Raw genomic sequence first — 57,064 nt, 5'->3', positions numbered from 1 at the left:
CCGGTCACCGGGCACGACCACGGCGACTCCCCGGTCAGCGCCCTGACGGTCACCCTCGCCACGATGGCCGTGCTCGTCGTCGGCGTCGCCGTCGCGTACGCGCAGTACGGGCGGCGGCCCGTCCCGGCGGTCGCCCCGCGCGGGTCCCTGCTCACCCGGGCGGCCCGGCGCGACCTGCTCCAGGACGACTTCAACCACGTCGTGCTGGTGCGCGGCGGGGAGCACCTCACCCGCTCCCTGGTGTACGTCGACCACACCCTGGTCGACGGCGTCGTCAACGGCACGGCGGCTTCGGTCGGCGGCCTGTCCGGACGGCTGCGCAAGCTGCAGAACGGCTACGCGCGCTCGTACGCGGTCTCGATGTTCGGCGGTGCGGCGGTCCTCATCGCCGCGACCCTGCTGATGAGGGCGGTCTGATACCGAATGTCTGGATCCAACACAGCTTTTCCCCTGCTGACGGCGACAGCGGCGCTCCCGGCTCTCGGGGCGATCGCCACGGCCGCGGTGCCGGCCGCGCGTCGCGTCGCGGCCAAGTGGCTGGCGCTGCTCGTCTCGCTCGCCACGCTCGTCCTGGCCGCGATCGTCCTGGTCCGTTTCGAACCCGGCGGCGACCGGTACCAGCTCACCGAGTCCCACTCCTGGATCGCCGACTTCGGGGTCAGGTACGAGCTGGGTGTGGACGGCATCGGGGTGGCGCTCGTCGCGCTGACCGCCCTGCTGATCCCCTTCGTGATCCTGGCCGGCTGGCACGACGCCGACCCGCAGGAGACCGGAAGCAGCCGCTGGCGGCCGACCCAGGGCTTCTTCGCCCTGATCCTGGCCGTCGAGGCGATGGTGATCCTCTCCTTCGAGGCCACCGACGTCTTCCTCTTCTACATCTTCTTCGAAGCCATGCTGATCCCGATGTACTTCCTCATCGGCGGCTTCGGGGACCGGGCCCACGAGCACGGCGACGCGGCGGCGGCCACGCAGCGCTCGTACGCCGCCGTGAAGTTCCTCCTCTACAACCTGGTCGGCGGCCTGATCATGCTGGCCGCCGTCATCGGTCTGTACGTGGTCGCCGGGAACTTCTCGCTCGAGGCAATCGCCGAGGCCCGGGCCGCCGGCACGCTGGACATGGCGACGAGCACCGAGCGGTGGCTGTTCCTCGGCTTCTTCTTCGCCTTCGCGGTGAAGGCGCCGCTGTGGCCGCTGCACACCTGGCTGCCGAACGCCATGGGCGAGGCGACGGCCCCGGTCGCCGTGCTGATCACCGCGGTGGTCGACAAGGTCGGCACGTTCGCGATGCTGCGCTTCTGCCTCCAGCTGTTCCCCGAGGCCTCGAAGTGGGCGACGCCCGTCATCCTCGTCCTGGCATTGATAAGCATCATCTACGGGGCGCTGCTCGCGGTCGGCCAGCGTGACATCAAGCGGCTGGTGGCGTACGCGTCGATCTCGCACTTCGGCTTCATCATCCTCGGCATCTTCGCGATGACCAGCCAGGGCCAGTCCGGTGCGACGCTCTACATGGTCAACCACGGCATCTCGACCGCCGCCCTGATGCTGGTGGCCGGATTCCTGATCTCGCGGCGCGGTTCGCGCCTGATCGCCGACTACGGGGGAGTGCAGAAGGTCGCCCCGGTGCTCGCGGGCACGTTCCTCATCGGCGGCCTGGCGACTCTCTCGCTGCCCGGACTCGCGCCCTTCGTGAGCGAGTTCCTGGTCCTGGTCGGCACGTTCTCGCGCTACCCGGTCATCGGCATCATCGCCACCTTCGGCATCGTCCTCGCCGCGCTCTACACGCTCGTCCTCTACCAGCGGACGATGACGGGCCCGGTGAGGGCGGAGGTCGCCGAGATGCCCGACCTCAGGGTGCGTGAGCTCCTGGTCGTCGCCCCGCTGATCGCGCTGCTGATCTTCCTGGGCGTCTACCCGAAGCCGCTCACCGACATCGTGAACCCGGCGGTGCAGCAGACCATGTCAGATGTACACAAGAAGGACCCCAAGCCCGAGGTGGAGGCGGCCAAGTGAGCGCAGTAGCCGTCCACAGCCTGTGGACAACCGCGGCCGACCCGATCTCGAAGATCGACGCGCCGAAGATCGAATACGGGCAGCTGTCCCCCACCCTGATCGTCATCGGGGCGGCTGTCGCCGGGGTCCTGATCGAGGCGTTCGTGCCTCGCAAGTCCCGTTACTACGCGCAGGTGTTCCTGTCCGTCGTCGCGCTCGCCGCCGCCTTCGCCGCGGTCGTGGCGCTCGCGGCCGGCGGGTACGGCACGACGAAGGCGCACATCGCCGCCATGGGCGCCATCGCCGTCGACGGCCCCGCCCTGTTCCTTCAGGGCACGATCCTGCTGGCCGGACTGCTCGGCGTCTTCACCTTCGCCGAGCGGCGGCTCGACCCGGAGGCGCACGGCAACCGCGTCGACTCCTTCGCCGCGCAGGCCGCGTCCGTGCCCGGCAGCGACAGCGAGAAGGCCGCCGTGAAGGCCGGGTTCACCACCACCGAGGTGTTCCCGCTCCTGCTCTTCGCGATCGGGGGCATGCTGGTCTTCCCGGCGGCGAACGACCTGCTGACGCTGTTCGTCGCCCTGGAGGTCTTCTCGCTCCCGCTGTACCTGCTGTGCGCCCTGGCGCGCCGCAAGCGGCTCCTGTCGCAGGAGGCCGCGGTCAAGTACTTCCTGCTCGGCGCCTTCGCCTCCGCGTTCACCCTGTTCGGCATCGCCCTGCTGTACGGCTACGCGGGCTCGGTGTCGTACGCGACCGTCGCGCAGGTCGTCGACGGCACCGTGCGGAACGTCGATCCCGCGCTCGCCGGCACCATGGGCAACGACGCGCTGCTGCTCATCGGCGTCGCCATGGTCGTCATGGGACTGCTGTTCAAGGTCGGCGCGGTGCCGTTCCACATGTGGACCCCGGACGTCTACCAGGGCGCGCCCACCCCGGTCACCGGCTTCATGGCGGCGGCGACCAAGGTGGCCGCGTTCGGCGCCCTGCTCCGCCTCCTGTACGTGGTCCTGCCGGGGCTGCGCTGGGACTGGCGGCCGGTCATGTGGGGCGTCGCGGTCGTCACCATGCTGGGCGGCGCGATCGTCGCGATCACCCAGACCGACATCAAGCGGCTCCTCGCGTACTCGTCCATCGCGCACGCGGGCTTCATCCTCGCGGGTGTCATCGCGACGACGCCCGACGGCGTCTCGTCCGTGCTCTTCTACCTGGGCGCGTACTCGTTCGTGACGATCGGTGCCTTCGCGGTCGTCACCCTGGTCAGGGACGCGGGCGGCGAGGCCACGCACCTGTCCAAGTGGGCGGGCCTCGGACGCAGGTCCCCGCTGGTGGCGGCCGTGTTCGCGGTCTTCCTGCTGGCCTTCGCCGGTATCCCGCTGACCTCCGGGTTCGCCGGGAAGTTCGCCGTGTTCAAGGCGGCGGCGGAAGGCGGCGCGGGCGCGCTCGTCGTGGTCGGTGTGATCTCGTCGGCGATCGCGGCCTTCTTCTACATCCGGGTGATCGTGCTCATGTTCTTCAGCGAGCCGCGCCCGGAGGGCCCGACGGTCGCCGTGCCGTCGCCGCTGACCACGACGGCGATCGCGGTCGGCGTGGCGGTCACGCTGGTGCTGGGTGTGGCGCCCCAGTACTTCCTGGACCTGGCGGGCCAGGCGGGAGTCTTCGTCCGCTAGAGCGACCGCGTTGCGTGCCGGGGCCCGGCCTCCCCTCGGAGGACCGGGGCCCGCGCGCGTACGGGGCCCCGGACCGCGCGCGTACGGCGGCACGGAGGACCGGAGCCGCCCGTGCGCGCGCCGCCCCGCGGTGTTGGTGGAACACCTGTGCGTGGCGCAACGGAACGGAACGGTCGCAGCCTGTGGACAACTGCCGGGGCTGTCGGTGCGTAGCCCTATGGTGGCTGTCGTGGGCGAAGCACGACATACGGGGGACGACGGGCGATGAGCGGGATGGGCGGGACAGCTGTGGTGACCGGAGCGGACGTGACGGCGGGACCGGCGGGACCGGCGGGACCGGCGGTGAGCGAGGCACTGGCCACGCTGCACCGGGTCTTCGGGTACGAGGCCTTCCGCGGCGAGCAGGGAGCCGTCATCGACCACGTGGTCGCCGGCGGTGATGCCGTCGTCCTGATGCCGACCGGCGGCGGCAAGTCCCTGTGCTACCAGATCCCGGCCCTCGTCAGACCGGGCACCGGGGTCGTCGTCTCCCCCCTCATCGCGCTGATGCAGGACCAGGTGGACGCGCTGCGGGCACTCGGTGTGCGCGCCGGGTTCATGAACTCCACGCAGGACTTCGACGAGCGGCGCGTGGTGGAGGCGGAGTTCCTGGCCGGAGAGCTGGACCTGCTCTATCTGGCTCCGGAGCGGCTGCGCCTTCAGGGCACGCTGGATCTGCTGTCGCGTGCGAAGATCTCGGTCTTCGCGATCGACGAGGCGCACTGCGTGGCCCAGTGGGGTCACGACTTCCGCCCCGACTACCTGGCCCTTTCCCTGCTGGGCGAGCGCTGGCCCGACGTCCCCCGCATCGCGCTGACCGCGACGGCCACCCACGCGACGCACCGGGAGATCACCCAGCGTCTGGGCATGCCGGACGCCCGTCACTTCGTGGCGAGCTTCGACCGGCCCAACATCCAGTACCGCATCGTCCCCAAGGCCGACCCCAAGAAGCAGCTGCTGTCCTTCCTGCGCGAGGAGCACGCGGGCGACGCGGGCATCGTCTACTGCCTCTCGCGCAACTCGGTCGACAAGACGGCCGAGTTCCTCTCGCGCAACGGGATCGAGGCGGTGCCCTATCACGCGGGGCTCGACGCGGGCACCCGCGCGGCGCACCAGTCGCGTTTCCTCCGGGAGGAGGGGCTCGTCGTCGTCGCGACCATCGCCTTCGGCATGGGCATCGACAAGCCGGACGTGCGGTTCGTCGCCCACCTCGACCTCCCCAAGTCCGTCGAGGGGTACTACCAGGAGACGGGCCGCGCGGGCCGCGACGGACTGCCGTCCACGGCCTGGATGGCGTACGGGCTGCAGGACGTGGTGCAGCAGCGCAAGCTCATCCAGGGCAGCGAGGGCGACGAGGCGTTCCGCCGCCGGGCGGCCGCCCACCTGGACTCGATGCTGGCGCTGTGCGAGACCGTCCAGTGCCGGCGCTCCCAGCTCCTCGCCTACTTCGGCCAGGACCCCCAGGCGGACCGCTGCGGCAACTGCGACACCTGCCTGGCCCCGCCGGAGACCTGGGACGGCACGGTCGCCGCGCAGAAGCTGCTCTCGACGATCGTCCGGTTGCAGCGGGAGCGGGGGCAGAAGTTCGGGGCGGTCCAGATCGTCGACATCCTGCTGGGCCGGCGGACGGCCAAGGTGATCCAGTTCGACCACGACCAGCTGTCCGTGTTCGGCATCGGCGAGGAGCTCTCGGAGGCCGAATGGCGCGGTGTCGTCCGTCAGCTGCTGGCCCAGGGCCTGCTCGCGGTCGAGGGGGACTACGGCACGCTGGTGCTGACCGAGGCCAGCGGGACGGTGCTGCGGCGCGAGCGCCAGGTGCCGTTGCGCAAGGAGGCGCCGAAGCCGGTCACGTCCCGGTCCGGTTCCGGCCGGGGGGAGAGGAAGTCCAGGGCCGCGGTGGCCGAGCTGCCCGCCGAGCTGGTCCCCGTCTTCGAGGCGCTGCGCTCCTGGCGCGCGGCCCAGGCGAAGGAGCAGGGCGTCCCGGCGTACGTCATCTTCCACGACGCCACCCTCCGGGAGATCGCCACCGCGGCCCCGGCCTCGGTCGCGGAGCTGGGCGGGATCAGCGGCGTCGGCGAGAAGAAGCTGGCGACGTACGGGGAGGGAGTCCTCGCGGCGCTCGCGTCCGTGGACGCTCCGGCCGCCGAACCCGGCCCTGGTGCGACGGCCGCCGCTGCCACTCCCGGCCCGGACTCCGGTTCGGAACCCGGCCGGAGCACCGGTTCCGCACCGAGCCTGGACTCCGGCCGGCGCTCCGGTTCCGTCGGCGCCCCCGACCCGGACTGGCCCGAGATGGACGAGGAGCCGGAGCCGGAGCCGGAGCCGGAGGACTGGATGTGACGGCGGCGGGCGGGGCAGGACACGCCCCGCCGACCGGCCGAGGTCAGTTCTTCGGTACGACCCTGCCGGTCACCTCGCCGAGGCCCACCCGGGTCCCGCCCGGCCCCGGCGCCCAGGCCGTGAGGGTCACCTCGTCGCCGTCCTCCAGGAACGTCCGGGTGCCGTCGGGGAGTTCGAGGGCGTCGCGGCCGTTCCAGGTCAGCTCCAGCAGGGAACCGCGCTCGCGTTCCGTGGGACCGCTCACCGTCCCGGAGCCGTACAGGTCGCCGGTCCGCAGGGACGCCCCGTTGACCGTCATGTGCGTCAGTTGCTGCGCCGCCGTCCAGTACATGCTGGAGAACGGCGGCTCGGAGACCGGATGGCCGTTGATCGCGACGGAGATCCGCAGGTCGTAGCCGCCGGGGTCCTCCGAGGCGTCGTCCAGGTAGGGCAGCAGCGGGTGCGTGCGCTCCGGCGGCGCCACCCGCGCCTCCTCCAGCGCGTCGAGCGGAGTGATCCACGCCGACACCGAGGTGGCGAACGACTTGCCGAGGAAGGGGCCGAGCGGGACGTACTCCCAGGCCTGGATGTCGCGCGCCGACCAGTCGTTGAGGAGGCAGAGGCCGAAGACGTGGTCGCGGAACGCCGACAGGGGGACGGAGGCGCCCGGGGCGGAGGGCGCGCCGACGACGAAGCCGACCTCCGCCTCGATGTCCAGGCGGACGGACGGGCCGAAGACCGGCGCGGCGTCCGCGGGTGCCTTGCGCTGGCCCGACGGACGGATCACGTCGGTCCCCGACACGACGACCGTGCCTGACCGCCCGTGATAACCGATCGGGAGGTGCTTCCAGTTGGGGGTGAGGGAGTCCTCCGCGTCCGGGCGGAAGATCTGTCCGACGTTGCGGGCGTGGTTCTCGGAGGCGTAGAAGTCGACGTAGTCCGCCACCTCGAAGGGCAGGTGCAGGGTCACCTCGGACAGCGGGTACAGCAGCGGCTCGATCGTCTCCCGGTGCGCCGGGACCGTCACCCACGCGGTGAGCGCGCGCCGCACGTCCGACCAGGCGGTGCGGCCCGCGGCGAGCAGGGGGTTGAGGGTCGGCCGCGCGAGCAGGGTCTCGTAGGGGGAGCCGAGCGCCCGTGCCGCGGCGCCCGCGTCGAGCACGCGGTCGCCGAGCCGGACGCCCACCCGTCGCGCGCCGGAGGACGGAGCACGGCTAGAGCCCTCCGCGGAGCCGCCGGAACCCGCTGGGGAGAACACGCCGTACGGAAGATTGTGCGGACCGAAGGGGTCGCCCTCGGGGACGTCGAAGGGGGGCATCGGGTGCTGCCTCGCTTTCGTGCTCGCCGGTGATCCATGTGTGTCACGCGTCGATCCAGGTGTTCTACGCGTTCCAGGTGGTCGCGGCACACGTTACGTGGCAGAGGCGAGCGGAGGCAGGTCCCGTGACGGACCGCGCACCGCGTCCGAAGAGTTCACAATGTCGGGTCGGGCCGTGCCGGGCAGGGGCGGCTGCCCCCTGCGCCGAAGGCACCCGCAGCGGCCGCTTCGTACGGACCCGGTGATGCGCGGCGTGTGATCCCGTGCGGGGACCGGCGTTGCTGCCGGGATACCGGACGTCGTCCGGTTCCCGCCGGGCCGTTGGGGCGCGGGATCCGTATTCTTCGGATCATGGCCGCTCCGACTGCATATTCACTCATCGCCACTGACCTGGACGGAACGCTGCTCCGCGGCGACGACACGCTCTCCGACCGGTCGCGTGCCGCGTTGGCCAGGGTGGCCGAGGCGGGCGGCCGGCATCTCGTGGTGACCGGACGCCCGGCGCCGAGGGTGCGCCCGCTGCTCGACGAACTCGGCGGCACAGGGCTCGCGGTGTGCGGCCAGGGCGCGCAGCTCTACGACGCCGGGTCCGGCCGTCTGCTGTGGTCGGTGACCCTCGACCGGGAGCTGGCCGAGACCGCGCTCGGCAAGATCGAGGCCGAGGTCGGGCAGGTCTTCGCCGCCGTGGACCAGGACGGGGTGGACGGGCTCACGCTCATCGAACCGGGCTACCTCATGCCGCACCCGACGCTGCCCGCGGTACGGGTGCTGCGGCGCGACGACCTCTGGGCGGAACCGATCAGCAAGGTACTGCTCCGTCATCCCTTCCTGTCCGACGACGAGTTGGCGTCGGCGGCCAGGGCGACGGTCGGTTCCCTGGCGACCGTCACCATGTCGGGACCCGGCACCGTCGAACTCCAGCCATGCGGCGTGACCAAGGCGACGGGCCTCGCGCTCGCCGCCGGGCACCTCGGTCTGCCGGCGTCGGCCACGATCGCCTTCGGCGACATGCCGAACGACATACCCATGTTCGACTGGGCCGCCCACGGCGTCGCCATGGCCAACGCCCATCCCGAACTCAGGGCGGTGGCCGACGAGATCACCCTCTCGAACGAGGAGGACGGCATCGCGGTCGTCCTGGAACGGCTGTTCCCCGGCCCTGGGGACCGGGGAAGGGCGGACGCCGTCGGGCGGGGAGCGCCCGGCGCGGTCCTGCGCGGGGCCCGGTAGGCGGGGGCCCCGCGCGGTAATCAGTACGCAGGGGCCCCGTACGAGGACTCAGTGCGCGGGGCCCCGAGCGGTGATCAGTACGCGCCGAAGACGTTGTCGATCGAACCGTACTTGTCGGCCGCGTAGTTGCAGGCCGCCGTGATGTTCGCGACGGGGTCGTACGGGTCCATCGAGGTGCCGTCCACGTGGTACGCGGCGAAGGTCGGGTCGATGACCTGGAGGAGACCCTTGGACGGGGTGCCGGCCACCGCGTTGGAGTCCCAGTTGTTGATGGCCTGCGGGTTGCCCGACGACTCGCGCATGATGTTGCGGTAGATGCCGTCGTAGCTGCCCGGGATGCCCTTCTGGGACATGATGTCCAGGGCTTCCTTGATCCAGCCGTCCAGGTTGTTGGCGTACGTCTTCGCGGACGCGGGGGTGACGGCGGACTTGGCGGCCGTGGTGGTGCCGGTCGTGGCGCCCTTGACGGTCTTCGTGCCGACCGTCAGCTTCAGGCCCGGGCGGATCAGCGACGGGTCGCTGCCGATGACCGCGCGGTTGGCCTCGTACAGCTTCTTCCAGTCGCTGTTCTCGGTGTGCTCACGCGCGATCTTGGCCAGGGTGTCGCCCAGGGCCACCTTGTAGGTGACGAGCTGGACCTGCGGGACCGCGGCCGGTACGGACCGGACGGCCTGCGTCGGCTGCGCCGCCTGCGCGACGGTGGCGCCGACGAGGGGGAGCGCGAGTGCGGCTCCGCCCGTTCCGGCGGCGATGAGCCCGCGGGTGAGTGCGTTGTTTCCGGGACGACGGTGCTTGCCTCGAACGGCCATGGCGAAACTCTTCCTCTCCGATGCCTGCGAGGTGAGCTGTCGGGTTCGGGCTGGGAGGTGCCCGGCCGCACGGTGACATGCGACTTAACCCCGAGCCGTTCCGGTGATCCGGACCGGCGGCTTACCTGGGTCCCCCGCTCCTGCCGTGCGTGGGTGGGTGGGGTCACCGAGCGGCGGCAGGATTAGGCGGGTCCGCTCGGATCGACGTGAACGTATGCGAGAGCACATGTCCGAAACAAGGCCCGATTTCCCCTGACACGGCATTTGATCTACCTCTGACCAGGGGGGAAATGGTCCGATTAGACCGGAACGTGAAACTCAACTTGCCTTTAGCAAAGGGAGACTTGTCCGGCAGGGCCGGCCAAAAGATCGATTTGAGCGTGACCCATTTCACGCCAACAAGCGCCATGAAAGGGGATTTAAAGCAGGCAACTCGGGCATTACTGGCGGCCAGGTGGCGCGGTGACCGGGCGGGCCGCCGGGAGCGGGCGGCCCGCCGGGCGGCCCGCTCCGGGCCGGGCCGACTCCCGCCGGGAGGCTCGGACAGGCCTCAGCCCGCCGTGCGCGGGATGCGCCTCTCCCACGTCCGGTGGAAGACGACCTCGTCCCCGTCCCGGCAGATCACCTCGTCCGAGGTGAAGAACTCACCCGCCTCACAGGTGATTTGGGAGTGGGTCTCCACGCGTGCGTCCCAGGAGGTGTCCGGCCGGTGGAAGCGGATCGACCAGTCCGAGCGGGTGCGGGCGGACAGGGGATCCCGCTGGCCGGTCGTGTACGTCTCCAGGGCGTCCTCCGTGACCTCGAGGCCGTCGGGGTACACACGGGTGCCGCCGAGGCCGGGGTCCACCTCCAGTCGCCAGGTGCCCGCGGCGACATCGCGCACGACCAGCCGTTGCGGGCGGGGTTCGTCCAGAGTCGCCGGTACGACGGCGCCCAGCGGCTCCGACTCCTCCGGCTCCTCGAAAGTGATCGAGGGGTCCGACTCCCGGGCGCGTACGGGCAGTTCGAGCGAACTGCCGTCCGGGTGCAGCGTGAAGCCGGCGTCCGAGCCCGGCTGCGGCCAGACCCAGGGCCAGTACGCCGAGGAGACCGCGAGCCGGATGCGGTGCCCCGGCGGGAAGGCGTGACCGATGGCGCTCAGCTCGAACGTCACGTCCCGGGTCGCGCCGGGCGGCCACTCCACCGCCCGGTCCGTGCCCTCGCGGGCGGAGAGGTTCAGCACGCCGCGCGTGACGAGCGTCGACGCCCCGTCCGGGAACACGTCGCAGAGCCGCGCGATCACCTGCCCGCGCGGCACCGGCGAGGTCAGCCGCAGACGGACCCCCGGCCGCCCCAGCACCCAGGTCTCCTCCCGCACCTCGAACTCGAAGCACGCCGACTTCGCGTCCTCGTCCCGCTGGTCCGGCGGCAGGTCGGCGTCGTTGCCGAGGGGCAGGAAGCGGCCGGCGTCCAGCCCGGTGTGCAGCGGAGAGCGCACCGGCACGGGCACGCCCCGCAGCGCGTACGACACCGGTGTCACCGACGGCGAGGGCCAGGCGTCCTCCCCGACCCAACGGCCGGGCAGGGCCGGATACACCGTGGCCGGGACGTGCGAGTCGCTGATGTACGCGCGCAGGAGCGGTTCGGACAGGACACCGGTGCCGCCACCGGCCGGGGTGGCACCCCCGTCGGGGCGGGGTTTCAGCCAGTGGTCCCACCAGCGCAGCGTCTCCTGGAGGAAGCCGATCGCCGGGCCGGGCGGCAGCCCCCGGTCGGGGTACTGGTGCGACCAGGGGCCGATCAGCCCGCGCACGCGGTTCGCCGGAAGGTGTTCGACCAGGCGCAGGACGGTGTCCCGGTACGGGTCGTGCCAGCCGCCGACCGCGAGCACCGCGGCCCTGACCGACCCGTAGTCCTCGCGCACGCTGCCGCGCCGCCAGTAGGCGTCCCGCGTCTGGTGCTCCAGCCAGGTGTGGACGGAGGGGCTCACGGCCTCCAGCCGTCTCACCCACATGTCGCGCCACATCACCTGACCGACGTAGCGCGGGTCCGGCGGCCGGGAGGCGAAGGCGAGCATGGCCGCAGCCCGGCCGTGCAGGTCGCAGGCCAGGACGGAACCACCCAGGTAGTGCCGGTCGTTGTCGTAGCCGTCGTCCGTCGAGCAGACCGCGACCACGGCCCTGAGCGGCTCGGGCGCGAGGGCCGCGACCTGGAGGGAGCCGAAGCCGCCCCGGGAGAGGCCGAACATGCCGACCCGCCCGCTGCACCACGGCTGGGCCGCGAGCCAGTGGACGACCTCGGCCCCGTCGGCCGCCTCCACCTGCGTTTGCTCGTCCGCCGGCAGGCCCTCCGAGTTGCCGTGCCCGCGGACGTCCACCCGCACCGAGGCGTAGCCGTGCCCCGCGTACCAGGGGTGGCGCTGCCAGTCGCGGGGCGCGGTCCAGTCCGTCAGGCGGTACGGGAGGTATTCGAGGAGCGCCGGGACCGGCTCGTCGGTGACCGGACGCCACACGCGCGCGTACAGGCGTGTCCCGTCCGGCAGCGGGATCAGGACGTCCTCGTGCGCCGTCTCGTAGGGGAACGACGTACGGATGTGCGTGCTCATCGCGGTGACCTCGGGGAGTGGAGGGCCTCGGGCCGCGTGGCGTGCCGGGTGGCGGCGGCGCGTCGCGGCACGAGAGCCTTCCGGTGGGTTCGGTACAGGTCAGGACGTATCGGGTGATCAAGAACATACCGTCCGTGATGCCGTATCGCCCGGGCATGACTGCGCCCGCTGGGGGAGGGAAGTCGTGGACGGGGGCGGTGGGCGCTCGTGGTGATCGAAACGTGACCGGATACGCTGACTTGAGTGATGGCAGCGACACATCGACAAACCGTGTCATCGACCGAATGATCGACCGAGTTCGCCATGTGATCGTCAGCAGACAGGAGAACCTCTCGTGACCGTCGTCGGGCCTTTCGGGCTGAGCGTGCGGGACCAGGCTCTCGAAGCCGATGTCCAGGCCGGACTGACGGCTGTCGAAGAGGGCTTGCTCGAAGCCACCAAGAGCGAGGTCCCCTTCATCACGGAGGCCGCCCAGCACCTCGTGCGGGCCGGCGGAAAGCGGTTCAGGCCGCTGCTCGTGATGCTCGCCGCCCAGTTCGGGGACCCCTACGCGCCGGGCATCGTGCCCTCGGCCGTGGTCGTCGAGCTCACCCACCTCGCGACGCTCTACCACGACGACGTGATGGACGAGGCGGAGGTGCGCCGCGGGGTGCCCAGCGCCAACACCCGCTGGGGCAACTCGATCGCCGTCCTCACCGGCGACTTCCTCTTCGCCCGCGCCTCCCACATCCTGGCCGACCTCGGCCCGGAGGCCGTCCGGGTCCAGGCCGGGGCGTTCGAACGCCTGGTCACCGGCCAGATCCTGGAGACCGCCGGCCCCCGTGACGAGCGCGACCCGATCGACCACTACCTCGACGTGCTCAGCGGCAAGACCGGCTCGCTGGTCGCCGTGGCCTGCCGTTTCGGCGCGATGATGTCGGGCGCCGACGACACGGTCGTGGACGTGCTCACGCAGTACGGCGAGCGGCTCGGCGTCGCCTTCCAGCTCGCCGACGACGTCCTGGACATCGCGTCCGACTCGCACGAGTCGGGCAAGACGCCCGGGACCGACCTCCGCGAGGGCATCCCCACGCTGCCGGTGCTGCGGCTGCGCGAGCGGGTGGAGCGCCTCGGGCTCGCCGAGGACATCGCCCTGTGCGAGCTGCTCGACTCCGACCTCACGGACGACGCCCGGCACGCCGAGGCGCTGACCCGCCTGCGGGCGCATCCCGCGCTGGAGCAGGCCCGCCGGGACACCGTGCGGTACGCCGAGGACGCGCGGGCCGCGCTGGCGCCGCTGGTGGAGTGCGATGCCAAGGCGGCGCTCCTGGAGCTGTGCGACGCGGTGGTGCACCGGGCGGGCTGACCGGCCCGCCCGCCCGCGGACCGGTGAGGGCCCCGCCTCCGCCTCCGCCCTGCGCCTCGGGCTGCGCCCTCGCGTCACCCGCGCGCTCGTCCCTGCGCCGGACGCACCCGAGCGCGCGCCGGACGTATCCGAGCCCCTGCGTGCCGGACGACGTATCCGAGTCCCTGCGCGCCGGACGCACCCGAGCGCCCGTGACGCGGGTGCTCTGATCACCTTGAGTGCGGAATCCGGTCCCCTACCCGACCTACTACGTGTTCTTGCAGCGCGGACAGGGTGTGCCGGTCCCACGGGCGGTGTCTGCCCCGCACGACCCCTACGGGTCGGGGGAGACACCGCCCCTGCGTGTCATACCGCAGCAGTACACGGAGTTGAGCCCGGGGTCTGACGCTTCTTCCCGGCGGATTTGGTCAGATGGAAAGCACCACTCCTCATCAATTCGGGTGAGAATGGCGGCGCAGGGGTGGACGAGGACAGTGACTGAAGGCCGCCGCCGATGACGGAGGTAAGGGCACACATGACACCGTACGCATCCGAGGACCCGTTGGCCCACGAGGCCGACGACGTGAGCGCGGGCCGGCGCAAGGCCGCGCGGTACGTCGTCCCGGTCGCGGTGGTGGGGGTGGCGGCGGCGACCATCGGGCTCGTCCCGGCGCTCGCCGACTCCGGCGACCCCGACCTGCCGAAGATCACCGCTCAGCAACTCATCGAGAAGATCGCGAAGTCGGACACCCAGCGGCTGTCCGGCACGGTGAAGATCAGCACCGACCTCGGGCTGCCCGACCTGGGCGGTCTGGAGAGCAGCTTCGCCCCGGGGGCGGCCGGCCGGGGCGGTGGCTCCTCCGCCGACCCGTCGTCCAAGCTCATGGAGCTGGCCTCCGGCACGCACACCCTGCGCGTCGCGGCCGACGGCCCCGACAGGGGCAAGGTCTCGCTGCTGGACAAGGCGGCCGAGTACAGCGTCATCCACAACGGCGCGGACGTCTGGGCCTACGACAGCAAGTCGAACGAGGTCTACCACTCGACCGTTCCTGAGGGCGCGAAGAAGTCCGAGGCGCCCGAGGACGTCCCGGCCACGCCCCAGAAGCTGGCCGAGGAGGCGCTGAAGGCGGTCGACAAGACCACGTCGGTGACCGTCGACGGCACCGCACAGGTCGCCGGCCGGGACGCGTACCGGCTGGTCGTCAAGCCGAAGCAGTCCGGTTCCACGGTCGGCGCGATCACCGTCGCCGTCGACGCGAAGACCGGTACGCCGCTGAAGTTCACGCTGACCCCGGCGAGCGGCGGCTCGGCGGTCGTGGACGCCGGCTTCACCCGGGTCGACTTCGCGAAGCCGGCTGCGTCGACCTTCGACTTCACCCCGCCGAAGGGCGCGAAGGTCACCGAGGGCGACACCGGGGCCGGCTCGAAGGGGCCGAAGTCCGCGCCGCATTCCGCGCCGAAGTCCTCCCCGCAGTCCTCCCCGAAGTCCGACGAGGACCTCGCCGAGGGCCTCGACGGGCTGAAGACCATCGGCGAGGGCTGGACCACGATCGCCCGGTTCGACACGGGCGGTCAGGGCATGCCGTCGGAGTCCTCCGGCAACGGTGACGTCTCCGGCTTCCTGAACTCCCTCGGCGACCACGTCAGCGGGAAGTTCGGCTCGGGCACGGTCTTCTCGACCCGGCTGGTCAACGCGCTGATCACGGACGACGGTCAGGTGTACGCCGGCGCCGTCACCAAGGAAGCGCTGGTGAAGGCGGCCGACGCCGCCGCGAAGTAGGTCCGCGTCCCGCGGGCCGGGGACCGACGAATCGAGGGAACGCATGGAGGAGCCGTCCGCCGCGGAGCCCGGACCGGTGGACGCGGTGATCGCCACCCGCGCGCTCACCAAGCGCTACCGCGGCGGACAGCTCGCCGTCGACCGTCTCGATCTGAGCGTCCCGGCGGGCAGTGTCTTCGGCTTCCTCGGGCCGAACGGCTCGGGCAAGACCACCACCATCCGCATGCTGATGGGCCTGATCGCCCCGACGTCCGGCACGGCGCGCGTGCTGGGGCAGCCGATGCCCCGCGCCGCGCGCGCCGTGCTCCCGCAGGTGGGCGCCCTCATCGAGGGCCCGGCCCTGTACGGGTTCCTGTCCGGGCGCGACAACCTCCTGCGGTACGACGCCGCCGACCCGACCGCCGACCCGCGCACCCGGCGCACCCGCGTCGCGACCGCGCTCGACCGGGTCGGCCTCACCGCCGCCGCGGGCAAGAAGGCGAAGGCGTACTCCCTGGGCATGAAGCAGCGGCTGGGACTCGCCGCCGCGCTCCTGCAGCCCCGGCGGCTGCTCGTCCTCGACGAGCCGACCAACGGCCTGGACCCGCAGGGCATGCGCGAGATCCGTTCCCTGGTACGGGAGTTGGCGTCCGACGGCGCCACCGTCTTCCTCTCCTCGCACCTCCTCGACGAGATCGAGCAGGTGTGCACGCACGCGGCCGTGATGGCCCGGGGCCGGCTGATCATCCAGGGTCCGGTGGCGGAGCTGGCGGCGGGTGCGCGAGGGCGCCTCGTGGTGACCACCCCCGACACCGGCGAGGCGGCGCGGGTGCTGAAGGAACAGGGCGTCACGGATCTCGTGGTGACGGACACCGGGGTGAGCGCGGAGCCTCCGGAGCGTGAACCGGCCGAACTGAACGCAGCGTTGGTCACGGCGGGCGTGCGGGTGCGCGGCTTCGGGGTGGAGCGGGCGTCCCTGGAGGACGCGTTCGTGGCACTGACGGGGGAGGGCTTCGATGTCGCGGGCTGAGGCGGCGGCCCCTGCGGCCGGCGACCGCACCGTACGGAAACCGGGCGCGCTGTGGACGCTCGGACTGTTCCGCAGCGAGCTGGTCACCACCTTCCGGCGCTGGCGGACGATCGCGCTGCTGGCCGTGCTGGCGGCCGTGCCCGTCCTCATCGGTGTCGCCGTCAGGATCGAGACCAGTGACGGCTCGGCGGCGGGCGGCGGGGGCGGCGAGGGCCCGGCGTTCATCTCGCAGATCACCAACAACGGCCTGTTCCTTGTGTTCACGGCGCTCGCCGCGACGCTTCCCTTCTTCCTGCCGATGGCGGTCGGTGTCGTCGCGGGCGACGCCGTCGCCGGCGAGGCGAACGCGGGCACCCTGCGCTATCTGCTGGTCGCCCCCGCGGGCCGCACCCGCCTGCTGGTCACCAAGTACGCGACGGTGCTGACGTTCTGCCTGGCCGCGACCCTCGTGGTGACCGTCTCGGCGCTCGCGGCGGGCGCCCTCCTCTTCCCGCTCGGGGAGCTGACGACGATCTCCGGGACCCGGATCAGCCTCGCCGAGGGCTTCGGCAGGGCCCTGCTCATCGCGCTGGCCGTCGCCGCCTCACTGACCGGAACGGCGGCGCTCGGCCTGTTCGTCTCGACGCTGACCAACAGCGGCATCGCGGCGATGGCGACGACGGTCGGCCTCCTCGTCACCGTCCAGATCCTCGACCAGATCCCCCAACTGCACGCCCTCCAGCCCTACTTCTTCTCGCACTACTGGCTGTCCTTCGCCGACCTCATGCGGGAGCCGGTGTACTGGGAGGACATGATCCGCAATCTTGAACTGCAGGCCCTGTACGCGGCCGTGTTCGGTTCCGCGGCCTGGGCGCGGTTCACGGGGAAGGACATCACGGCGTAGGCCGGGCCCGTCCTCAGGCGGCCGTTTCCCCGGGCACCTCGTAGGGGAAGCGGGCGAGCGGGGCCTCCCGCGCGAAGAACGTCTTCGCCCGGGCCAGCGCCGCGGAGTCGTGCAGTACGTCACCCGGCTTGCTGCCGTTCCCGAGGAGGACCCCGCCGAAGCGCATGCCCAGGTACGCGGCCGAGTTGTTCAGCGCGCCGACCAGCGGGTCCGCCACCACCTCCTCCGTGTGCGCCAGCGCCGTGACACCCCACAGGGTGCGGCCGGTCAGCGTCTCCTTGAAATCGACGCCCGGCGTACGCAGCCAGCCCGACCAGTAGTCCAGGTAGCGCTTGACCGGTGCGGACAGCGTGTACCAGTACAGCGGCGAGGCGATGACGACGTCCGTCGCCGCGAGGGTGGCGTCGAGGAGCAGGCCGGCCGCGCCCTCGGTGGGCCGGACGTGATCGCTGTCGTGACGCAGGTCCTCGAAGTCGGGGAGCGGATGGTCGGCGAGGCTCAGCCAGCGCTGTTCCACGTCGGCGGGCAGTTGCTCGGCGGCGCGGCGGGCCAGCAGTTCCGTATTGCCGTCGGGGCGGCTGCTGCCCAGAAGGAAGAGGAAGGAGCGGGACATGGGGCGGCCCTCCGGATGCTCGGCATACGACGATTACATGCATACGCAGTATATGCACGCGCAAGGATAACTGTCACTGAGTGCCGAGAACGGGCCAGTGGGGCGCGTGCCGTCTGTGCCTGCTGTCGACGGTCAGACGTCCGGGAGCGTGACCCCGGCAGGGGGCACGGGGGAGCGGAGGCCGGCCAGGCCCTCGGCGGCACGCGCGACGGCCAGCAGCAGGGGCTCCCCGCCGTGCCGGGCCACCAGCTGGAGGCCGGCCGGGCAGCCGTCGGGACCGAAACCCGCCGGAACGCTCGCCGCGGGGTGACCGCTGAGGTTGAACGCCCAGGTGAGGGCGGTGGAGTAGCGGTCGCCCGGACCGTCGTGGCCGTGCGGCGCGTTCGGGGTGACGGGGGTCAGCAGCAGTTCGGCCCGGGCGAAGACCCCGGCGAGCCGCCGGTCGTTCTCCTCCCGGACCGGCCGGGCGACGTCGGGACCGGCCCCGGGCGTGCGCAGCGCCAGCCAGGCGGGACCGGGATCCACCAGCCGTACGTCCCCGGGCACGAGCCGTACGACCCCGGCGCGGACCAGCCGTTCCACCGCCCCGTATGCGACGGCCGCGAGGGCGCCCGCCTCCGCGCCGGTCCCGCCGAGACCGAGACCGGGGGACCAGACGGCGGTGACGGGAGCCGGGGCATCGGGGACTCCCGCCGGTACGCGGGGCGGGTCGGTGACGGGAAGGTTGGCCGGATCCGTACGCGGGCGCGGGTGCGCGGCGCGGGCTTCGGAGAGGGGGCGCGGATACGCCGCACGGCGTTCGGAGGAGGGGCGCGGGGGCGGGTCTGCCGCGCCGGCCGGCGGAAAGAAGGGTGGGGGCGAGGTGTGGTCCTCGGGGCCGGACTGCGCGGGGGTGCCGGACACGACCCGCCAGTACGCCGCCAGGTCGGACGCGTGCCGGGTGAGGACGCCGGCCGCCGTGAGCCCCGTACGGTCCGCCGACGGGAGGCGGCCGTTGGTGGTCTTGAGGCCGAGGACACCGCACCACGCGGCGGGGATACGGACGGACCCGGCGCCGTCGCTGCCGGTCGCCATCGGCACCACGCCCGCGGCCACCGCCGCCGCCGACCCGGCCGAGGAACCGCCCGGAGTCCGGTCGGGCCGCCAGGGGTTGACGGTCCGCCCGTGCGCCCCGAGCCCCCAGGTCTGCCAGGGAGTCCCCGGACCCGGCACGGACGTCGCCCCCACGGGTACGCACCCGGCGGCGACCAGCCCGGCCGCCGTACGCAGCCCGTGGCGTCCCTTCACCCCGACCGGGACGCCCGCGAGGGCCGGCCGCTCGCCCGCGGCGATCCGGGCGTCCACCTCGCGGGCCCGGCGCAGCGCCTCCGTGCCCCACACCTCGGTGAACGCGCACAGCACCGGCTCCACCGCCTCCAGTCGCGCGAGGCAGGCCGTGACCACGTCGACGGCGCTCACGGCACGCGCGCGTACGGCCGAGGCGATGTCCTCGGCCGACAGGGACAGGTACGTGTCGATCTTCATGGGCTGTCGGCGGACTCCGGTGTTCCGTGTTCCGGGTTGTGGGGGTCAGCGGGGGCCCCGTCTGCCGGAGGACGGGGGTGCCGCGCCGGTCAGACGGGCCAGCGCTTCGCACTCGCGCGGCGGCTCCCCGCCAAGGTCACCCACCCGCCACGCCGGCACCCACGGCACCTGGTAGACGTCGATCGTGGCGCCGATCTCCTTGGCGTGCTGGGCGAGTTGGCGGGGCAGGCGGCCCGGCGCGTCGGCGACCAGGACGACGGCGTCGAGGTCGAGTCCCGGCGGCACGTCCCTGCGCCGGAAGGTGTCCAGGGTGTGCGAGACGGCCCGCAGTCCCGTGGCATGCGTACGCGCCACGAGGAGCAGCGAAGCCGGGTCGCCCTGCTCGGGCCGCGGCCAGTTGCGGCCCGCGTCATGGCCGCCGAAGACGGTGGCGAGCGTGCTGGTGCCCGCGCCGCCGTGGGTGGCCACCCAGGCGAACCGGCGTGCGGTGACGGTGCCTTGGGCGGGCTGCGGCAGCTCCTGGTCCGGTCCGGCGACCGGCCCGCGTATCCACACCTCGGGGCCCTGCGGCCCCTGCCCTGCGATCCCCTGCATCGCCATTCCCTCCATCGTCGTCCGTCGGTCCTCCCGTCACCCGGGGTGGTCCCGGAGTCGCGGCGCGGGGTCCTGGGACGAGCCTGTGACGCCCTGGTGACCCAGGAAACGGGAGTGAGCCGGGAGACTCAACCACAGGTACGCGATCGGGCCTCGAGGCGACCGGTTCCCGACGGCGCACAACCGCGAACCGGCGACCGGCGTCCAGTCGGGCAGGGGGGCCCGCGGCGGGCGAAACGGATTCTTCCGCAGGCCGCGCCGGGGCCCAAGTGAAGGTGAGAAGGGGGGCGTTGATGCGTACGAACAGGGGACCGGCCGCGGACGCGCGGGTACCGGGCCCGTCCGCCGCCCGGACCGGCCGGCGGGCCGCTGGCTTTTTGAAACTGGTGCGTTCGGGTACGGGCAAGCCGAGGCGCGTGACGGAGGTGACGCCGGCGGAGGCAGCGACCCCGCCGTCCGCGCCCTCGCCCGCCCCGTCCGCCACCCCTTCCTCCACTGACCGACCCGAGTGAGGGAACCGATGTCTCGATTCAGCCGCGAACACAAGCGGGAACCCAAGCGGGGACGGCAGGCGCCCGCGACGTCGGTTCCGGGGGCGAGGTCCGGCGCGGGCGTGACGCCGATCGAGGTCCGCGTGACAGTGCGGACCGACGGGGGCGTCTCCGGTGGGGGCGTCTCCGGTGGGGGCGGCGCGGAGGCAGTGCCCGCGGGTGCCGTGGCGGTGTCCGGGAGTGCCCCGGCAGGCATTCCGGGCGCGACGGTCGGCGGGATGCCGGTCGCCGCGAGCCCCGGCGAGACCGTCCAGGACGCCGTGCTGAACTACCTCCACCGCATCGCCCTCGCCACGGGCCATCCCGTGCTCACCATGGTCCACGACGAGACCATCGGGTACGTCGTCCCGCTCCAGGTGTACGTCGACGGTTCCAGCGAGTACGCGGGCAACCCGGTCCGTCTGGGGCCCCCGCCGCCCGCCCCGGCAACCGCGATACCCGAGATACCCCGAGTACCCGCGCAGGCCCCTGCGGCCGTGCCGGGCGCCGCCTGCACGCCGGCTCCGGGCCTCGCGCCCGCGTCGAACTTCGCGCCCGCGTCGAACTTCGGGCCCGCGCCGCGCCCCGCGCCCCCCGCGGCTCCCGCTCCGCCGGAAGCCGCCGCGCCCGGCGCCCCCGCGTCCGCCCCGAAGCCGCCCACCAGGGACAAGGCGACCCACCTCCTACGGGCGCTTCCGGAACCGGTGTCGGGAGCGCTCGCGTCGGGTGCCCCCGCGTCTGCGGCGACGCCTGCCCCCCAGGCCCCGGGCACCGGCGGACGCATCACCGGCTCACCGGCGCCGGGCACCCCCGCGCCGGGGGCATCGGCTCCGTCCAGGCCAACCGGGTCGAGCCCCTCCGAACCGTCCCCGTCGGCCGAGACGCCGGCCCCGGCTCCCCCCGCGTCGGACGAATCCCGGACCCCGGCCCCACCCCTACCGTCCTCTCCGCCTCCGCCTCCGTCCGTGGGCCCCGCCGCCGGTGACCTCATACCGCCCGCGCCCGCCGTGCCCGGCAAGCGCCCGGCGAACCCAACGGCACCGCCCCTCGCCGCCGACCACGAGACCCCGGCGCCCGCCCCCGCCGCGAGCGTCACGAACGCACCGACGTTCCCGCTGCGCGCCGTACCCGAACCGAAGCCCCAGACGTCGTCCGCGCCCGCGGCCTCCGAGTCGCCCGAGCCCGAGCCGGAATCGGCGTCGGCGTCGGCGTCGGCTTCGGGGGCCGACGGGACCGTGGCGACCTACGTCCTGCGGGCGCTCCCGGAGTCCACCGCGGGCGCCGTCCGTCCCGTCTCGGGAACGCCGGGCCCCGCGCAGCTGCTGCCGGGAGCCGCCGAGCCAGGACCGGCCGGAGATGACGGGCCGGCCCCCGCCCCGGGTACCGTCTCCGCGCCGACGGGCGAGTTCGGCCCGGCCCCCGCGCCCGGCCCGAAGGCACCGTCCGCCCGGCCGCTGTCCCAGGAACCCGACAGCGACCCCGCCCCGGGCGCCGCCCCCCTCACCCCCTTCGAGCGGGAGAACGAGCCCTACTTCGCGCCCGAGTGGAAGGTGATCCCCTCCTCCGGGCTCATCCCGATGGTCGAGACGGAGACCGAACCCGAGCCCCGGCCCGCCCCCGGGTGGCAGGCAACCCCGACCCGCGGCGGAACCCCGGTGCCCCCGCAGGACCCCGCGCCCGCCGCGGCCCCCGAGCCCCGCCGGGCGCCGGACTTCCGCCGGAATCCAGGGCCCCGCCCGGCTCCCGCGCGCCTGCCCGCCCTGGAGCCCGAGCCGGAGCACGATCCCAAGCCCACGCCCGCCCGGGGGTTCGACGCCGTGGCCGAAGCGGTACTGGCTCCCGCCGCGGAAGCCGGTACGGCGGACGCGACGCCCCCGTCCCCGTTCGCCGCGTCCGTGACGCGGATCAACGAGGCCGTGAGGCAGGGCCGGACAGAGGACGCCGCCGGCCTGGCCGAGCGCACCGTCGCGGAGGCGTCGGCGACCTGGGGACCGGACCACCCCGAGGTGCTGAAACTACGCGAACTGACCTCGTACATCGCGTACTTGGCGGGAGACCCGCTCCGCTCGTTCCACCTGTCCCTGGACCTGGCGCGGCTGCGCAGGCGGCAGGGCGACCCGGGTGCCGCGTACGGCAACGTGCAGAGCGCCGCCGCGGCCTGGCGGGCCGTCCGCGACCCCTTGCAGGGCCTGCACCTCGGACGCGATCTGCTCGGCGTGTGGACGGAGCTCACGGCCGACGAGGGCCCCGCCGCGGACGACCTGGAACAACTGGAGAGCGCCCGTAACCGCATGGGCCGTCTCGCGGAGCGCGCCCGCTCCCTGCCGGACAACCCGTACACCCGCGGCCCGCGGCCACCGGCCCGGTGAGGCGGCTCGTCCGCGGACCCGCGCGGTGAAGCGCGGGCGCGGGCCGGCCGGCCCACGCCCGCGCTTCACCGCCTGGCTCGCCCCGGCGGCCCGGAGGCCGCACACGGCGTGCCTACGCGGACAACCCCCACACCGCGTACGCCAGCGCGTCCGAGTGCCGGTTCAGCGCCGTGTCGTTGATGTTCGACGACGTGTCGCAGGACGAGTGGTAGCAGGCGTCGAACGCCCGGCCCGCAGTGCCGCCCCACTTCGTGGCCTGCGCGGAGGTCTTGATGTAGTCGGCGCCGCTGAAGAGGCCGCCGACCGGAATGCCCGCGTTCTTGAAGGGCGCGTGGTCCGAGCGGCCGTCGCCCTCGGTCTCGATCTCCGTGGGGACGCCGATCCCCGTGAAGTAGGTCTTGAAGGTCTGCTCTATGACGGGGTCGTCGTCATAGACGAAGTACCCGGGGTTCGGCGAGCCGATCATGTCGAAGTTCAGGTAGCCGCTGATCCTCGAACGGTTCGTGGTGGAGAGGCTGTTGACGTAGTACCGCGAGCCGACCATGCCCAGCTCCTCGGCGCCCCACCAGGCGAACCGAAGATGCTTCGTGGGCTGGTAGTTCGTGCGGGCGACGGCGAGCGCGGTCTCCAGGACGGCCGCCGAGCCGGAGCCGTTGTCGTTGATGCCGGGGCCCGACGTCACGCTGTCCAGGTGGGACCCGGCCATGACGACCCGGCCGGTGTCGCCGCCGGGCCAGTCGGCGATCAGGTTGTAGCCCGTGCGGCCGCCGGAGGTGAACTGCTGGACGGTCGTGGTGAATCCGGCCGCGTCCAGCTTGGCCTTGACGTAGTCGAGGGACGCCTTGTAGCCGGTACGGCCGTGCGCGCGGTTGCCGCCGTTGGCGGTGGCGATGGACTGGAGCTGGGTGAGGTGGGCCTTGACGCCGGCCACCGGGATGTCGGGTGCGGCGGCCGCTGCCACGGGGGCGGGGGCCGCCCCGGCTATGGATCCGCCGACGAGCAGCGAGGCCACGGCGACGACCGAGGCCGCCGAGGCACGCCCGGGAATGGAGAGCTTCATGTGGGGGGCTCCGAATTCCAGGGAGATCCCACGGGGCGCCACGAGGGGAGCGAGCGGCGTCCGGGGACTCCACGGTGAATGGGGTGCCTGGATGGTGAAGCTGGGACTGACTGAGCGTCAAGAGCGTTATTCGGTCACGGACGTTCGTATACCGGAGAGGGCTCGGTGACGTCGACCGTGACGTCGACCGTCTCCGGCGTGACGGCGTTCCCGCGGGCGTGGATCGCGGCCCTCGCGCGCGCCGACCGGCGTGCGGTGCGCAGCGCGTCGAAGGTGAGCAGCGACAGCGCGACCCAGACCAGCGCGAAGCCGGCCCAGCGCTCGGGCGGCATGGCCTCGTGGAAGTAGAGGATGCCGAGCAGGAACTGGAAGACGGGCGCCAGGTACTGCAGGAGGCCCAATGTGGACAGGGGGACCCGGATCGCGGCCGCGCCGAAGCAGACGAGAGGGATCGCGGTCACGATGCCGGTGGAGGCGAGGAGCGCCGCGTGCCCGGTGCCCTGCGTCGCGAACGTCGCGTCGCCGCGGGCGCCCAGCCACGCCAGATAGGCCAGCGCGGGCAGGAACTGGATCGCTGTCTCCGCGGCCAGGGACTCGATGCCCCCGAGGTCGACCTTCTTCTTCACCAGGCCGTACGTCCCGAAGGAGAAGGCGAGGCAGAGCGAGATCCAGGGCGGGCGGCCGTATCCGACGGTCAGCACCAGCACCGCCACGAGGGCGATGCCGACCGCGGCCCACTGCGCCGGCCGCATCCGCTCCTTGAGGATCAGGACGCCCAGCGCGATGGTGACGAGCGGGTTGATGAAGTAGCCCAGCGAGGATTCCACCACGTGGCCGGCGTTCACCGCCCAGATGTAGACACCCCAGTTGACGGTGATGACCGTCGCGGCAACCGCTATCAGGCCGAGCCTGCGGGGCTGCCGCAGCAGTTCGCCGAGCCAGGCCCAGCGCCGCATCACCAGCAGCGCGACCCCGACCACGGCGAGTGACCACACCATCCGGTGGGCCAGGATCTCGACTGCCCCCGCGGGCTTCAGCAGCGGCCAGAAGACGGGGACGAGGCCCCACATGCCGTACGCCGCGAAACCGTTGAACAGGCCCGTCCGCTGCTCGCCCCTCGACTGCCCGGCCACCGGTACCTCCCTCTTGCGCGGCTGCCTCCGTGCAGCCTCCCCGACGGTAGCGCCGGGCACCCTCGCCTGTCATGCCCGTATCGCCATACGGTCATGACAGGCGAGGGGGGCGCCGGAGGGTGGCGCGTCCGTCAGGCCCTGAGGGCCGCCGCGATGGCGTCCGCGACCGGTGTGGCCGGGCGTCCGATCAGGCGGGCCAGATCACCGCTGGTGCGGGCGAGCAGCCCGCGCCCGATGGCACGGTCCACGTCCACCAGGATCGCGGCGAAGGGCTCGGGCAGCCCGGCGCCGACGAGAATGCCCTGGTGCGTCTCGGCGGACACGTCGTCGTACGTGATGTCCCTGCCGGTCTGCCGGCTCAGCTCGGCCGCGTACTCGGCGTAGCTCCAGGCGGTGTCGCCGCTGAGTTCGTACGTCGTGTTCTCGTGTCCCTCGCCGGTCAGTACGGCGACGGCCGCGGCCGCGTAGTCGGCGCGCGAGGCCGAGGCGATCCGGCCGTCGCCGGCGCTCTGTACGACGGCACCGTGCGCCAGGACGGGGGCCAGGTTCTCGGTGTAGTTCTCGTGGTACCAGCCGTTGCGCAGGAAGGTGTACGGCAGCCCGGAGCCGAGGATCGCCTGCTCGGTCTCCTTGTGCTCGGCGGCCAGCAGGAAGTCGGCGTCCGGGCCGCCCAGGACGCCGGTGTACGCCAGCAGCGCGACCCCCGCCCCCTTCGCGGCGTCGATCACGGCCCGGTGCTGGGCGACGCGCTGCCCGACCTCGCTGCCGGAGATCAGCAGCACCCTGTCGCCCGCGGCGAAGGCGCCCGCCAGGGTCTCGGGGGCGTTGTAGTCGGCCACGCGCAGCTCGACGCCGCGGGCGGCCAGGTCGGCGGCCTTGTCCTTGTCGCGGACGACTGCGGCGACCTCGGCGGCCGGGATCCTTTCCAGCAGCCCGTCGATGACGAGACGGCCGAGGCGGCCGGTGGCTCCGGTGACGACGATGCTCATGCGGAAACAACTCCTTGTGGGGTGGGTACTCCACTAACCCTAGGAGATGCGCTAACTATTGGAAAGTACCCACTTTGAAGTAAGGTACTGGCATGGCCGTAAGTGAACAGAGGGCGGATGGTGAGGCGATGTGCCCCTACCGCCTCGTCCTGGAGCACGTCACCAGCCGGTGGGGGGTCCTCGTCCTCATCGCGCTGCGCGAGCGCCCGCACCGCTTCAGTGAGCTGCGCCGGGCCATCGGCCGCGTCAGCGAGAAGATGCTCACCCAGACCCTGCAGACCCTGGAGCGCGACGGTCTGGTGCACCGGGACGCCAAGCCGGTGATCCCCCCGCGTGTCGACTACTCGCTCACCGCCCTCGGCCGCGAGGCCGCCGAGCAGGTGGCCGCCCTGGCCGGGTGGACCGAGCGCTGCATGGACGCGGTCCTCGACGCCCGCCGGGCGTACGACGAAACCCGGGCCGCGGCCGGCCGGGGCAACGCGCAGGCCCGGACCTGAGGGCCCGGGCCTGCTGGGACGTACCGCACCGCGGGGATCAGCCGACGACCGTCCAGGTGTCGCCGCCCGCCAGCAGCGCCGACAGGTCGCCCTTGCCGTTCTGCTCGACGGCGGTCTCCAGCTGCTCGGCCATCAGCGTGTCGTAGACCGGCCGGTCCACGGAACGCAGCACCCCGATGGGGGTGTGGTGCAGGGTGTCGGGGTCGGCGAGGCGGGAGAGCGCGAAGGCCGTGGTCGGGGACGGCGCGTGCGCGTCGTGGACCAGGATCAGCGACTCGTTCTCGGGGGTGACGGTGACGACGCGCAGGTCGCCGGTGAGCCGGTCCCGCACGACGCCCTTCGCGCCGTCCGCGCCGAAACGGACCGGCTTGCCGTGCTCCAGGCGGATCACCGCTTCCTCGGCCTGCTGCTTGTCCTTGAGGGCTTCGAAGGCGCCGTCGTTGAAGATGTTGCAGTTCTGGTAGATCTCCACCAGCGCCGTGCCGGGGTGGGCGGCGGCCTGGCGCAGCACCTCGGTGAGGTGCTTGCGGTCGGAGTCCACGGTCCGTGCCACGAAGGACGCCTCCGCGCCGATGGCGAGGGAGACGGGGTTGAAGGGCGCGTCGAGCGAGCCCATCGGGGTCGACTTGGTGATCTTGCCGACCTCGGAGGTGGGCGAGTACTGGCCCTTGGTGAGCCCGTAGATCCGGTTGTTGAACAGCAGGATCTTGAGGTTGACGTTGCGGCGCAGGGCGTGGATGAGGTGGTTGCCGCCGATGGACAGCGCGTCGCCGTCGCCGGTGACGACCCAGACACTGAGGTCCTGGCGGGAGGAGGCGAGCCCGGTGGCGATGGCGGGGGCGCGGCCGTGGATGGAGTGCATCCCGTAGGTGTTCATGTAGTACGGGAAACGCGAGGAGCAGCCGATGCCGGAGACGAAGACGATGTTCTCCTTGGCCAGGCCGAGTTCGGGCATGAAGCCCTGCACGGCGGCCAGGATCGCGTAGTCGCCGCAGCCCGGGCACCAGCGCACTTCCTGATCGGACTTGAAGTCCTTCATGGACTGCCTGGCCTCGGCCTTCGGCACGAGGGAAAGCGCCTCGACCGTGCCCGTGGCTTCCGTGGACGTCTCAGCCATCGATGGCCTCCTTGAGCGCCGTGGCGAGCTGTTCGGCCTTGAACGGCATGCCGTTCACCTGGGTGTACGAGTGCGCGTCGACCAGGTACTTCGCCCGGACGAGCGTGGCGAGCTGACCGAGGTTCATCTCGGGGACCACCACCTTGTCGTAACGCCGCAGGACGGTGCCGAGATTCCGCGGGAACGGGTTGAGGTGGCGCAGGTGGGCCTGGGCGATGCTCTCACCGGCCGTGCGCAGGCGCCGGACCGCGGCGGTGATGGGCCCGTAGGTCGAACCCCAGCCCAGCACCAGGGTGTCGGCGCTGTCACCGGGGTCGTCGACGTCGAGGTCGGGGACGTCGATGCCGTCGATCTTGGCCTGCCGGGTGCGGACCATGAACTCGTGGTTGGCCGGGTCGTAGGAGATGTTGCCCGAGCCGTCCTGCTTCTCGATGCCGCCGATCCGGTGCTCCAGACCCGGCGTGCCGGGGACCGCCCAGGGCCGGGCGAGGGTCTGCGGGTCACGCTTGTAGGGCCAGAACACCTCGGTGCCGTCGTCCAGGGTGTGGTTCGGCCCCTGCGTGAACTGCACGCGCAGGTCGGGCAGTTCGTCGGTGTCGGGGATGCGCCAGGGTTCGCTGCCGTTGGCGAGGTAGCCGTCGGAGAGCAGGAAGACCGGGGTGCGGTAGGTCAGCGCGATCCGGGCGGCCTCGATGGCGGCGTCGAAGCAGTCGGCGGGTGTCCTCGGGGCGACGACCGGCACGGGGGCCTCGCCGTTGCGCCCGTACATCGCCTGGAGCAGGTCGGCCTGCTCGGTCTTGGTCGGCAGGCCCGTCGAGGGGCCGCCGCGCTGGATGTCCACGACCAGCAGCGGCAGTTCGAGGGAGACGGCCAGCCCGATCGTCTCGGACTTCAGCGCCACACCCGGCCCGGACGTCGTGGTCACCGCCAGCGAACCGCCGAAGGCCGCCCCCAGCGCCGCGCCGATGCCCGCGATCTCGTCCTCGGCCTGGAAGGTGCGCACGCCGAAGTTCTTGTGCCGGCTCAGCTCGTGCAGGATGTCCGAGGCGGGCGTGATCGGGTACGAGCCCAGGTACAACGGCAGATCCGCCTGGCGCGAGGCCGCGATCAGCCCGTACGACAGCGCCAGGTTCCCGGAGATGTTGCGGTAGGTGCCCGTCGGGAACGCCTGCGCCGCCGGGGCGACCTCGTAGGAGACCGCGAAGTCCTCGGTGGTCTCGCCGAAGTTCCAGCCCGCGTGGTACGCGGCGATGTTGGCCGCGGCGATCTCGGGCTTCTTCGCGAACTTGGTCCTGAGGAACTTCTCCGTGCCCTCGGTGGGCCGGTGGTACATCCAGCTCAGCAGGCCCAGCGCGAACATGTTCTTCGAGCGCTCGGCCTCCTTGCGGGACAGGTCGAACTCCTTGAGCGCCTCGACCGTGAGCGTCGTCAGCGGGACGGGGTGGACGCTGTAACCGTCCAGGGAGCCGTCCTCGAGCGGACTCGTCACATAGCCGACCTTGGCCATCGCCCGTTTGGTGAACTCGTCGGTGTTGACGATGATCTCCGCGCCGCGCGGCACGTCGGCGATGTTCGCCTTCAGCGCGGCCGGGTTCATCGCCACCAGCACGTTCGGCGCGTCGCCGGGGGTGAGGATGTCGTGGTCGGCGAAGTGCAGCTGGAAGGACGAGACGCCCGGCAGCGTCCCCGCGGGGGCGCGGATCTCGGCCGGGAAGTTCGGCAGCGTCGACAGGTCGTTGCCGAAGGACGCCGTCTCCGAGGTGAAGCGGTCGCCGGTGAGCTGCATACCGTCACCGGAGTCGCCCGCGAAGCGGATGATGACGCGATCGAGGCGGCGTACGTCCTTGGCGCCCGCCGGTTTGCGCTGCTCTCCCACGACGGATTCGTCGGCCTGTTCCGCTGGACTGCTGACCTGGCTGGTCACTGAACTGGACCTCCCTCGAGGCGGCTGTCTGGGAACGGTCGTCCCGCCGACCCTCCCAGGATCAACCCTACGTCTGTAAGGGTCGCCTTCCCTCGGCCATTCGCATGATGGTCTCGACTCCGGAATTCCCGGACGCCCTTTTGTGCCATGGTCTGCTCGCCCCCCGGCGCTCTACGTGAGGAAGTCCCCTGCCGTCCTTCGGTTCTCGTGCCTGTGCGGGTCGCGGACGCCCGGCTTCGTACTGCACACCCGCCGGCTCGACCGGCGCTGGACAACTGACACAGTGCCGGCCGTCAGGTGTTGAGATAGGTGAGGACCGCGAGCACACGCCGGTGATCGCCGTCGCTCGGCGACAGCCCGAGCTTCAGGAAGATGTTGCTGACGTGCTTCTCCACGGCGCCGTCGCTGACCACCAGCTGCCGCGCGACGGCCGAGTTGGTGCGCCCCTCCGCCATCAGCCCCAGGACCTCCCTCTCCCTCGGCGTGAGCCCCGCGAGCACGTCCTGCTTGCGGCTGCGCCCGAGCAGCTGCGCCACCACCTCCGGGTCCAGCGCGGTGCCCCCTCGGGCCACCCGCACCACCGCGTCCACGAACTCGCGCACCTCGGCTACCCGGTCCTTGAGCAGATAGCCCACACCACGGCTGGAACCGGCCAGCAGCTCGGTGGCGTACTGCTCCTCCACGTACTGGGACAGCACCAGCACGCCGAGCCCCGGATACCGCTTGCGCAGCTGCACGGCCGCCCGCACGCCCTCGTCGGTGTGCGTCGGCGGCATCCGCACGTCGGCCACCACCACGTCGGGCAGCTCGCCCCGGTCCGCGAACTCGGTGATCGTCCTGATCAGCGCCTCCGCGTCGCCCACACCGGCCACCACGTCGTGCCCGCGGTCGGTCAGCAACCGGGTCAGGCCCTCCCTGAGTAGCACTGAATCCTCGGCGATGACCACCCGCACCTTGTCCTCCACGATTCTTCGGCCCCCCACAGCCTGTGCCCGGCCCACGCCGGTTCTCTCCACCCCGCACACGCCGGTCGCCTCGCGCCCCGGCCCGTCCGTTTCTCGTACGACGGCCCCAGCATTCCAGCATTCGAACCGGGCCGCGCCCGAGCCTGCCGAATCCGCACCCGGAACAGGGAGGGGGGCCACCCTGTGCCGTTCGAACCCGGGACCGGATCCCGGTACCGAAACCAGCCGGCGCGGGGAACGACGGCAGGCCCGGCCGAACCCGGCCGGATCCCGGTACCGAAACCAGCCGGCACGGGGAACGACGGCAGGCCCGGCGTCGATGCCGGGCCTGCCGTGCTGTCCGCCTCCCGGGACGCCACCGGGCACCTGCTGCTCGGCGCCGTGAGACCGGCGACGCGAGTGCCGGTCAGGAGAGCCGCTGCCCCCGCCAGGGCAGCTCCGCCGTGACGCGGGTCGGCCCGCCCGCCGGCGAGTCGACCACCAGGATCCCGTCCACCGCGTCGAGCCGCTCCGCGAGACCCGCGAGCCCCGACCCCGCGGACGGCTCCGCGCCGCCCACGCCGTTGTCCGAGACCTGGAGCATCAGCCGGTTCTCCACCCGCCACACGTCGACCGTGGCACCGGTCGCCCGCGCGTGCTTGCTGATGTTCTGCAGCAGCTCCGAGACCGTGAAGTACGCGATCCCCTCGATCGCGGGGGCCGGCCGGGACGGCAGGTCCACCTCCACCCGCACCGGCACCGTGCACCGCGAGGCGACCGCCGACAGCGCCGCGTCCAGCCCGCGGTCCGTCAGCACCGCCGGGTGGATGCCGCGCGCCAGATCCCGCAGCTCCTGGAGCGCCGTCTTCACCTCGCCGTGCGCCTCGTCCACCATCCGCGCCGCCTCCCGCGGGTCCTCGGACAGCTTCTCCTTGGCCAGCCCCAGATCCATGGCCAGCGCCACCAGCCGGGCCTGCGCCCCGTCGTGCAGGTCGCGTTCGATGCGCCGCAGGTCCGCCGCGGCCGTGTCCACGACCACGCCCCGGTCCGACTCCAGCTCCACCACCCGGGTCGCCAGCTTCGACGGGCCCAGCAGCCCCAGCACCATCAGCCGGTCCACGGTCGTCAGCGCCCGCACGATCCAGGGCGTCGCCAGCGTGAACAGCAGCCCCACCAGCGCCGTCACCCCGATCTCGAACGGGTTGTCCAGATAGACGCTGTGCCCCTCGTCCCCGTAGAGCTGGAGCCCGCCCTGCCCGCCGTACAGCGGGAAGAGCCAGAACCACAGCGGGTACGTGAGCATCGCCCACCCGTACGCCCAGAACGACAGCGCCACCGAGAACGCGAAGACCGCCCACGGGAAGTGCAGCAGCGTGTACAGCAGGTGCCGCCAGGACGTGCCGCTCCTCAGCAGCGCCCCCACCGCCGCCATCGGACCCTTGCCGCCCCGGCGCAGCGGCTCGGGGTCGGCGATCTCCAGGCCGAGCAGCGCCCGCGCCCGGGCCCGCTCCAGCGCCCCGAACCCGCGGCCCCCGGCCAGCGCCGCCGCCAGCACCGGGACACCCAGGAAGGTGATCAGCAGGCCCGCGCCGAGCGAGACCATCGTGACCGTCCAGACGAAACCGGCGATCGCGATCGGCAGGCTCAGCATCAGATAACCGAACTCGCGCCAGCTGCGCGCCTCGACGGGGGCCCGCAGCGCCACCGGAAGCCGATGCGGCCGGCCCTCGGTACCCGCCCCGTGGAATCCGGGCCCGCTGTGCGGTCCGTATCCCTGTCCGTAGTCCGTGGCCATCGGCTTCGTCCGTTTCTACTCGTCCGGTTCTGCTCGTCCGGTCAGTGGGCCGAGGGGCTCTGTCCCCGTCGTACCTCCACCCTGCTCGGCCGCGGGTCCGCGGACCATGGAGGCCATCGGCGTCTTGGACCGGGGGTTTTCCCCACCTCGGCCCCGACGGTGACCGGGTTTCGGCGGCGCGGGCGGTCAGCGCCGGGACACGTCCGCGGACAGGCGGTGGCGGTTTCCGCGACCGCTTGATGGGCGGGCGCGACCACCGCGGCCGGGTCGAAGACGGGCGTCCCCGCGGCGTCCCCGCGGCGTCCCCGCGGGAAACCTGCGCCTGCCGGTTCCTGGCGCCCCTGGCGGCGGGTCGCAGCGGTTCCTGGGCTCCTGGCCGGTCGCAGCGGACTCTCGCGCCGCCGTCCCTCCCGGCTCCGGCGGCCCGCCGCGCAGGTGCGGCCACCCCGGTCCCGTCCGCGGGCGGGGCGTGGTCGTGGTCACCCCCGGTACGCGGCGGGCTCCCGGTCCCGCCACGGCAGCTCCGCCGTGACCGTGGTCGGACCGCCCTCCGGCGAGTCGACGAGGAACAGCCCGTCCACCGCGCCCAGGCGGTCCGCGAGGCCCGCCATGCCCGTACCGCCGTCGAGGCGGGCCCCGCCGCGGCCGTCGTCCCACACCTGGATCAGCAGCCGCTCGTCCGCCCGCCACACGTCGACCGACGCCGAACGCGCCGCGCTGTGCTTGCTCACGTTCTGGAGCAGCTCGGAGACCGTGAAGTAGGCGATGCCCTCGATGGCCGCGGCCGGCCGCTCCATCAGGTCGGCCGTCACCTTCACCGGCACCGTGCACCGCGAGGCGATCGCGGACAGCGCCGCGTCCAGGCCGCGGTCCGTCAGCACCGCCGGATGGATCCCGCGGGCCAGGTCGCGCAGCTCCTGCAGGGCAAGTTTCACCTCGCCGTGCGCCTCCTCGACCATCACCGCGACACTTTCGTCGGCCTGCCCCTCCAGCAGCTTCTCCTTCGCCAGGCCGAGCCCCATCGCGAGGTTGACCAGCCGGGCCTGCGCCCCGTCGTGCAGGTCGCGCTCGATGCGCCGCAGGTCGGCCGCCGCCGTGTCGACCACCACCCCGCGGTCCGACTCCAGCTCGGCGATGCGCCGCTCCAGCTCGTCCGACGGGGACAGCAGCCCGCGCACCAGCGCCCGGTCGACGTTGGTCAGCGCCCGCGTGATGAACGGCAGTACCGGCCACAGCACGAAGAAGGCGACCACCGTGATCGCGAACGTCGCGATGCCCCAGGGCAGCCGGATGAACTCGTACAGCGTCGTCCGCCAGCCCACCGGGTCCTTCAGCGCCGACCAGAGCCGGCCGAAGAACCCGGACCCGGCGATCGGCAGGGGGCTCGGCTCGTCGATCCGCACACCGAGCAGCGCCCGTGCCCGCGCCCGCTCGGCCCGGCCCAGCAGCCGCGCGCCCATCAGCCCGCCCGCCAGCAGCGGCAGCCCGACGACCGTCACGGTGAGGCCCGCGGCGACCGACATCACGGTCACGACGTACGTGAAGCCGAGGATCGAGACCGGCAGATTGGCCAGGAGATGCGCGATCTCCTTCCACGTCTGCCGGTGCAGGGCGAGGCGGGCGGGCGGCAGCAGCCCGTCGTCGGACGTCGGCCCGTCCGGGGCGCCGGTGGTCGTGATGCGTTCGGTCATATGCGTCAGCGTGCCCGGCCGCGCGCCCCGGCGCCATGAGGTGGGCCGCCACGATCCACGGGGGAAAACCCCACCCCCGGCGGTTCCCCGGTGGTTCCCCGGGGGCCGTCCTGCCCATGCCAAGGCGTGACGGGCTGCTTACGGGTTCTTTAGCAGGCCCTAGACTCCCGTGCGTACAGATCGTCGAACGCGAGGTTCACGAAGGACCACGAGGTCAGAGAGCGAGGGGCGGACGTGCCGGAACCGACCGTTGCCGCCGGGACCGGGGGCGTGGAGACCGCGACCGTGGTCGCGTCGGACTATTTCCAGTCCTATTCGGTCGTCGGACTGCTCACTGTCGTCGGCGTGCTGTTCGTCGCCGTCGCGTTCGGCGCCGGACGACTGCTGCGGCCCATCGTGCCGACCCCCGAGAAACTCCTGACGTACGAGTGCGGCGTCGACCCCGTGGGCGAGGGCTGGGCCCACACCCAGGTCCGCTACTACGTGTACGCCTTCCTGTACGTGATCTTCGCGGTGGACTCGATCTTCCTGTTCCCGTGGGCGACCGTCTTCGCCCGCCCCGGCTTCGGCGCGGCGACGCTCGTGGAGATGTTCCTCTTCCTCGGCTTCCTCGCCGTGGGCCTGCTGTACGCATACAAGAAGGGCGTCCTCACATGGACGTGACCCCGGAGCCGGCCCAGCCGGTACTGCTGCCCGAGCCGAAGAGGCTGGGCGCCCTCGCCCGGCTGGCTCCCGAGCCGATGAAGGTGGTCCTCAACTGGGGCCGCCGCTACAGCCTGTGGGTCTTCAACTTCGGCCTCGCCTGCTGCGCGATCGAGTTCATCGCCGCGTCGATGGCCCGGCACGACTTCATCCGCCTCGGCGTGATCCCCTTCGCGCCCGGCCCCCGCCAGGCCGACCTGATGGTCGTCTCCGGCACGGTCACCGACAAGATGGCACCGGCCGTCAAACGCCTGTACGAACAGATGCCCGAGCCCAAGTACGTCATCTCCTTCGGCGCCTGCTCCAACTGCGGCGGCCCGTACTGGGACTCGTACTCCGTGACGAAGGGCGTCGACCAGATCATCCCCGTCGACGTGTACGTCCCCGGGTGCCCGCCGCGTCCCGAGGCCCTGCTCCAGGGGATCCTGAAGCTCCAGGAGAAGATCGCCCGCGAGTCGCTGAGCGAGCGGTACGGCACGGACCGTCCCTCCACGGCCGCGCTCCAGAGCGGTCCGGTGCGGCCACCGGCCGCGGGGGAGGGCCGATCCCGATGACCGTCGGCTGGCTCCCCGCCCCCGCCGAGGACCTGTTCGGCCCCGACGCCACGGCCGAGGAGTCGTACGCGCTCCTCACCGTCGACGTACCGCCCGCGTCCTGGACCGCCGCCCTCCGGACGGCCCGCGACACGCTGGGATGCACGTACTTCGACTGGCTCAGCGCCGTCGACGAACCCGGCACGGGCTTGTGCGTCTCGGCCCACGTCGTGGCGCTGTCCCCGGTACGCCGCCTGCTCCTCCGTACGACCGTCCCGCACACCGCGCCGGTCCTGGCGTCCGCGGTCGACGTCTACGCGGGCGCCGGCTGGCACGAGCGCGAGACCCACGAAATGTTCGGCGTGGACTTCGAGGGCCACCCCGGCCTGGACCCGCTCCTGCTCCCCGAGGGCTTCGAGGGTCACCCCCTGCGCAAGGACTTCGTGCTCGCCGCGCGGGTCGCCAAGGCCTGGCCCGGCGCGAAGGAGCCCGGCGAGTCGGACCACGGCGGCCCCAAGCGGCGCCAGATGCTGCCGCCCGGCGTCCCCGACCCCAATGAGTGGGGCCCTCTCAAGGGCCAGCTCCCGCCTGCCCCGGCCCGCCCCTCCCGGGGCGCCGCCCGCGCGGCGGGCGACCGCCCGGCCCGCCGCACCCGTACGACGGACGAGGGCTCGGCGAGCCAGTCCGCGGCAGCCCCGGCGCCGTCCACCGCCGGGCCTTCGCCCGCGCCACGGAGGGCGCGCAGCGCGAGCGGCGGGTCGGCGAGCCAGCAGGCTCCGGCTGGTCCGGCCGCCGGAACGGCCGGTACCGGAGACTCAGCCGCGGGTGCCGGTGGTGCGGCAGGCGCCGCTGGTCCGACGGGTGCCGGTGGTCCGGCCGCCGCGGGTCGGTCCGCCGCCGGTCCGGCCGCGGAGGCGGGGAAGGTCCCCGGGAACGCGGGGAAGCTTCCCGAGGAGGGGACGCCGCCGTCGCTCCCTGCCGGGTCGAGGCCCGCGAGAGCCCCGCGCAGCGCGGACGCCCCGTGGCACCACGCCCGACCGGCCTTCGGCGACTCGGGTGCCGGTGACGAGCCGGGCGCCGACGCCGGTACGGACACCGGCGTCGAGGCTGTGACGCCTGCCGGGGCCCGGCCGCAGGGTGAGCCGGACCGTCCGTCCGACGCCGACAAGGACGCCGGCGCAGGGACGGATGCCGAGTCCCAGCCGGGTCCGAAGCCTGAACCGGAGTCGGGTCCGAAGCCTGAACCGGAGTCGGGTCCGAAGCCGCAGTCCGATTCGGGCACGAGGCCGGAAGCGGAACCGGAGTCGGGCACGAGGCCGGAACCGGAGCCGACGCCCGAGTCCGGCCCGAGGGCTGAACCCGGCGCACGTACCGGTGACGAGCCCGATTCCGGCGCACGTACCGAGCCGGAGCCCGAGCCCGGCGACCAGCCCGGTCCGGAGTCCCCCCGACGAGCGACCCCCGCCAAGGACGACCCCACAGGAGGCCCGCAGTGAACGACGCTCTCGACGTCGCCCTGCGACTCCTCGTCGTCTTCGTCGTGTTCCTGACCTTCCCGCTGATCGTGGGTCAGACCGAGCACAAGGTGATGGCCCACATGCAGGGCCGCCTGGGCCCGATGTACGCAGGCGGCTTCCACGGCTGGGCCCAACTGGTCGCGGACGGAGTGAAGTTCGCGCAGAAGGAAGACGTCGTCCCGGCCGGGGCGGACCGCCGCGTCTTCCAGCTCGCACCCGCCGTCGCCCTCCTCCCGTACCTCCTCGTCCTCCTGGCCATCCCGGTCGGCCCGGGAGAAGGGGCCGTCGGCGAGGTCGTCGACGCGGGCATCTTCTTCGTCCTGGCCGTCATGGGCGTGGGCGTCCTCGGTTCGCTCATGGCGGGCTGGGCGTCGGCCAACAAGTTCTCCCTGCTCGGTGGTCTGCGCACGGCGGCCCAGCTCCTCGCGTACGAACTGCCCATGCTGCTCACCGCGGCGTCCGTCGCGATGGCGGCGGGCACCGTCTCGCTCCCCGGCATCGTCGACGCCTTCGAATGGTGGTGGCTGCCCTGGCAGATCGTCGGCGCGATCGTCTTCTTCGTCGCCGGTCTCGCCGAACTCCAGCGCCCGCCCTTCGACATGCCCGTCGCCGACTCGGAGATCATCTTCGGCGCGTACACCGAGTACACGGGGCTGCGCTTCGCGCTGTTCCTCCTCGCCGAGTACGCCGGGATCGTCGTCCTGTGCGGCCTGACCACCGTCCTCTTCCTGGGCGGCTGGCACGGCCCGTGGGGTGCCGACGGACTCGGCTGGGTCTGGACCCTGCTGAAGACCGCGATCCTCGCCTTCGTCGTCATCTGGCTGCGCGTCACCTATCCCCGTCTCCGCGAGGACCAGCTCCAGAAACTCGCCTGGACCCTCCTCGTCCCGCTCGCCCTCGCCCAGATCGCCCTCACCGGCGTCGTCAAGGTGGTGATCTCCTAGTGGCCCCCATTCCCGGCGCCGGCCTGGCCAAGGGCCTCGCCGTCACCCTCCGCACGATGACGAAGAAGACCGTCACCGAGCAGTACCCGGACGCCCAGCCCGAACTCCCGCCCCGCACCCGCGGCGTCATCGGCCTCTTCGAGGAGAACTGCACGGTCTGCATGCTGTGCGCCCGCGAGTGCCCCGACTGGTGCATCTACATCGACTCCCACAAGGAGACGGTCCCGCCCGCCGCGCCCGGCGGCCGTGAGCGCAGCCGCAACGTCCTCGACCGCTTCGCCATCGACTTCGCCCTGTGCATGTACTGCGGCATCTGCATCGAGGTGTGTCCTTTCGACGCGCTGTTCTGGTCACCGGAGTTCGAGTACGCCGAGACCGACATCCACGAACTCACCCACGAGCGCGACAAACTCCGCGAGTGGATGTGGACGGTCCCGGCCCCGCCCGCCCTCGACCCCGCCGCCGAGGAACCGAAGGAGATCACCGCCGCCCGCAAGACCGCCGACAAACTCGCCGCCGAGCAGGCCGAGCAGGCCGAGCAGGCCGAGCAGGCCGGGCCCGCCGCCCAGGCGGGGCAGGCTGAGCAGGCCGGGCTGGCCGAGCGGACCGGGCAGGCCGGGCAGGCCGGAGGCGCCAGGCAGGCCGGAGGCGCCGGGCAGGCCGGGCAGACTCAGCCGACCGAGCCGGCCCCGCAGGCCGACCGAGCCGCTCCCGACCGGACGGCCGGACCCACCGACTCCGGGGAGGCCCAGTCGTGAGCCTCGCAGCAGCCACCGCCGCCGCCGCAGCACGCGCCACGACCGCCGCCGGCAGCCACGGTTTCCTCTCCCCGACCGGCGTCGAGATCGCGTTCCTCCTCGTCGGCCTCGTCACCTTCGGCGCCGCGATCGTGACCGTCACCACCCGGCAGCTGGTGCACGCCGCCCTCTGGCTGGTGGTCGCGCTCGGCGGCCTCGCCGTCGAATACCTCCTCCTCACGGCCGAGTTCATCGCCTGGGTGCAGGTCCTCATCTACGTCGGGTCGGTCGTCGTCCTGCTCCTGTTCGGTCTGATGCTCACCCGGGCTCCCATCGGCCGCTCACCGGACGCCGACTCCGGCAACCGCTGGGCCGCCCTGGCCGTGGCCGTCGCAGCGGCCGGTGCCCTGGTCTGGGTCGTCGTCGACGCCTTCCGCACCACCTGGATGGACCTGGACGGCGCCGCCGAGGGCTCCACGGAAACGACCGGCGAGAGCCTCTTCCAGAACTGGGTGCTTCCCTTCGAGGCCCTCTCCGTCCTGCTGCTCGCCGCCCTCGTCGGCGCGATCGTGCTCTCCCGCAAGACCGCCGCCGAAGAGGCGCTCCCGGCCCGTCCGAAACCCGGCGCGCCCCGGCCCTCCGGAACCCTCCCCCCGAACCGCCCGGCCCCCGGCCGGGCGACGGCCGGCGAGCAGCCGTCCGGCAAGGAAGGGAACCGCTGATGCACCTCGCCTATCCCGCCGTGCTCTCCGCCCTCCTCTTCTGCACGGGCCTGTACGGAGTCCTCGCGCGCCGCAACGCGATCCTGGTCCTGATGTCCGTCGAGCTGATGCTCAACGCCGTCAACCTGAACCTCGTCGCCTTCGACGTCTGGCTCTCCAAGGCCGCCCGCGACACCCTGCACTCCGGCCAGGCACTGACCCTGTTCGTCATCGCCGTCGCCGCCGCCGAGATCGGCATCGGACTGGCGATCGTCCTCGCCGTGTACCGCAACCGCGGCACCTCCGACATCGACAAGCTCCGCGACACCGCCGAGACCGGCGACGGCCCCGACGGCGAAGGACCCGAAACCGCCGCGCCGACCACGGCCGAGAAGGCTGAGGCCACCGCGTGACCACGACCACCCTCGCCGTCCTCGTCCCCCTCCTCCCGTTCCTGGGTGCCGCGGCCGGCCTGCTCCTCGGCCGGACGGCCCCCGGTTTCGTACGCCCCCTCGCCGTGCTCCCGACCCTCGCGGCGCTCGTCGTCGCCGTGCTGGTCGCCGTGCGCCAGGGCGGCGACCGGGCCGTGGAAGCCGTCACCGAACTGACGCCCACCGGCTCGGTCCCCATCGAGCTCGCCCTGGACATCGACGGCTTCGCCGCCCTCGTCGCCGTGCTGGTCGGCCTCGTCGCGTCCTGCGTGCAGATCTACTCGACGGGCTACCTGCGCGACGACCCCCGCTACCCCTCGTACGCCGCTCTCGTCTCCCTCTTCACCTCCGCGATGCTGCTCGTCGTCTACTCCGGCGACCTGATCGTGCTGCTGGTCGGCTGGGAGATCATGGGCATCTGCTCGTACTTCCTGGTCGGCCACTACTGGGAGACCCCCGAGGCGCGCGCCGCCTCCCTCAAGGCCTTCCTGGTCACCAAGCTCGGCGACGTCCCCTTCCTGATCGGCCTGTTCGCACTCGCCACCGACGCCGGGTCCTTCCGCATCACGAAGATCCTCGGCACCGTCGCGAGCGGCGGACTCGACCACCCGACCCTGATCGCCCTGCTGCTCCTCGCGGGCGTGGCGGGCAAGTCGGCGCAGTTCCCGCTGCACACCTGGCTGCCCGACGCGATGGCCGGCCCCACGCCCGTCTCCGCACTCATCCACGCCGCGACCATGGTCGCCGCCGGTGTCTACTTCGTCGCCCGGCTCCTCCCGGTCTTCGAGGCCTCCACGGCCGCGATGGTCGTCCTCGCCGTGATGGCCGCGGTCACCATGACCGGCTCGGCACTCGCCGCCCTCGCCCAGGACGACATCAAGCGCGTCCTCGCGTACTCGACGATCGGCCAGCTCGGTTACCTGACCGGCGCCCTCGCCGTCGCCGACCGCGGGGCCGCCGTCTTCCACCTCCTGTCGCACGGCGCCTTCAAGGCGCTGCTGTTCCTCGCCGCCGGCGTGATCATCCACGCCTCCGGCACCAACTCGCTGGCCACCATGTCCCGCATGAAGGACCTGCGCGTCCGCATCCCCGACGCCTACTGGACGATGACCGTGGCGCTGCTCGCGCTCGCCGCGATCCCGCCCTTCAGCGGCTTCTTCTCCAAGGAAGCCGTCCTCGGGGCCGCCGAGCACGTCGCCACCGGCCACACCGAGCACGCCCCCGGCGCCGCGGGCTGGATCGTCCTCGTCGCCGGCCTGGTCACCGCCGTGCTCACCGCCGCGTACGCGACCCGCCTGTGGCTGCTCGCCTTCAACGGCCGGGGAACCGAGGCCCCCGACCACGGCAGGCAGCCGCTGACCATGACCGTGGTGCTGTGGGTGCTCGCCGTCCCGTCGCTCGCCTTCGGACTGGCGTACGGCCCGCTGCCCGCCTGGTTCGACGGACGTGATCTGGCGCCGGTGCTCACCACCTCCGTCCTGGCCACCGGACTCGCCCTCGTCGGCGGTCTCGTCACCTACGGCGCCTGGCGGCACACCACCGCCACGGCCGCCCCCGTACCCCTGGGCGCGGTCGCGGCCCACCCCGAGGGCGACGCCGGACTGGTCGAGGCCGAGGCCATCGCCGGCCACACGCCCGCCTACGGAGACATCGCCTCCGCACCGGACCCGGCGGACCCGGGCCGTCTCCTGCTCGGCCCGCTGCACCGCCACGCGGCCGCCGGCTTCCACCTCGACGCCGTGTACACGACGCTGTTCGTCCGCCCCGTCCAGGCCGGAGCCACCCTCGTCCGCTTCCTGGACCGTGAGGTCGTCGACACCTACGTACGCGGTGCGGGCGCCCTTCCCCGCTGGCTCGGCGAGGCCGCACGGCGCGCCCAGACCGGCAATGTGCAGACCTATGTGAGCGCGCTGCTCGCCGGCACCGTCGTCCTGACGGTCGCCGTCCTCCTCGTCGCCACGGGAGCGTGAGCAGGCGTGATCGATATCAGCGAATCCGTGATGCAGATCCTTCTCGCATTGATCGTCGTGGGCCCGCTCATCGGGGCGGCCACGGCTCTCCTGCCGGCCCCGCCCGGACTGAAGGGGAAGTCGCCCGAACAAGCCGTGCTGCGGCACGGCGTTCTGGTCACCGGTGTGGTCCTCATCGCCGCGATCGTCCTGGCGATGGGCTTCGACCACGACACCCCTGCCAAGGCCCAGCGGATGCAGGCCACGACGGACATCAGCTGGATCCCCGCACTCGACGTGCGCATCCACCTCGGCATCGACGGCATCTCCCTCCCCCTTCTGGTCCTGACCGCGCTGCTGACCTTCCTCTGCGCGCTGTACAGCTACTTCAAGATGCCCGCGGGCCCCACCCCGAAGGCGTTCGTCGCACTCGTCCTCGTCCTCGAGTCCGGCACCCTCGCGACCTTCGCCGTCCTCGATCTGCTGCTGTTCTTCCTCGCGTTCGAGATGGTGCTCATCCCGATGTACTTCCTCATCGCCCGGTGGGGCGGTGCCGGACGGCAGGCAGCCGCCTGGAAGTTCATCCTCTACACGCTGCTCGGTTCCGTCGTCATGCTGCTCGGCCTGCTCCTGATCGGGATCAAGGCGGGCACATTCGACATGGTGGCACTCGCCACTGACAACGGCCGTGAATTGACCACATCCGTGCAGGTCATCGCGGTTCTGGCGGTCGGGATCGGACTCGCCGTCAAGACGCCGATGTGGCCGCTGCACAGCTGGCTGCCCGACGCCCACACCGCCGCGCCCACCGTCGGCTCGGTCCTGCTGGCGGGCGTACTGCTGAAGATGGGCACGTACGGATTCGTCCGGATCCTGCTCCCCGTCGCGCCCGACGGCATGCACACCTTCGCGCCCTACCTCGCCGCCCTCGCGGTGGCCGGCATCATCTACGGATCGCTGGCCTGCCTCGCCCTCGCCAAGCAGGGTGCCAAGGGCGACCTCAAGCGCCTCATCGCGTACTCCTCCGTCGGCCACATGGGCTTCGTCCTGCTCGGCATCGCGACGATGACCCCCACCGGTGTGAACGGCGCGCTGTTCGCCAACGTCGCCCACGGCCTCATCACCGGCCTCCTGTTCTTCCTGGTCGGCGGCCTCAAGGACCGCACGGGCACCACCGACCTCGACACCCTCGCCCAGGAGACCGGCGCCGCCCTCTACGGCAAGGCACCCCGCCTCGGCGGCCTGCTCGCCTTCAGCGCCGTCGCCTCGCTCGGACTGCCCGGCCTCGCCGGGTTCTGGGGCGAGATGCTGGCGCTCTTCGGCGCGTTCAACCCCGCCGAAGGCCTCAGCCGCCCCGCCTTCCTCACCTTCATGGCGGTCGCCGCCTTCGGCACCCTGCTCACCGCCGCGTACATGCTCATCGTGGTCCGCCGCGTCTGCATGGGTGCCGCGCCCCGGCAGGACGCCCCGCGGCTCGCCGACGTCCAGAGCTACGAGTTCGCGGCCTGGGCCCCGCTCGTCGCCCTCACCGTCATCGCCGGACTCTGGCCGAGGGCGCTCCTCGGCCTGACCGACCCGGCCGTGCAGCAACTGCTCGCAGGAGGCACCCGATGAGCTCCCTGGTCCAGTCCGTCGACTGGCTCGCTGTCGCGCCGCCCACCCTCGCCGCGGCCGTCGGACTCGTCGTGCTCGTCGCCGACCTCTTCGTCGGCGACGCCAGGAAGCCGCTGCTCGGCTGGGTCTCGGTGGCCGGCCTCGCCGCGTCCGCGCTGCTTCTGCTGCCGCTCCTGGACGGTGACCGCGCCACCTTCTGCCTGACCGGCGACGCCGACTTGTGCAGCTACACCGCCGACCGGTTCACCCTCGTCATCCAGCTCCTGGTCCTCGGCGGAGCGCTCCTCGCCGCACTGCTCTCGGTGACCGCCCTGAAGGACGCCGACAAGGAACTCCCCGAGGGGGAGTACTGGTTCCTGCTGCTCTCCTCGGCCGCCGGCGCCGCCCTGCTGCCCGCCTCACGGGACCTCGCGACCCTCATCGTCGCCCTGGAAGTCGCCTCCCTGCCCGCCTTCGCCCTGGTCGGCATCAGACGCGGCGACCGCAAGTCCTCCGAGGCGGCCCTGAAGTTCTTCCTGTCCTCGGTCACCGCGACCGCCGTCAGCCTCATGGGCGTCAGCTTCGTCTACGCCACGACCGGCACGCTGTACCTGACGAAGATCGCGGACAGGATCCAGCACGTCGACGGGCAGTTCGCCACCCTCGCCCAGACCGGCGTCGTCCTCACCCTCATCGGCTTCGCCTTCAAGACGGCCGCGGTGCCCTTCCACTTCTGGGTGCCCGACACCTACGTGGGCGCGCCCCTGCCCATCGCCGCCTACCTGTCGGTCGTCGGCAAGGCGGTCGGCTTCTCCGGCCTGATCCTCGTCACCGTCGTCGCCTTCCCGTCGTACGCGGACATATGGGGCCCCGCAGTCGCGGCACTGGCCGCCCTGACCATGACCGTCGGCAACGTCGGCGCCCTGCGCCAGCGCACCACGCGCGCGTACAGCGCGGTCCGGCTGCTCGCCTGGTCCTCCGTCGGGCAGGCCGGCTACCTCCTGGTGCCGATCGCGGCGGCCGCCTACTCCAAGGACGCCGAGAAGGCCATCGGCTCCACCGTCGCGTACGCCCTCATGTACGCCGCCGTGAACCTGGGCGCCTTCGCCGTGGCCGCCCTCGTCGCCCGTACGAGCCCCCTGAACCGCGTCAGCGACTACCGAGGTCTGTACGCCGCCAGCCCCCTCTCGGCGCTGCTCCTCGGGTTCTTCCTGCTGTGTCTCGCGGGACTGCCGCCGGGCATCATCGGCCTCTTCGCCAAGGTCACCGTCTTCTCGGCGGTGGTCGACGCCGGGCTCGGCTGGCTGGCCGTGGTCATGGCCGTCAACGTGGTGATCGCGCTCTTCTACTACCTCCAGTGGACGACGCTGCTCTTCCGCGCCCCCGAGGGCGAAACCGCCGAGCACCGGGTACCGGCCCCGCTCACCGCGGCCATCGCCCTCACGGCCGTCCTCGGGATCGCCCTCTCCGGAGCACCCCAAGTGGTCCTGCGCTTCTCGGACACCGGCCTCTTCTGACCGACCCGCCCACCGGGGACCGCCCTTCATCCCGCCACGCGCGCGTGGACCCGCCTCCACGCCCGCGTCCACACCCGTGCCCCGCCGACGCCCCATGAACGCCCCCACGCGCGCGTCCGCAGCCGCTCCCCGTCACCCGGTCGGCCCACGCCCGCCGTCCCGGGCACAAGGGAACTAGTGCCTCCCGCCTGGCGTTGACCAGTACGGGAGGGTCCACTGAGCAGTGGACGCACGCAGCACCATCAGCAAGCAAGGGTTCCCCTGCCGCACCACCTGGAGGGCGTACCGTGCACCGCCGGCACAACGGGCTCAGGACCGCCGTCCTCCTAGGGGGACTGTCCGCACTCATCATCGTCATCGGCAGCTTCTTCGGGCGGGTGGGCCTGGTCGTCGCCCTCGTGATCGCCGTCGGCACCAACGCGTACGCGTACTGGAACAGCGACAAACTGGCGCTACGCGCGATGCGTGCCCGCCCGGTCAGCGAATTCGAGGCCCCGGCTCTCTACCGCATGGTCCGCGAACTCTCCACCCAGGCCCGCCAGCCCATGCCCCGCCTGTACATTTCGCCCACCGAGGCGCCGAACGCGTTCGCGACCGGCCGCAACCCACGCAACGCCGCCGTGTGCTGCACCGACGGCATCCTGCGGATCCTCGACGAGCGCGAACTGCGCGGCGTCATCGGCCACGAACTCAGTCATGTGTACAACCGCGACATCCTGATCTCGTCCGTCGCCGGCGCCCTCGCCTCCGTGATCATGTTCCTGGTGAACTTCGCCTGGCTGATCCCGGTCGGCCGCTCGAACGACGACGACGGCCCCGGACTCCTCGGCATGCTGCTGATCATGCTCCTCGGCCCGCTCGCCGCGTCCCTCATCCAGCTCGCCGTCAGCCGCTCCCGGGAGTACGAGGCGGACGCCTCCGGCTCCCGGCTCACCGGGGACCCGCTCGCCCTCGCGAGTGCCCTGCGCAAGCTCGACGCCGGCACGAAGCAGCTGCCGCTGCCCCCGGAGCCGCGCATCGAGACCGCCAGCCACATGATGATCGCGAATCCGTTCCGTCCGGGCCAGGGACTCTCCAAGATGTTCTCCACGCACCCGCCGATGGCGGAGCGCATCGCCCGGCTCGAGAAGATGGCAGGTCACCACCAGTGAAAACACTCCTGAACGTCATCTGGCTCGTCCTGAGCGGCTTCTGGCTGTTCCTCGGGTACCTGCTCGCGGGCGCGCTGCTCTGCCTCACCGTCATCGGCATCCCGTTCGGCATCGCCGCGTTCCGGATCGGCGTGTACGCCCTGTGGCCGTTCGGCTATACGACGGTGGAGCGCCGCGACGCGGGCGCCCCGTCCTGCGTGGGCAACGTGCTGTGGCTGGTCCTCGCGGGCTGGTGGCTCGCCCTCGCCCACATCGTGACCGGCATCGCCCTGTGCGTCACGATCATCGGCATCCCGTTCGGCATCGCCAACTTCAAGCTCCTGCCGGTGTCGTTGTTGCCGCTGGGACGTGAGATCGTCCGCTCGGACCAGCCGTTCGCGACGCGCTGACGCCCGGTACGGGGGTAGGACCGGTCGTACTTCCGCACCTCGCGCCAGGGCAGTGAGCCCGGCTGGAGTCGTCCCGCAACTGCCGTTGTCCACAGCCCGAACGCGCCTCGCCCGCGGTTGTCCACAGGCCCGCCCGGCTGTCAGTGGCGCGTTGCATCATGAGCCCATGACCGAAATCGAGCAGCTGCTGGCACGGGTTGCCCAGCAGGCCCGCGACACCCGCCCCTGGGGCTGGCCCTCGCTCCCCGAGCCCGTGGCCCCGTCCGCGATCGCCCGTGCGGAGTCCGCCCTGGGCTTCCCGCTGCCGGCGCTGCTCGCCGCGCTCTACCTGCGGATAGGCGACGGCGGATTCGGCCCGGAGTACGGCCTGTTGCCGCTGCTGGACAGTGCGCCGTCCGGTGAGCCCGCGGTCGTCCCGCAGTACCTCGCCAACCGGGCCGAGGGCGTCGAGGACCCCGACTGGCCGTGGCCCGAGGGTGTCCTGCCGATATCCCACTGGGGCTGCGGAATGTACGCCTGCGTGGACTGCCAGGCCCCGGACGGCCCGGTCCTGTTCTTCGAGCCGAACGCCGACCGTGCCGAAGACGCCTGGTACGTGGACTCGGCAAGCCTCGAGGACTGGCTCCGTGCCTGGCTGGACGGCACCGGCTGGTACGAAGAGGCGAGCGACGGTGCGGACATGGCCCCGTGGCCCGGCTTCCGCATACGCACGGCTCCGACTCCCTGACCGGTTCGCGCCCGCGGACTATCGCGTGACCGTCCACCGCCGGACTCCGTAGACCGCCGCCCCCGCCAGCAGCACGGCCGTTCCCACGACGACCGGGACACCCGGCAGCGCGAACGCCAGCGTCGCGCACCCGACGAGCCCCACCGCCGGCAGGACCCGCTGGGAGAGAGCCGAACCGAGTGTCCAGGCGGACGCGTTGGCGACCGCGTAGTACGCCAGCACCCCGAAGGAGGAGAAACCGATGGCACCCCGCACATCCACCGTCGCGGCCAGCACCGCGACGACCGCACCCACCGCCAGCTCCGCCCGGTGCGGCACCTGGAAGCGCGGATGGACGACGGCCAGGGCACCCGGGAGATGCCGGTCACGCGCCATGGCCAGCGCCGTGCGCGAGACGCCCAGTATCAGCGCGAGGAGCGATCCGAGCGCGGCCACGGCCGCACCCACCCGCACCACCGGCACGAGCCCCGGCACCCCCGCCGCCCGTACGGCGTCGGCAAGCGGAGCGGAGGCGGAGCCCAACCCGTCCGTACCGAGCACGGTCAGCACCGACACAGCCACGGCCACGTACACCACCAGCGCGATCCCGAGCGCCAGCGGGACGGCGCGCGGGATCGTGTGCGCCGGATCACGTACCTCCTCGCCGAGGGTCGCGATCCGCGCGTACCCGGCGAACGCGAAGAACAGCAGACCGGCCGCCTGAAGCACCCCGCCCACCCCGCCGGAGACCCCGACGTCCAGCCGCCCCGCGTCAGAGGCACGGGAGCCGAGACAGACGACCACCACGGAAGCGAGGACCGCGAGGACCACCGCCACGATCACCCGGGTCAGCCGGGCCGACTTCCGCACCCCGCCGTAGTTCACCGCGGTCAGCGCGACCACCGCACCGACCGCCACCGCGTGCGCCTGCCCCGGCCAGACGTACGCGCCCACGGTGAGCGCCATCGCCGCACAGGAGGCCGTTTTCCCGACCACGAACGACCAGCCCGCGAGATACCCCCAGAAGTCCCCGAGCCGCTCGCGTCCGTACACGTACGTACCGCCCGAGGCGGGATACAGGGCAGCCAGCCGGGCGGAGGACATCGCGTTGCAGTAGGCGACGACGGCGGCCACCGCCAGCCCGATGAGCAGCCCGGAGCCGGCCACCCGTGCGGCGGGGGCGAGCGCGGCGAAGATTCCGGCACCCACCATCGAGCCCAGACCGATGACGACCGCGTCCCCGACACCGAGGGTCCGCCGCAGCCCGGCACCGGCACCAACACCGGCACCCGCACCCGCACCGCCACCCGAACCTTCGGCCCCCTGTCGCGTCATGCCCCGCACCCTACTGATCAGTGCAACCGGCCGGCGCCGTGCAGGCGTCCTCCCCGGCAACGGAACATCAACATGAGGGTGACCGGCGGCTCGACCGCGGGAACACAGCCTGACCGAGGCGCGAACACAGTCCAGGCACAGCGCGGAGAGGCAGGTTCAGAGCATGGGCATCGTCAGCTGGATCATTCTGGGGCTGTTGGCCGGGGCCATCGCCAAGTTCCTGCTGCCGGGACGCGACCCGGGCGGTTTCGTCGGGACGACTCTCATCGGCGTCGCGGGCGCCTTCACCGGCGGCTGGATATCCGCCCGCTGGTTGGACCACCCGATCAGCAAGGACTTCTACGACGGCGCCACCTGGGCCGCCGCGATCGGCGGCTCGTTCGTCCTGCTGGTGGTCTACCGGATCCTGTTCGGGGACTCGCGGCGCTGAGCGCGACCCCTGACCCCGCGGCCGGCGGCAAGAAAAGGTGGGCACCCGGGGGCGCCCACCCTTGCTCATACCTGCGCCGAAGCCTCTACCGGTAGTTCACGAACTGCAGTGCGAAGTCGAAGTCCTTGCCCTTGAGCAGCGCCTGCACGGCCTGGAGGTCGTCCCGGCTCTTGGAGCTGACGCGCAGCTCGTCGCCCTGCACCTGGGCCTTCACGCCCTTCGGACCCTCATCACGAATGATCTTGGCGACCTTCTTCGCGTTCTCCTGGGAGATGCCCTCCTCGATGGACGCGAAGATCTTGTACTCCTTGCCGGAGAGCTGGGGCTCACCGGCGTCCAGCGACTTCAGCGAGATCCCGCGCTTGATCAGCTTGGTCTCGAACACATCGAGGATGGCCTTGACCCGCTCCTCGGAGTTCGCCTCCATGAGGATCTTCTCGCCGGACCAGGAGATGGAGGCGCCCACGTTCTTGAAGTCGTAGCGCTGCGAGATCTCCTTGGCGGCCTGGTTGAGGGCGTTGTCGACCTCCTGCCGCTCGACCTTCGAGACGATGTCGAAACTGGAGTCGGCCATGTCCTGTGGCTCCTTGTATCGGGGTGCGTGAGGGCGGCAGCAGAACCGGCATCAGCCCCGCGCCGCATCCGCATAAGCCTAGCCACCCGCTCCCCGCGGAGTACTGATCAATCGGGTGGCGAAGCACCCCCGGGCATCGGGTATCGTTTACGTCGTTGCCACGGAGCACCGCCGAAAAGCGGTCCTCACGGCAGCAAACCCCGGCGGTGTGCCCGAGCGGCCAAAGGGAGCAGACTGTAAATCTGCCGGCTCAGCCTTCCCAGGTTCGAATCCTGGCGCCGCCACACGGGAACCAAGGGCCCGTGACCTGCCTCAACAGCAGGTCACGGGCCCTTGGTCATGCGCGGGAGAGACCGGCGTGGCGCCCCGCGCCGTGGCCTGGTGCGCCCCCGTGCCGCGCGGCAGCCGGTCAGCGTCAGACGGCGGGGTCCAGGAGCCCTCGGGCCCGGGCCAGACCGTAGGCGGCCAGGGTGTACGCGTCGGAAATCCGTCCGCCGACGAGCATGCTCTCGAACTCCTTCAGGGGCAGAGCCCGAATGCCCCCGATGCCCTCCTCCCGCGCGTCCGGGCTCGGGTCGTCCCGGAAGGCGGCCGCGTCGATGCGGGCGAGGTACAGCTCGTCATGACCGGCCTGCAGACCCGTGTCCGAGGACATGGGACCCAGATAGGTCAGGTCGTCGGTGTCGCACCCCAGCTCCTCCCGCAGTTCCCGGCGGGCGGCCGTCGAGCCGTCCTCCCCGGGGGAGCCGAAGCCCCGCGGGATCTCCCAGTGCCACCCGCGCGACGCGTGCCGGAAGTGATGCAGCAGGACGAGCCGCCCGTCGCTGAGCACGGGCAGCACCGCGGCGCCCGGAGCCTCGCTCTCGGGGATGACGCGGATGTAGGTGCCGGTGCGGCCGGAGGGGAAGCGCACGGCGTCGCGGAGCATCCTGACGTACGGGTCGCGGTAGACCACGCCAATGTCCCCGGACTCCTCCGCGAACCCGTGGGCGACAGCGAGTTCCGAGGCCTCCCGCGCCACTCGCTCCTGGTCGGTGCGGTCGAGGAGGATGTCGATCGCCCCGCCCGGCGGGTTCACGAACATGTCGGGACGCTTCTCGCGCAGCGCGTCGTACGCGGCGAGCCGGGCGCTCCTGCGCTCCCTGCCGGCCGTCTCGTCGCCGTCGGCCCCGGCGTGCGCCTCGTGGCTGTGACTGCGGTTCATGTCTGCCCCTCCTCGGCCGCGTTGTCGGCGATCCGATCATAAGTACAGGGCCAGCGGCAGACGCTTGATGCGGGCGGCCGCGTCGTCGTAATCCCCGGCGACCTGCCGGTAGTGACGGTGCAGGGCCTCGACCACATCGAAGACCCCTGTCCCCGACGCGCCGACGGCTTCCCGGCTCTGGCGCAGCAGGGACCGCACCGTGGCCACCATGGCCGAGTCCAGGACCTCCCACAGGGGGACACCGACGGCGCCCGCTCCGCTGATGATGAGAGACCGCATGAAGCCGAGCACGTCGCCGCCCTCCGACCGCATGCCCTGGCCTGCCAGGCAGGCCCCCAGGATCGCAAGCTTGTTCCGGGGGAGACTGAGACGCAGGGCGAGGTCGAACTGGGTGACCCAGTCGCTGTCGCCGAGGCGCAGAAGGGGGCCGTACCCCTCGGACGTGTCGACATACCGGCCGTGGCCCGCGTACACGAAGAACTCCGGTTTGCACGCGGTCAACTCCGCGATGCCGTCCCAGTCTCCGGGCAGCAGCCGGACGGGACCGCTCAGTCCCTCCGGTACCCGTCCCGCGACGGCGATGTGCTCGGCCGGCCAGCCCGTGCCGACCATCTCGCCGCCCGTGGCGTCGGTGTCCGTCACGAGCAGCGCCGCCAAGTCGTCGTTCGCTTCGACGAGCTGCCGCTTGAGCAGATGCCGGCCATGGGTCACGAAGGCGGCCACGCTCACGGACTGGGACAGCGGAACCCGTGCGGCGAGCGGCCGGCCGTCGTCCGGTGCCAGGGCGACATGCAGGGGGATGGCGAAGATGTCGTCCGTCGGGATCAGCGTCAGATGGGTGGGCGCGCCTCCCCGGCAGACCGCCTCCCATGCCGGGGCGACGAGCAGGTCCCACACACGTCGGCAGGTTTGCTCGCTGGGCGTCGGGTCGCTGTCGTCCGACAAGTCGGACGACACCTGGCGCGCCAGCCCGGCCACCAGCTCGTACGGCACCGGGGGCAGCATCGTCAGCTGGCCCTCCCGGCACACCACCATGCCCAGCGAGTCGGGCACGGCCTCGCCTCGTGTGCCCTTGACGCCGTCCGGCGCGGCGAACCGGAAGTACCGGATGACGCAGGATCCCTGGTGGTTGAGGGTGTACTGGGCGAGACGATGGGCGATGTCCTCGTCGTGCGTCGCGGAGGTGAGCGGATGGTGCATGAAGCGGTCCTCGTACGCGCGCTCCCGCTCGGCGAGCAGTTCTCTCAGGGCCTCCTCCTCCTGCCCGGTGACCGGCTGGGGGGCTCCCCGGCGCTTCTCCCCGTCGTGCGCCGGGCGCGGCGGCTCGGCGAGAGCCAGGCTCCGGGACGGGGGACCGAGGGGCTGTGGTTGGGAGGAGGCCAGCAGATCCAGCAGCTCGCGGCCGGACGACTCCTCGACCAGGGACAGCACCTTCTCCACGTTCTCCCGCGAGCCGTCCCCGGAACAGACGCGGTCCGCGATTGCCTGCAGGTAGGCGGGCCGGACGTGGCGGGCGTAGGCCCTTTTGTACAGCGGGAGCGCGATGGCCGCCCGAACCGACTTGGCCATGCGGAGTTGCCGGCGCAGCAGGTCGTCGGGGCGTTCTTCCTCGGGAAGAGTCCTGGCCACCTTCCGGTATCCCTGGACGGTGTACGCGTGGAAGTCCACGTCCATTCCGGTCCGGCGGCCTGCTCCCGGCACGTCCTGGTCGAGCTCGTCCAGGAGCCGGCCGAGCTCTTTCAGGCCCTCGGCTCCTCCCGTGCTGATGGCGAGGTTCTGCCGGGCGATGAGTCGGCCCCGATGCCAGCGCGTGTCCCGGAGCCTCGCGAAGTGTTCGACGGACTTCCCCTTGTCCCGGATGGCCTGGTTCGTGATCGACTGGGCGATGCGGTACTCGTCCCGCAGTCCCTCCGAGATGGCCAGAGACCGTGCGGTCACCTCCAGCGAACGCCTGTTGTCACCGGACTGCCCGAGTGCGACGGCGAGGTTGTGGAGAGCGTTGGAGTAGCCCCGCAGGAACTCCCGGTGCTCGCGGGGGGACTCGGGGGACGGTTCGCCCTCGGTGTCCACGCCGTGTGAGGCGCCGGAGCGGGCGATCGCATCGCGCAGTTCCTCCAGCGAGGAGATGAAGGAGGCCGCGTCAGTGCCGCCGTCTCCCGCGCGGGCCGTCTGGTTCTGCTCCTCGTAGCGGGCACGCGCGTGGTTGCTCCGCAGGTCGGGCAGCACCCACCACAGGTTCGACGTCTCCGCCACGGTGACGGCCGTCTCGAAGGAGAGGCGAGCGGTGGTGAAACTGCCGAGCCGGTACTGGATCCGGCCCACTCCGTCGAACCACCGCGCGATCACATAGCGACTGAAGACGTCCGGCGTGTGCAGTTCGCCGCGCTCCCATTGGCCGTGCAGGTACTCGGCGTCGGGCCGGGAGGCCTCGATCAGGCGCAGACCGGTGAGCAGTTCGTACGCCACGTCGGCCCGGACGATCTCGCACCAGTGCGCGCCGACCCTGCGTGCCGTGCGGCGGGTGTCCTCCTGGGGGCCCGGCTCGTACGCCTCGGCCAGCCGCAGCATGCCGATCGCGCGGGACTGCTGCATCGGTACGTCGAAGTCCACGTCGAACCGCATGATGAGGTCCTCCACGTCCAGCGCATCGACGAAGGCGCTGATCGCCGAGCCGGGATCCGGCTCCCGAGCTGTGTCGCCGTTCCGGCCCATGGGGAACCTCGTTCCAGTCGCCTGAAATGGTCAGGGGAAGTCGGACGTCACGCACACGGGCGCCCCCCCGGGGGACTCGCGTCGGAATGTCATCGGGGCCGGGATCTCCACCGGTCCCACCAGTGGTAGGCGCCGCCGACGAGCAGTCCGGCCGCCGCACTGCACGGCGCTGTGATCGCCGCGGTCACCGGACCGTGCCCGGTGTGCACGGCCCACGCCGCGACAGCCGTCCAGCCCGCCGCGACGCCCAGGAGACCGGCGGCGCACGCGTCGAGCCACCGGTACGGCGTCGCAACGGCTCCCCCCGCCGAGCGCAGCACCAGCAGCGGCAGGGCGAGCGCGAGAGCCGCCAGCAGGAGGATCACCGGAGACTGCAGATGCCGGGAGAACGGCGCTTTGTACTCGAAGGCCTGGACCACGGTGAGCGCGGTGAGCACCGCACCCAGGACGGAGGTCTGGACGAGCGTCAGCCAGATCCGGTGCTCGCTCAGCGCCCGCTCGGTGATGCCCGAGGCCACTGCGCGCGCCGCGTCGGCCCGTTCACGGGTGGCCTCCAGCTGGACCTGGTCGCCCTCCACCTGTTTGATCAGCCTTTGCGCGACGGCGAGTTCGGCCTCCGGCCAGGTGATGCCCGGTCCGTGCCGCCGGACGTCCGGTGTGTGGAGGCGCATGTTGTCGACGGCGATCGAGACGGTACGGACCAGCTGGCGCTGACGTGTGATCGTCCACAGGAGGCCGTGGGGACCGAACTGACCGCGGTCGAGCAGCGCTGCCGCCGTACGGATCCGGTCCAGTGACACCGGGCGGCCCGTGGACGTCGGGGCGAGCACTCGCAGCAGATCTTCGGTCTCGCGGTCACTGCGGTCCACGCGCTTGTTCACGGGCTCGGAGGACACGTACTGCCTCTCCTCGAAGCGCACCTTCGCGGCGTGCATGAGGTACCGCGTCAGCGGTCTGAGGCCCTGATGGCCGGGCAGGGCCCAGGCCCAGGCATCCAGGGCGTCCTCCTGCCGGGACGGTGCCAGGACGTGGATGTCCGAGAGCGGGTCCGGTGAGTCGTACTCCTCGGTGTTCCATACACGGAAGCCTTCGGCCGTCTCGTCGAACCCCTGCCACCAGGTGCCGCTCCCGCCGGAGGGCGCCCATCTGCGGACGTGCTCGCAGTCAGCGCGCCTGCTTCCGCCGGCACGGCCCCGGTGCAGAGCCTCGAATATGCGGAACTCGTGCAGGATTCCCTCCCGGGAGGGAGCCGGTCCCGCCGCCGTGAGGGCCGTCGTCCACTCCTGGAGCAGCGGGTTCCACCCCTCCAGCCCGGTCCGCGTCTCGTTGGGTGCGAGCAGGGCGACGACACCGGCCACATCGTGTTCCGTGAACGCGAACGCGGAGTAGAGCGCGCCCGAGCCCGCGCGGGTGGCCGCGCCGAGCATCGTGAACTCCTGGCCGTGGCCGAGACCGGTGGGCAGCTCGGGCAGGGGTGCCGGACCGCCGGCGATCGGTTCGGTCATACCCAGCGCCCGGCACGCCGTCCAGACGGTGTCCAGGTAGGGGTGGTTCGGTTCGTCGGTCTCTGCGGCGCGCGGCACGAAGCACGTCACGACCAGGGCCGGTTTGATGAAGGCACGCACTGCCTGTGACTCGCTTTCCCGACTCGGGGAGCTGGACCGATTCCGTGCTCAGGTCCTGGGCCGCCGGGTTCCCTCGGTGCCTTCGTCCTGTGCGGGCCGGGGCTGTGCCAGGTCGAGCGTGAGACGCCGGACCAGGCAGTTCAGCTGCTCCCGCTGCTGCGGCGGGATCGGGGTCTTCGCCGGGCCGGGCTGCGCTTTGGCGCGCCGGCCGCCCTCTTCCAGGGATTGCAGTGCGTCGAGCACGGCGCGGACCGTGTTCTCGTCGCGCCGGTCGAGTCCCGATTCCAGATCGTCGAGCGCCGACCCCACCACCGGCCATCGCTCCTCGGTCAGAAACCAGTCCTGGACGGCCTCCACACGACGGCGCACCCGTTCGATGTCGATGGCGTTCACATCCGCCCCCTTGCCCCTCGAAAGGCGCGCCGAGCCTGAAGGCGCCCCCCGCCTCCGGTGTGCACAGGGTAGCGCTCTGCGAGCGGGGTGTGACCTGGAATTCCCGATGGACGCCGGGACCCGCCGCCATTCCACCGCCACCCCGCCGGTCCTGTCGCCCGGTTCCGCCGGCCGCCGGGCACACTGGACCGCATGTCGTCCCGCCGCAGGAAGTGTCCTGAGTGCCGTCGTGAGATCGCCGTCGTCGCGGGTCGGTTCGCGCGGCACGACCCGGCCGGAGCCCGGGGGAGCGGTGAGCTCGTGTCGTGCCCCGGATCACGCAGGCCGGCGGAACTCGACGCGGCCCAGCCCACGCTCGACGGGTACGTCGTGCCCGGGTTCCCCGGTCAGCTGCCCCTCTTCTGACCCGTTGGGGGGGGGGGGGGGGGGGGGGGGGGGGGGGGCGGGGGGGGGGGGGGGGGCGGGGGCGGGCGGGGGCGGGGGGGGGGGGCCCCCGGGGGGGGGGGGGCGCCCCCGGGGCGGGGGGGCGGGGGGGGGGGGGGCCCCGGGCCCCCCCCCCCCCCCCCCCCCGGGGGGGGGGGGGGGGGCCCCCCCCCCCCCCACGAACGGGTCAGAGGATCCCCCGGGCCGAGCCGCCGGCGCCGGGGCCGGTGTGAGGTCGTGTCAGGCGAACGATTCCGCTCCCCTCGGCGGCGGGTGGAACCCGCGGGCGTGGACGCAGGGGAGCGGTGGGCCCCGGATGCGACTCCGGTCGTACTGGCCGCATGCCCCGGATGCGACTGCGGTTGCACACGGTCGCGACCCTGGATCGATGCGGCGGCGCGTACCTCGCGCCGAGGATGGCCGGGTGACCGAGATCATCACGGGACTGCACATGTCCCCCCTGGAACTCCTGGCCCTGTCGGGTGCCGTCGCGCTGGTGCTGGCGCGCTGGCTTCCCGCCGCCGCCCGCCCACCCGTCACGATCGCGGCGGGAGCGGTCTTCGTGCTGTCCGCGATCGTGCTGAGCGTGGCGGGGATCCGCTGGCAGATGCTTCCGGTACTGGCGGGCGCTGCCCTCGCGTTGCCGTTCGCCGTGTCTCCGCTGCTACGACGACGTGCGGGCCGGGAGACGAGGCGGGCCCGCTGGTGGCTGGCGTTGCCGGGGTCGCTGGCCTGCGTCGGCCTGATCAGCGCGGGCCCGGCGGCCGCCTGGGCCTTTCCCGTACCCGTGTTCCCCGAGCCGTCGGGCCACTTCGCGGTCGGCACGCGTGTGACGCAGTGGACCGACCCGCACCGCCCCGAGACCGCCACCGCCGAACGCGGAGACCGGCGCACGGTCGTGGTCCAGCTCTGGTACCCCGCGCAGCGGAGTCCCGCGGACGCGCAACGGGCCCAGTACCTCGGACGCACGGAGCGCGAGGCGCACACCGTCTCCGACGCCCTCGCGCGCTACATAGGCCTCCCCGGCTTCCTGGTCGACGGCGTCCCGCGCGCCCATACCCATGCGGTCTTCGACGCCCCCGTGGCCGGCGGGGGCGGACGGTTCCCGGTCGTGCTGTTCTCCCCCGGTCTCGGGGGAGTGCGCACCCAGAACACGGCCTGGGCGGAGGAACTGGCCAGCCACGGCTATGTGGTCGCCGCCCTCGACCACCCGTACGATTCCGCCGCCGTCGTCCTCACCGACGGCTGGACGATCACCACCAGGATCGCCGCCGCCGGCGACCCGGACGAAGACGAGAAACGGTCTGCCGAGACGTCGGGGATACGGGCCGCCGACCTCAGCTTCGTCCTCACCCAGCTGGGCCGTCTGGACCGGGGTGAGATCGCGGGGTCTCTGACCGGACGTCTGGACACCGGCCGGGTCGCGGCGACCGGCCACTCCATGGGGGGCGGTGCCGCCTTGCAGGCCGCCCGCCAGGACCGCCGGTTCGACGCCGTCATCGACCTGGACGGCTACCCCCACGACCCCGCCCCGAGCTCCTTCGACCAGCCGGTGCTCGCGCTGACCCAGGCCATCACCGAGGACACCGACCCGCGTTACCTGCCTCGCCTCGGCAAGGTCCTGAAGCTCAGCACCGCGACGAGCTACCGGCTCACGATCCCCGGCGCCGCACACATCACCTTCATGGACGGCCCTCTCTACCTGCCCCCGGTGCCCTCACTGGTCGGGTCCCTGGGCCGCACCGAGAGCCAGCGTGTCGTCGCCGC

The 57,064-nt window shown here is 72.2% G+C and carries 47 protein-coding genes, 1 tRNA gene and 1 riboswitch (2 of these 49 only partly in view); of the genes, 28 read left to right on the top strand and 20 right to left on the bottom strand.

What is annotated here, in order from left to right; translation table 11 throughout:
• From nuoL to recQ, 4 genes are all read left to right on the top strand, one after another.
• Window positions 1–417 carry the end of an NADH-quinone oxidoreductase subunit L gene (gene nuoL, locus ACFYP4_RS24615; RefSeq protein ID WP_358850959.1) on the top strand. It extends 1,566 nt beyond the left edge of the window, so only the last 417 of its 1,983 coding nucleotides appear in the window; its start codon lies beyond the left edge, outside the window; its stop codon occupies window positions 415–417.
• Window positions 418–423: 6 nt separating this feature from the next.
• Window positions 424–2,010, top strand: coding sequence for an NADH-quinone oxidoreductase subunit M (locus ACFYP4_RS24610; RefSeq protein ID WP_388788039.1), 1,587 nt, complete (start codon window positions 424–426; stop codon window positions 2,008–2,010).
• Window positions 2,007–3,656 carry an NADH-quinone oxidoreductase subunit NuoN gene (gene nuoN, locus ACFYP4_RS24605; protein ID WP_358850957.1) on the top strand — a complete coding sequence of 550 codons (1,650 nt, stop codon included), beginning with the start codon at window positions 2,007–2,009 and terminating at the stop codon, window positions 3,654–3,656. Before ACFYP4_RS24610 ends, nuoN begins: the two co-directional genes overlap by 4 nt.
• 273 nt (window positions 3,657–3,929) lie before the next feature.
• The gene (gene recQ, locus ACFYP4_RS24600) at window positions 3,930–6,035 is read left to right on the top strand and encodes a DNA helicase RecQ (protein ID WP_388788036.1); all 2,106 of its coding nucleotides are present in this window, start codon (window positions 3,930–3,932) and stop codon (window positions 6,033–6,035) included.
• Between the two features lie 43 nt (window positions 6,036–6,078).
• On the opposite strand, the gene fahA is transcribed toward recQ, so the two are convergent.
• A complete protein-coding gene (gene fahA, locus ACFYP4_RS24595; RefSeq protein WP_358850955.1) occupies window positions 6,079–7,332 on the bottom strand; it encodes a fumarylacetoacetase in 1,254 nt (417 codons plus the stop codon).
• A gap of 351 nt (window positions 7,333–7,683) precedes the next feature.
• On the opposite strand from fahA, the gene ACFYP4_RS24590 reads away from it, so the two are divergent.
• Window positions 7,684–8,562 carry a Cof-type HAD-IIB family hydrolase gene (locus ACFYP4_RS24590; RefSeq protein WP_358850954.1) on the top strand — a complete coding sequence of 293 codons (879 nt, stop codon included), beginning with the start codon at window positions 7,684–7,686 and terminating at the stop codon, window positions 8,560–8,562.
• Window positions 8,563–8,636: 74 nt separating this feature from the next.
• On the opposite strand, the gene ACFYP4_RS24585 is transcribed toward ACFYP4_RS24590, so the two are convergent.
• Together ACFYP4_RS24585 and ACFYP4_RS24580 are read right to left on the bottom strand one after the other, a co-directional pair.
• Window positions 8,637–9,371: a LysM peptidoglycan-binding domain-containing protein gene (locus ACFYP4_RS24585; RefSeq protein ID WP_358850953.1), complete on the bottom strand. Its 735-nt coding sequence runs from the start codon at window positions 9,369–9,371 to the stop codon at window positions 8,637–8,639.
• A gap of 6 nt (window positions 9,372–9,377) precedes the next feature.
• Window positions 9,378–9,537, bottom strand: a riboswitch (cyclic di-AMP (ydaO/yuaA leader).
• A 384-nt stretch (window positions 9,538–9,921) separates the two neighbouring features.
• Entirely contained in the window at window positions 9,922–11,955 is a 2,034-nt protein-coding gene (locus tag ACFYP4_RS24580) for a CocE/NonD family hydrolase (RefSeq protein WP_388788032.1), read from the bottom strand.
• Between the two features lie 334 nt (window positions 11,956–12,289).
• Between ACFYP4_RS24580 and ACFYP4_RS24575 the strand changes: the two genes are divergently transcribed.
• The 4 genes from ACFYP4_RS24575 to ACFYP4_RS24560 all read left to right on the top strand — a co-directional run bounded on the left by ACFYP4_RS24575 (window position 12,290) and on the right by ACFYP4_RS24560 (window position 16,951).
• Window positions 12,290–13,300, top strand: a complete 1,011-nt coding sequence (locus ACFYP4_RS24575; RefSeq protein WP_358850951.1) for a polyprenyl synthetase family protein — start codon at window positions 12,290–12,292, stop codon at window positions 13,298–13,300.
• Between the two features lie 514 nt (window positions 13,301–13,814).
• Entirely contained in the window at window positions 13,815–15,059 is a 1,245-nt protein-coding gene (locus ACFYP4_RS24570; RefSeq protein WP_358850950.1) for a DUF2092 domain-containing protein, read from the top strand.
• Between the two features lie 43 nt (window positions 15,060–15,102).
• On the top strand, window positions 15,103–16,068 hold the full coding sequence (locus ACFYP4_RS24565) for an ABC transporter ATP-binding protein (protein WP_358850949.1): 966 nt from the start codon (window positions 15,103–15,105) through the stop codon (window positions 16,066–16,068).
• A complete protein-coding gene (locus ACFYP4_RS24560; RefSeq protein WP_388788027.1) occupies window positions 16,055–16,951 on the top strand; it encodes an ABC transporter permease in 897 nt (298 codons plus the stop codon). Before ACFYP4_RS24565 ends, ACFYP4_RS24560 begins: the two co-directional genes overlap by 14 nt.
• 13 nt (window positions 16,952–16,964) lie before the next feature.
• On the opposite strand, the gene ACFYP4_RS24555 is transcribed toward ACFYP4_RS24560, so the two are convergent.
• From ACFYP4_RS24555 to ACFYP4_RS24545, 3 genes are all read right to left on the bottom strand, one after another.
• Window positions 16,965–17,564, bottom strand: a complete 600-nt coding sequence (locus ACFYP4_RS24555) for an NAD(P)H-dependent oxidoreductase (protein ID WP_358850947.1) — start codon at window positions 17,562–17,564, stop codon at window positions 16,965–16,967.
• 132 nt (window positions 17,565–17,696) lie between these two features.
• Complete coding sequence (locus ACFYP4_RS24550) at window positions 17,697–19,088, bottom strand: amidase (protein WP_358850946.1); 1,392 nt, start codon at window positions 19,086–19,088, stop codon at window positions 17,697–17,699.
• Window positions 19,089–19,133: 45 nt separating this feature from the next.
• Window positions 19,134–19,682: a DUF6668 family protein gene (locus ACFYP4_RS24545; protein ID WP_388788023.1), complete on the bottom strand. Its 549-nt coding sequence runs from the start codon at window positions 19,680–19,682 to the stop codon at window positions 19,134–19,136.
• 769 nt (window positions 19,683–20,451) lie between these two features.
• Here ACFYP4_RS24545 and ACFYP4_RS24540 point away from each other — a divergent pair.
• On the top strand, window positions 20,452–22,581 hold the full coding sequence (locus ACFYP4_RS24540) for a hypothetical protein (RefSeq protein WP_388788020.1): 2,130 nt from the start codon (window positions 20,452–20,454) through the stop codon (window positions 22,579–22,581).
• Between the two features lie 112 nt (window positions 22,582–22,693).
• Here the strand turns inward: ACFYP4_RS24540 and ACFYP4_RS24535 are convergent, their stop codons facing one another.
• The 3 genes from ACFYP4_RS24535 to ACFYP4_RS24525 all read right to left on the bottom strand — a co-directional run bounded on the left by ACFYP4_RS24535 (window position 22,694) and on the right by ACFYP4_RS24525 (window position 25,763).
• Window positions 22,694–23,641, bottom strand: a complete 948-nt coding sequence (locus tag ACFYP4_RS24535) for a M28 family metallopeptidase (RefSeq protein ID WP_358850943.1) — start codon at window positions 23,639–23,641, stop codon at window positions 22,694–22,696.
• A 134-nt stretch (window positions 23,642–23,775) separates the two neighbouring features.
• Window positions 23,776–24,774, bottom strand: coding sequence for an EamA family transporter RarD (rarD, locus tag ACFYP4_RS24530; protein ID WP_388788017.1), 999 nt, complete (start codon window positions 24,772–24,774; stop codon window positions 23,776–23,778).
• A gap of 131 nt (window positions 24,775–24,905) precedes the next feature.
• Complete coding sequence (locus ACFYP4_RS24525) at window positions 24,906–25,763, bottom strand: SDR family oxidoreductase (protein WP_358850941.1); 858 nt, start codon at window positions 25,761–25,763, stop codon at window positions 24,906–24,908.
• Window positions 25,764–25,855: 92 nt separating this feature from the next.
• On the opposite strand from ACFYP4_RS24525, the gene ACFYP4_RS24520 reads away from it, so the two are divergent.
• The gene (locus ACFYP4_RS24520) at window positions 25,856–26,260 is read left to right on the top strand and encodes a winged helix-turn-helix transcriptional regulator (protein ID WP_388788013.1); all 405 of its coding nucleotides are present in this window, start codon (window positions 25,856–25,858) and stop codon (window positions 26,258–26,260) included.
• A 37-nt stretch (window positions 26,261–26,297) separates the two neighbouring features.
• Here ACFYP4_RS24520 and ACFYP4_RS24515 read toward each other — a convergent pair whose 3' ends face one another.
• The 5 genes from ACFYP4_RS24515 to ACFYP4_RS24495 all read right to left on the bottom strand — a co-directional run bounded on the left by ACFYP4_RS24515 (window position 26,298) and on the right by ACFYP4_RS24495 (window position 33,731).
• Window positions 26,298–27,377 carry a 2-oxoacid:ferredoxin oxidoreductase subunit beta gene (locus ACFYP4_RS24515; protein WP_388788011.1) on the bottom strand — a complete coding sequence of 360 codons (1,080 nt, stop codon included), beginning with the start codon at window positions 27,375–27,377 and terminating at the stop codon, window positions 26,298–26,300.
• Window positions 27,370–29,301, bottom strand: coding sequence for a 2-oxoacid:acceptor oxidoreductase subunit alpha (locus ACFYP4_RS24510; RefSeq protein ID WP_358850938.1), 1,932 nt, complete (start codon window positions 29,299–29,301; stop codon window positions 27,370–27,372). Before ACFYP4_RS24510 ends, ACFYP4_RS24515 begins: the two co-directional genes overlap by 8 nt.
• 293 nt (window positions 29,302–29,594) lie before the next feature.
• A complete protein-coding gene (locus ACFYP4_RS24505; RefSeq protein WP_358851027.1) occupies window positions 29,595–30,254 on the bottom strand; it encodes a response regulator transcription factor in 660 nt (219 codons plus the stop codon).
• Between the two features lie 418 nt (window positions 30,255–30,672).
• On the bottom strand, window positions 30,673–32,040 hold the full coding sequence (locus tag ACFYP4_RS24500) for a sensor domain-containing protein (protein WP_358850937.1): 1,368 nt from the start codon (window positions 32,038–32,040) through the stop codon (window positions 30,673–30,675).
• Between the two features lie 479 nt (window positions 32,041–32,519).
• The gene (locus tag ACFYP4_RS24495; RefSeq protein ID WP_358850936.1) at window positions 32,520–33,731 is read right to left on the bottom strand and encodes a sensor domain-containing protein; all 1,212 of its coding nucleotides are present in this window, start codon (window positions 33,729–33,731) and stop codon (window positions 32,520–32,522) included.
• Window positions 33,732–33,965: 234 nt separating this feature from the next.
• Here ACFYP4_RS24495 and ACFYP4_RS24490 point away from each other — a divergent pair, with 234 nt between their 5' ends.
• The 13 genes from ACFYP4_RS24490 to ACFYP4_RS24430 all read left to right on the top strand — a co-directional run bounded on the left by ACFYP4_RS24490 (window position 33,966) and on the right by ACFYP4_RS24430 (window position 46,622).
• Window positions 33,966–34,394 (top strand): NADH-quinone oxidoreductase subunit A, encoded by a 429-nt coding sequence (locus tag ACFYP4_RS24490; protein WP_358850935.1) that lies wholly within the window; start codon window positions 33,966–33,968, stop codon window positions 34,392–34,394.
• Window positions 34,385–34,987, top strand: coding sequence for an NADH-quinone oxidoreductase subunit B family protein (locus ACFYP4_RS24485; protein WP_358850934.1), 603 nt, complete (start codon window positions 34,385–34,387; stop codon window positions 34,985–34,987). The genes ACFYP4_RS24490 and ACFYP4_RS24485 overlap by 10 nt, the downstream gene beginning before the upstream one ends.
• Entirely contained in the window at window positions 34,984–36,462 is a 1,479-nt protein-coding gene (locus tag ACFYP4_RS24480) for an NADH-quinone oxidoreductase subunit C (protein WP_388788006.1), read from the top strand. Before ACFYP4_RS24485 ends, ACFYP4_RS24480 begins: the two co-directional genes overlap by 4 nt.
• Entirely contained in the window at window positions 36,459–37,427 is a 969-nt protein-coding gene (locus tag ACFYP4_RS24475; RefSeq protein ID WP_358850932.1) for a complex I subunit 1 family protein, read from the top strand. The genes ACFYP4_RS24480 and ACFYP4_RS24475 overlap by 4 nt, the downstream gene beginning before the upstream one ends.
• Window positions 37,427–38,185 carry a NuoI/complex I 23 kDa subunit family protein gene (locus tag ACFYP4_RS24470; RefSeq protein WP_388788003.1) on the top strand — a complete coding sequence of 253 codons (759 nt, stop codon included), beginning with the start codon at window positions 37,427–37,429 and terminating at the stop codon, window positions 38,183–38,185. Before ACFYP4_RS24475 ends, ACFYP4_RS24470 begins: the two co-directional genes overlap by 1 nt.
• Window positions 38,182–38,886 (top strand): NADH-quinone oxidoreductase subunit J, encoded by a 705-nt coding sequence (locus ACFYP4_RS24465; RefSeq protein ID WP_388788000.1) that lies wholly within the window; start codon window positions 38,182–38,184, stop codon window positions 38,884–38,886. The genes ACFYP4_RS24470 and ACFYP4_RS24465 overlap by 4 nt, the downstream gene beginning before the upstream one ends.
• The gene (nuoK, locus tag ACFYP4_RS24460) at window positions 38,886–39,278 is read left to right on the top strand and encodes an NADH-quinone oxidoreductase subunit NuoK (protein ID WP_388787997.1); all 393 of its coding nucleotides are present in this window, start codon (window positions 38,886–38,888) and stop codon (window positions 39,276–39,278) included. The genes ACFYP4_RS24465 and nuoK overlap by 1 nt, the downstream gene beginning before the upstream one ends.
• Window positions 39,275–41,266: an NADH-quinone oxidoreductase subunit L gene (locus ACFYP4_RS24455; protein WP_388787994.1), complete on the top strand. Its 1,992-nt coding sequence runs from the start codon at window positions 39,275–39,277 to the stop codon at window positions 41,264–41,266. Before nuoK ends, ACFYP4_RS24455 begins: the two co-directional genes overlap by 4 nt.
• 6 nt (window positions 41,267–41,272) lie before the next feature.
• On the top strand, window positions 41,273–42,859 hold the full coding sequence (locus tag ACFYP4_RS24450; RefSeq protein ID WP_388787991.1) for a NuoM family protein: 1,587 nt from the start codon (window positions 41,273–41,275) through the stop codon (window positions 42,857–42,859).
• Window positions 42,856–44,355, top strand: coding sequence for an NADH-quinone oxidoreductase subunit N (locus ACFYP4_RS24445; protein WP_358850926.1), 1,500 nt, complete (start codon window positions 42,856–42,858; stop codon window positions 44,353–44,355). Before ACFYP4_RS24450 ends, ACFYP4_RS24445 begins: the two co-directional genes overlap by 4 nt.
• Window positions 44,356–44,642: 287 nt before the next feature.
• Window positions 44,643–45,506: a zinc metalloprotease HtpX gene (gene htpX / locus ACFYP4_RS24440; RefSeq protein ID WP_358850925.1), complete on the top strand. Its 864-nt coding sequence runs from the start codon at window positions 44,643–44,645 to the stop codon at window positions 45,504–45,506.
• Window positions 45,503–45,895 (top strand): YccF domain-containing protein, encoded by a 393-nt coding sequence (locus tag ACFYP4_RS24435; protein WP_358850924.1) that lies wholly within the window; start codon window positions 45,503–45,505, stop codon window positions 45,893–45,895. Before htpX ends, ACFYP4_RS24435 begins: the two co-directional genes overlap by 4 nt.
• A 166-nt stretch (window positions 45,896–46,061) precedes the next feature.
• Window positions 46,062–46,622, top strand: coding sequence for an SMI1/KNR4 family protein (locus ACFYP4_RS24430; protein ID WP_388787987.1), 561 nt, complete (start codon window positions 46,062–46,064; stop codon window positions 46,620–46,622).
• A gap of 18 nt (window positions 46,623–46,640) precedes the next feature.
• Here the strand turns inward: ACFYP4_RS24430 and ACFYP4_RS24425 are convergent, their stop codons facing one another.
• The gene (locus tag ACFYP4_RS24425) at window positions 46,641–47,936 is read right to left on the bottom strand and encodes an APC family permease (RefSeq protein WP_388787984.1); all 1,296 of its coding nucleotides are present in this window, start codon (window positions 47,934–47,936) and stop codon (window positions 46,641–46,643) included.
• A 163-nt stretch (window positions 47,937–48,099) separates the two neighbouring features.
• Between ACFYP4_RS24425 and ACFYP4_RS24420 the strand changes: the two genes are divergently transcribed.
• Complete coding sequence (locus ACFYP4_RS24420) at window positions 48,100–48,366, top strand: GlsB/YeaQ/YmgE family stress response membrane protein (protein WP_358850921.1); 267 nt, start codon at window positions 48,100–48,102, stop codon at window positions 48,364–48,366.
• Between the two features lie 85 nt (window positions 48,367–48,451).
• On the opposite strand, the gene ACFYP4_RS24415 is transcribed toward ACFYP4_RS24420, so the two are convergent.
• Window positions 48,452–48,940 (bottom strand): YajQ family cyclic di-GMP-binding protein, encoded by a 489-nt coding sequence (locus tag ACFYP4_RS24415; RefSeq protein ID WP_355789823.1) that lies wholly within the window; start codon window positions 48,938–48,940, stop codon window positions 48,452–48,454.
• Between the two features lie 202 nt (window positions 48,941–49,142).
• Here ACFYP4_RS24415 and ACFYP4_RS24410 point away from each other — a divergent pair.
• Window positions 49,143–49,224: transfer RNA gene (locus tag ACFYP4_RS24410), tRNA-Tyr, on the top strand.
• A 131-nt stretch (window positions 49,225–49,355) separates the two neighbouring features.
• Here ACFYP4_RS24410 and ACFYP4_RS24405 read toward each other — a convergent pair.
• The 4 genes from ACFYP4_RS24405 to ACFYP4_RS24390 form a co-directional block, all read right to left on the bottom strand.
• Window positions 49,356–50,144 carry an NUDIX hydrolase gene (locus ACFYP4_RS24405; RefSeq protein ID WP_388787980.1) on the bottom strand — a complete coding sequence of 263 codons (789 nt, stop codon included), beginning with the start codon at window positions 50,142–50,144 and terminating at the stop codon, window positions 49,356–49,358.
• A 36-nt stretch (window positions 50,145–50,180) separates the two neighbouring features.
• On the bottom strand, window positions 50,181–52,856 hold the full coding sequence (locus ACFYP4_RS24400) for a CHAT domain-containing protein (protein ID WP_388787977.1): 2,676 nt from the start codon (window positions 52,854–52,856) through the stop codon (window positions 50,181–50,183).
• An 89-nt stretch (window positions 52,857–52,945) separates the two neighbouring features.
• Window positions 52,946–54,481: a CATRA conflict system CASPASE/TPR repeat-associated protein gene (locus ACFYP4_RS24395; protein WP_388787974.1), complete on the bottom strand. Its 1,536-nt coding sequence runs from the start codon at window positions 54,479–54,481 to the stop codon at window positions 52,946–52,948.
• Between the two features lie 48 nt (window positions 54,482–54,529).
• Window positions 54,530–54,874, bottom strand: coding sequence for a CATRA system-associated protein (locus tag ACFYP4_RS24390; RefSeq protein ID WP_358850917.1), 345 nt, complete (start codon window positions 54,872–54,874; stop codon window positions 54,530–54,532).
• Between the two features lie 192 nt (window positions 54,875–55,066).
• Between ACFYP4_RS24390 and ACFYP4_RS24385 the strand changes: the two genes are divergently transcribed.
• Window positions 55,067–55,279, top strand: a complete 213-nt coding sequence (locus ACFYP4_RS24385; RefSeq protein ID WP_358850916.1) for a hypothetical protein — start codon at window positions 55,067–55,069, stop codon at window positions 55,277–55,279.
• A 406-nt stretch (window positions 55,280–55,685) separates the two neighbouring features.
• Window positions 55,686–57,064, top strand: the 5' portion of a protein-coding gene (locus ACFYP4_RS24380) for an alpha/beta hydrolase family protein (protein ID WP_388787970.1). Its footprint extends 112 nt past the window's final position; the window shows 1,379 of its 1,491 coding nt (coding positions 1–1,379); it begins with the start codon at window positions 55,686–55,688; its stop codon lies off the right edge, out of view.

Source organism: Streptomyces sp. NPDC005551, from assembly GCF_042871785.1.
Taxonomy (GTDB): Bacteria; Actinomycetota; Actinomycetes; order Streptomycetales; family Streptomycetaceae; genus Streptomyces.
This window is presented reverse-complemented; position numbering and strand designations above follow the sequence as displayed.

What these genes read in the sequence shown, in the direction of transcription:
- ACFYP4_RS24415 (WP_355789823.1), bottom strand. Translation starts at nt 48,940, where the DNA reads ATGGCCGACTCCAGTTTCGACATCGTCTCGAAGGTCGAGCGGCAGGAG.
- ACFYP4_RS24385 (WP_358850916.1), top strand. Translation starts at nt 55,067, where the DNA reads ATGTCGTCCCGCCGCAGGAAGTGTCCTGAGTGCCGTCGTGAGATCGCC.
- ACFYP4_RS24495 (WP_358850936.1), bottom strand. Translation starts at nt 33,731, where the DNA reads ATGACCGAACGCATCACGACCACCGGCGCCCCGGACGGGCCGACGTCC.
- ACFYP4_RS24520 (WP_388788013.1), top strand. Translation starts at nt 25,856, where the DNA reads ATGGCCGTAAGTGAACAGAGGGCGGATGGTGAGGCGATGTGCCCCTAC.
- ACFYP4_RS24610 (WP_388788039.1), top strand. Translation starts at nt 424, where the DNA reads ATGTCTGGATCCAACACAGCTTTTCCCCTGCTGACGGCGACAGCGGCG.
- ACFYP4_RS24545 (WP_388788023.1), bottom strand. Translation starts at nt 19,682, where the DNA reads ATGCAGGGGATCGCAGGGCAGGGGCCGCAGGGCCCCGAGGTGTGGATA.
- ACFYP4_RS24405 (WP_388787980.1), bottom strand. Translation starts at nt 50,144, where the DNA reads ATGAACCGCAGTCACAGCCACGAGGCGCACGCCGGGGCCGACGGCGAC.
- ACFYP4_RS24535 (WP_358850943.1), bottom strand. Translation starts at nt 23,641, where the DNA reads ATGAAGCTCTCCATTCCCGGGCGTGCCTCGGCGGCCTCGGTCGTCGCC.
- ACFYP4_RS24590 (WP_358850954.1), top strand. Translation starts at nt 7,684, where the DNA reads ATGGCCGCTCCGACTGCATATTCACTCATCGCCACTGACCTGGACGGA.
- ACFYP4_RS24565 (WP_358850949.1), top strand. Translation starts at nt 15,103, where the DNA reads ATGGAGGAGCCGTCCGCCGCGGAGCCCGGACCGGTGGACGCGGTGATC.
- ACFYP4_RS24585 (WP_358850953.1), bottom strand. Translation starts at nt 9,371, where the DNA reads ATGGCCGTTCGAGGCAAGCACCGTCGTCCCGGAAACAACGCACTCACC.
- ACFYP4_RS24480 (WP_388788006.1), top strand. Translation starts at nt 34,984, where the DNA reads ATGACCGTCGGCTGGCTCCCCGCCCCCGCCGAGGACCTGTTCGGCCCC.
- ACFYP4_RS24445 (WP_358850926.1), top strand. Translation starts at nt 42,856, where the DNA reads ATGAGCTCCCTGGTCCAGTCCGTCGACTGGCTCGCTGTCGCGCCGCCC.
- recQ (WP_388788036.1), top strand. Translation starts at nt 3,930, where the DNA reads ATGGGCGGGACAGCTGTGGTGACCGGAGCGGACGTGACGGCGGGACCG.
- ACFYP4_RS24580 (WP_388788032.1), bottom strand. Translation starts at nt 11,955, where the DNA reads ATGAGCACGCACATCCGTACGTCGTTCCCCTACGAGACGGCGCACGAG.
- ACFYP4_RS24525 (WP_358850941.1), bottom strand. Translation starts at nt 25,763, where the DNA reads ATGAGCATCGTCGTCACCGGAGCCACCGGCCGCCTCGGCCGTCTCGTC.
- ACFYP4_RS24560 (WP_388788027.1), top strand. Translation starts at nt 16,055, where the DNA reads ATGTCGCGGGCTGAGGCGGCGGCCCCTGCGGCCGGCGACCGCACCGTA.
- ACFYP4_RS24485 (WP_358850934.1), top strand. Translation starts at nt 34,385, where the DNA reads ATGGACGTGACCCCGGAGCCGGCCCAGCCGGTACTGCTGCCCGAGCCG.
- ACFYP4_RS24515 (WP_388788011.1), bottom strand. Translation starts at nt 27,377, where the DNA reads ATGGCTGAGACGTCCACGGAAGCCACGGGCACGGTCGAGGCGCTTTCC.
- nuoK (WP_388787997.1), top strand. Translation starts at nt 38,886, where the DNA reads ATGCACCTCGCCTATCCCGCCGTGCTCTCCGCCCTCCTCTTCTGCACG.
- ACFYP4_RS24555 (WP_358850947.1), bottom strand. Translation starts at nt 17,564, where the DNA reads ATGTCCCGCTCCTTCCTCTTCCTTCTGGGCAGCAGCCGCCCCGACGGC.
- ACFYP4_RS24570 (WP_358850950.1), top strand. Translation starts at nt 13,815, where the DNA reads ATGACACCGTACGCATCCGAGGACCCGTTGGCCCACGAGGCCGACGAC.
- ACFYP4_RS24420 (WP_358850921.1), top strand. Translation starts at nt 48,100, where the DNA reads ATGGGCATCGTCAGCTGGATCATTCTGGGGCTGTTGGCCGGGGCCATC.
- ACFYP4_RS24550 (WP_358850946.1), bottom strand. Translation starts at nt 19,088, where the DNA reads ATGAAGATCGACACGTACCTGTCCCTGTCGGCCGAGGACATCGCCTCG.
- ACFYP4_RS24425 (WP_388787984.1), bottom strand. Translation starts at nt 47,936, where the DNA reads ATGACGCGACAGGGGGCCGAAGGTTCGGGTGGCGGTGCGGGTGCGGGT.
- ACFYP4_RS24540 (WP_388788020.1), top strand. Translation starts at nt 20,452, where the DNA reads ATGCCGGTCGCCGCGAGCCCCGGCGAGACCGTCCAGGACGCCGTGCTG.
- ACFYP4_RS24430 (WP_388787987.1), top strand. Translation starts at nt 46,062, where the DNA reads ATGACCGAAATCGAGCAGCTGCTGGCACGGGTTGCCCAGCAGGCCCGC.
- fahA (WP_358850955.1), bottom strand. Translation starts at nt 7,332, where the DNA reads ATGCCCCCCTTCGACGTCCCCGAGGGCGACCCCTTCGGTCCGCACAAT.
- ACFYP4_RS24400 (WP_388787977.1), bottom strand. Translation starts at nt 52,856, where the DNA reads ATGGGCCGGAACGGCGACACAGCTCGGGAGCCGGATCCCGGCTCGGCG.
- ACFYP4_RS24500 (WP_358850937.1), bottom strand. Translation starts at nt 32,040, where the DNA reads ATGGCCACGGACTACGGACAGGGATACGGACCGCACAGCGGGCCCGGA.